The organism is Streptomyces sp. NPDC048734 (assembly GCF_043198675.1).
GTDB lineage: Bacteria > Actinomycetota > Actinomycetes > Streptomycetales > Streptomycetaceae > Streptomyces.
In genome coordinates this window covers 98,608-156,278 of the sequence record NZ_JBICUZ010000009.1, presented here as the reverse complement: position 1 = coordinate 156,278, position 57,671 = coordinate 98,608, and the positions used below count along the sequence as shown (strand labels likewise).

At 74.9% G+C, this 57,671-nt stretch carries 36 protein-coding genes (1 of these 36 running past the window's edge); 13 read left to right on the top strand and 23 right to left on the bottom strand.

The window, feature by feature from the left end; genetic code table 11:
• From uppS to ACGFQC_RS23780, 3 genes are all read right to left on the bottom strand, one after another.
• Positions 1–905, bottom strand: the 5' portion of a protein-coding gene (gene uppS, locus ACGFQC_RS23790; RefSeq protein WP_393288612.1) for a polyprenyl diphosphate synthase. Its footprint begins 778 nt before the window's first position; 905 of the gene's 1,683 nt are visible here — the first part of the coding sequence; its start codon is at positions 903–905; the stop codon falls past the left edge of the window.
• A 193-nt stretch (positions 906–1,098) separates the two neighbouring features.
• A complete protein-coding gene (locus ACGFQC_RS23785; protein ID WP_363089450.1) occupies positions 1,099–1,968 on the bottom strand; it encodes an ABC transporter permease in 870 nt (289 codons plus the stop codon).
• On the bottom strand, positions 1,965–2,573 hold the full coding sequence (locus tag ACGFQC_RS23780) for an ABC transporter ATP-binding protein (protein WP_363089451.1): 609 nt from the start codon (positions 2,571–2,573) through the stop codon (positions 1,965–1,967). Before ACGFQC_RS23780 ends, ACGFQC_RS23785 begins: the two co-directional genes overlap by 4 nt.
• A 241-nt stretch (positions 2,574–2,814) precedes the next feature.
• Between ACGFQC_RS23780 and ACGFQC_RS23775 the strand changes: the two genes are divergently transcribed.
• Positions 2,815–3,447 (top strand): hypothetical protein, encoded by a 633-nt coding sequence (locus ACGFQC_RS23775; protein ID WP_363089452.1) that lies wholly within the window; start codon positions 2,815–2,817, stop codon positions 3,445–3,447.
• A gap of 473 nt (positions 3,448–3,920) precedes the next feature.
• Here the strand turns inward: ACGFQC_RS23775 and ACGFQC_RS23770 are convergent, their stop codons facing one another.
• Entirely contained in the window at positions 3,921–5,009 is a 1,089-nt protein-coding gene (locus ACGFQC_RS23770) for a saccharopine dehydrogenase NADP-binding domain-containing protein (protein ID WP_363089453.1), read from the bottom strand.
• A 94-nt stretch (positions 5,010–5,103) separates the two neighbouring features.
• Between ACGFQC_RS23770 and ACGFQC_RS23765 the strand changes: the two genes are divergently transcribed.
• Positions 5,104–6,027, top strand: a complete 924-nt coding sequence (locus ACGFQC_RS23765; protein WP_363089454.1) for an NAD(P)/FAD-dependent oxidoreductase — start codon at positions 5,104–5,106, stop codon at positions 6,025–6,027.
• Between the two features lie 44 nt (positions 6,028–6,071).
• Here ACGFQC_RS23765 and ACGFQC_RS23760 read toward each other — a convergent pair whose 3' ends face one another.
• From ACGFQC_RS23760 to ACGFQC_RS23715, 10 genes are all read right to left on the bottom strand, one after another.
• A complete protein-coding gene (locus tag ACGFQC_RS23760) occupies positions 6,072–8,087 on the bottom strand; it encodes a condensation domain-containing protein (protein WP_363089455.1) in 2,016 nt (671 codons plus the stop codon).
• Positions 8,084–9,505 carry a class I SAM-dependent methyltransferase gene (locus ACGFQC_RS23755; protein WP_363089456.1) on the bottom strand — a complete coding sequence of 474 codons (1,422 nt, stop codon included), beginning with the start codon at positions 9,503–9,505 and terminating at the stop codon, positions 8,084–8,086. Before ACGFQC_RS23755 ends, ACGFQC_RS23760 begins: the two co-directional genes overlap by 4 nt.
• Positions 9,502–10,887 carry a class I SAM-dependent methyltransferase gene (locus ACGFQC_RS23750; protein WP_363089457.1) on the bottom strand — a complete coding sequence of 462 codons (1,386 nt, stop codon included), beginning with the start codon at positions 10,885–10,887 and terminating at the stop codon, positions 9,502–9,504. The genes ACGFQC_RS23755 and ACGFQC_RS23750 overlap by 4 nt, the downstream gene beginning before the upstream one ends.
• Entirely contained in the window at positions 10,865–12,481 is a 1,617-nt protein-coding gene (locus ACGFQC_RS23745; protein WP_363089458.1) for an ATP-binding cassette domain-containing protein, read from the bottom strand. Before ACGFQC_RS23745 ends, ACGFQC_RS23750 begins: the two co-directional genes overlap by 23 nt.
• A complete protein-coding gene (locus ACGFQC_RS23740; protein ID WP_363089459.1) occupies positions 12,478–13,299 on the bottom strand; it encodes an ABC transporter permease subunit in 822 nt (273 codons plus the stop codon). Before ACGFQC_RS23740 ends, ACGFQC_RS23745 begins: the two co-directional genes overlap by 4 nt.
• Positions 13,296–14,267: an ABC transporter permease gene (locus ACGFQC_RS23735; RefSeq protein WP_363089460.1), complete on the bottom strand. Its 972-nt coding sequence runs from the start codon at positions 14,265–14,267 to the stop codon at positions 13,296–13,298. Before ACGFQC_RS23735 ends, ACGFQC_RS23740 begins: the two co-directional genes overlap by 4 nt.
• Positions 14,264–15,829, bottom strand: coding sequence for an ABC transporter substrate-binding protein (locus ACGFQC_RS23730; RefSeq protein WP_363089461.1), 1,566 nt, complete (start codon positions 15,827–15,829; stop codon positions 14,264–14,266). The genes ACGFQC_RS23735 and ACGFQC_RS23730 overlap by 4 nt, the downstream gene beginning before the upstream one ends.
• Positions 15,830–15,875: 46 nt before the next feature.
• Positions 15,876–22,658: an SDR family NAD(P)-dependent oxidoreductase gene (locus ACGFQC_RS23725; RefSeq protein WP_363089462.1), complete on the bottom strand. Its 6,783-nt coding sequence runs from the start codon at positions 22,656–22,658 to the stop codon at positions 15,876–15,878.
• On the bottom strand, positions 22,655–26,731 hold the full coding sequence (locus ACGFQC_RS23720) for an amino acid adenylation domain-containing protein (RefSeq protein WP_363089463.1): 4,077 nt from the start codon (positions 26,729–26,731) through the stop codon (positions 22,655–22,657). Before ACGFQC_RS23720 ends, ACGFQC_RS23725 begins: the two co-directional genes overlap by 4 nt.
• 98 nt (positions 26,732–26,829) lie before the next feature.
• On the bottom strand, positions 26,830–27,582 hold the full coding sequence (locus ACGFQC_RS23715) for a class I SAM-dependent methyltransferase (RefSeq protein ID WP_363089464.1): 753 nt from the start codon (positions 27,580–27,582) through the stop codon (positions 26,830–26,832).
• A gap of 648 nt (positions 27,583–28,230) precedes the next feature.
• Here ACGFQC_RS23715 and ACGFQC_RS23710 point away from each other — a divergent pair.
• The 6 genes from ACGFQC_RS23710 (at position 28,231) to ACGFQC_RS23685 (ending at position 41,255) form a co-directional block, all read left to right on the top strand.
• Complete coding sequence (locus ACGFQC_RS23710; protein ID WP_363089465.1) at positions 28,231–29,577, top strand: MFS transporter; 1,347 nt, start codon at positions 28,231–28,233, stop codon at positions 29,575–29,577.
• On the top strand, positions 29,574–30,998 hold the full coding sequence (locus ACGFQC_RS23705) for a non-ribosomal peptide synthetase (RefSeq protein ID WP_363089466.1): 1,425 nt from the start codon (positions 29,574–29,576) through the stop codon (positions 30,996–30,998). The genes ACGFQC_RS23710 and ACGFQC_RS23705 overlap by 4 nt, the downstream gene beginning before the upstream one ends.
• A 155-nt stretch (positions 30,999–31,153) precedes the next feature.
• Positions 31,154–34,435 carry an amino acid adenylation domain-containing protein gene (locus ACGFQC_RS23700; protein ID WP_363089467.1) on the top strand — a complete coding sequence of 1,094 codons (3,282 nt, stop codon included), beginning with the start codon at positions 31,154–31,156 and terminating at the stop codon, positions 34,433–34,435.
• Entirely contained in the window at positions 34,435–36,393 is a 1,959-nt protein-coding gene (locus ACGFQC_RS23695) for a non-ribosomal peptide synthetase (protein WP_363089468.1), read from the top strand. The genes ACGFQC_RS23700 and ACGFQC_RS23695 overlap by 1 nt, the downstream gene beginning before the upstream one ends.
• A 49-nt stretch (positions 36,394–36,442) precedes the next feature.
• A complete protein-coding gene (locus ACGFQC_RS23690) occupies positions 36,443–38,275 on the top strand; it encodes a non-ribosomal peptide synthetase (protein ID WP_363089469.1) in 1,833 nt (610 codons plus the stop codon).
• Positions 38,265–41,255 carry a condensation domain-containing protein gene (locus ACGFQC_RS23685; protein WP_363089470.1) on the top strand — a complete coding sequence of 997 codons (2,991 nt, stop codon included), beginning with the start codon at positions 38,265–38,267 and terminating at the stop codon, positions 41,253–41,255. Before ACGFQC_RS23690 ends, ACGFQC_RS23685 begins: the two co-directional genes overlap by 11 nt.
• Before the next feature lie 334 nt (positions 41,256–41,589).
• Here ACGFQC_RS23685 and ACGFQC_RS23680 read toward each other — a convergent pair whose 3' ends face one another.
• Both ACGFQC_RS23680 and ACGFQC_RS23675 read right to left on the bottom strand, forming a co-directional pair.
• The gene (locus ACGFQC_RS23680) at positions 41,590–41,913 is read right to left on the bottom strand and encodes a transposase family protein (protein WP_363089471.1); all 324 of its coding nucleotides are present in this window, start codon (positions 41,911–41,913) and stop codon (positions 41,590–41,592) included.
• A 128-nt stretch (positions 41,914–42,041) separates the two neighbouring features.
• Positions 42,042–42,503, bottom strand: a complete 462-nt coding sequence (locus ACGFQC_RS23675; protein WP_363089472.1) for a cupin domain-containing protein — start codon at positions 42,501–42,503, stop codon at positions 42,042–42,044.
• Between the two features lie 453 nt (positions 42,504–42,956).
• On the opposite strand from ACGFQC_RS23675, the gene ACGFQC_RS23670 reads away from it, so the two are divergent.
• The gene (locus ACGFQC_RS23670) at positions 42,957–46,433 is read left to right on the top strand and encodes an NACHT domain-containing protein (protein WP_363089473.1); all 3,477 of its coding nucleotides are present in this window, start codon (positions 42,957–42,959) and stop codon (positions 46,431–46,433) included.
• Between the two features lie 66 nt (positions 46,434–46,499).
• Entirely contained in the window at positions 46,500–46,886 is a 387-nt protein-coding gene (locus ACGFQC_RS23665; RefSeq protein WP_363089474.1) for a hypothetical protein, read from the top strand.
• A gap of 19 nt (positions 46,887–46,905) precedes the next feature.
• Here the strand turns inward: ACGFQC_RS23665 and ACGFQC_RS23660 are convergent, their stop codons facing one another.
• The 6 genes from ACGFQC_RS23660 to ACGFQC_RS23635 form a co-directional block, all read right to left on the bottom strand.
• The gene (locus tag ACGFQC_RS23660) at positions 46,906–47,358 is read right to left on the bottom strand and encodes a helix-turn-helix domain-containing protein (RefSeq protein ID WP_363089475.1); all 453 of its coding nucleotides are present in this window, start codon (positions 47,356–47,358) and stop codon (positions 46,906–46,908) included.
• 149 nt (positions 47,359–47,507) lie between these two features.
• On the bottom strand, positions 47,508–48,524 hold the full coding sequence (locus tag ACGFQC_RS23655) for an ATP-grasp domain-containing protein (protein ID WP_363089476.1): 1,017 nt from the start codon (positions 48,522–48,524) through the stop codon (positions 47,508–47,510).
• Between the two features lie 342 nt (positions 48,525–48,866).
• Entirely contained in the window at positions 48,867–51,251 is a 2,385-nt protein-coding gene (locus ACGFQC_RS23650; RefSeq protein ID WP_363089477.1) for a phosphoketolase family protein, read from the bottom strand.
• A gap of 214 nt (positions 51,252–51,465) precedes the next feature.
• Complete coding sequence (locus ACGFQC_RS23645; protein ID WP_363089478.1) at positions 51,466–51,927, bottom strand: RpiB/LacA/LacB family sugar-phosphate isomerase; 462 nt, start codon at positions 51,925–51,927, stop codon at positions 51,466–51,468.
• A 258-nt stretch (positions 51,928–52,185) separates the two neighbouring features.
• On the bottom strand, positions 52,186–53,067 hold the full coding sequence (locus tag ACGFQC_RS23640; RefSeq protein ID WP_363089479.1) for a hypothetical protein: 882 nt from the start codon (positions 53,065–53,067) through the stop codon (positions 52,186–52,188).
• 150 nt (positions 53,068–53,217) lie between these two features.
• Positions 53,218–53,724, bottom strand: a complete 507-nt coding sequence (locus ACGFQC_RS23635) for a hypothetical protein (protein ID WP_363089480.1) — start codon at positions 53,722–53,724, stop codon at positions 53,218–53,220.
• Between the two features lie 235 nt (positions 53,725–53,959).
• Here ACGFQC_RS23635 and ACGFQC_RS23630 point away from each other — a divergent pair, with 235 nt between their 5' ends.
• Together ACGFQC_RS23630 and ACGFQC_RS23625 are read left to right on the top strand one after the other, a co-directional pair.
• On the top strand, positions 53,960–54,697 hold the full coding sequence (locus tag ACGFQC_RS23630) for a hypothetical protein (RefSeq protein ID WP_363089481.1): 738 nt from the start codon (positions 53,960–53,962) through the stop codon (positions 54,695–54,697).
• Complete coding sequence (locus ACGFQC_RS23625) at positions 54,658–55,395, top strand: DUF1775 domain-containing protein (protein ID WP_363089482.1); 738 nt, start codon at positions 54,658–54,660, stop codon at positions 55,393–55,395. Before ACGFQC_RS23630 ends, ACGFQC_RS23625 begins: the two co-directional genes overlap by 40 nt.
• Before the next feature lie 230 nt (positions 55,396–55,625).
• Here ACGFQC_RS23625 and ACGFQC_RS23620 read toward each other — a convergent pair whose 3' ends face one another.
• A complete protein-coding gene (locus tag ACGFQC_RS23620) occupies positions 55,626–55,985 on the bottom strand; it encodes a metalloregulator ArsR/SmtB family transcription factor (RefSeq protein WP_363089483.1) in 360 nt (119 codons plus the stop codon).
• Between the two features lie 179 nt (positions 55,986–56,164).
• Between ACGFQC_RS23620 and ACGFQC_RS23615 the strand changes: the two genes are divergently transcribed.
• Positions 56,165–57,484 carry an MFS transporter gene (locus ACGFQC_RS23615; RefSeq protein WP_363089484.1) on the top strand — a complete coding sequence of 440 codons (1,320 nt, stop codon included), beginning with the start codon at positions 56,165–56,167 and terminating at the stop codon, positions 57,482–57,484.
• Positions 57,485–57,671: the final 187 nt, after the last annotated feature.

Here is a 57,671-nt window from a genome sequence, read left to right as displayed (position 1 = left end):
TCGTCGGGGTGTGGTGGCGGGGGCCGCAATCCGGTGTTGTCGGCCGCCGGGCGCGGAACGCTCGCGGCCACCGCGGGTGGTCGGGGCCCCGGCACGGTCAGGGGGGTCAGGCTCCAGGCCATGGCCGAGCGGAGGCGGGCGGGGGCGAGGATGCGGGTGCGAGCCGCGAGGGAGGGGCGTGGGGCGCGTTTGAGCAGGGTGGAGCCGGCGGCTTCGACGGCGTCGAGTTGGGCGCGCATCAGGCATGCCGCGGTGTTGAGCACGGTGGCCGCACCCGGGTGCATTCCTCTCGTCATCGCAGGCCTGGTGACCCATTGGCGAGCCAGAGCTGTCAGGTCGCTGATCAGCGCCGCTGCGGCCGGGCTCCAGCGGCCCTGCCGCAGGTCGTCTTCGGCGCCCGGGAAGGCTTCCAGGGCCTCCGCGGGCAGGAGCAGGAGGCCCTGGGCGAGGTCGGCGCTCAGGTCGGTGAGGACGTCGGTGAGCTGGGAGCCGTCGATGAACTGCTCGTAGTCCTTGCGCCGGTCCAGCCGTAGCGTCATCGGCGCGCCGACCTGCTCGAACAGCTGCCGTACCTGGTCGACCCAGGGAACCAACTCCTCGTTGCACCGCGCCTGCCACTCGGCCCAGTCGGCGAAGTACCGGCCGCGGGCATCGTTCCGCGTGCTGGTCATGGCGCCTTGCAGGCTGGACAGGTCCAGACGCCATCGCAGGGCGGTGTCCACCAGGGCGTGCCGGACCGGATCCGTGCTGGCGCCAGCCGCCAGGTCGCGTTGCAGGGCCTGTGTCCATGCCTCGACGCGGGCCTCACGCTCGGCCGGTTCCACATCCCTCCGGTCGGCCAGGTCGTCCAGGACGCTCGCGGCCGCCCACAGTGCCCGGCAGGCCGGGCGCAGCACGGCCGGCATCAGCTGGATGAGGGCGTGGATCCCGGGGTCGTGCGCTCGTGTGGTGCGCCGGCACAGCCGGTACGCGGCCCGCAGGAATGGGTCTTGACCGGTGAACGACCGGGCGGTGGGTCGCCCCCGCCGTGCTCGCGTGGCCGCATCGAGGTCTGCCGTCGTGGGCTGTGGTGTGGCGCGCATGTGTGGGACCGGGACCTCAGTGTGCTTCCGTGTCGGACACCGCGGGCGATGGCGTGGCAGTTCGGCGCGGCGCGGGAAGGCCGATCCTGTCGCTTCCTGGCCCGGGCAGCGGGGTCGGGGCGGTCGGCTGCAGGGAGCTGCGGGTGCTGCGACGGAAGCCCGTCAGGGCGACCAGGGAGGCTGTCGCGAACCAGGTGAGCTGGATGGCCAGACAGTCGGGTACCGGTCTGGTGGAGAATCCGGCCGCCGTGCCGGCCTGCATGGCCCCGTAGGACGGCAGGTAGCGCACGACCGGGTTGTCGGCCCCGGAACTCATGACGGGGTTCTGCAGCGCGAGGTCGATGATGCTGGTCATCACGATGGCGAACATCCCCTCGACTTCCCGGCCCAGCAGGGAGCCGAAGCCGACGCCGAGCGCACCGTAGGTGAGTCCGGCGCAGAACAGCGCAGCGGCGAGCAGGAGGGGCTGGCGGGGTGTCCAGGCCGTGCAGGTGACGGCAGTGGCGTAGGCGGCGACCGCCGCCGAGACCAGAGCCAGGGCGGTGACCTTGGCCAGGACCAGGTGGGTGCGGGAGTAGCCGGCCATGGCCAGCCGGCGGTCGAAACCGCTGCCGGAGAACGTGGCGGCGAACATCATGAAACCGGTGATCAGGGTGACGGCGTTGAGCGCACCGCTGATCGCGGTCAGTTCATTGCCGTGCGGGGCGAGCGCCTCCCCGGTGGCCCGAAGCCGCATCCGGGCCGGGGTGTCAGGCATCGCCACAAACGCCAGGGTCGTCCACACGGGGACGAACAGGCCCACCAGGATCATGGCGAAGCGGTTGCGGCCGTGCTCGATGAGTGTGAACCGGGTGGCGACGGCGAAGCGAGTCGGGTGGAACCTCACGCGGCGGCCCCCGCCTTGTCCGGGCGGAGCCGTCCGCTGTCCAGGCGCCACAACTCGTCCAGGCGTTCGGTGTCGTACGCCAGGTGAGAGACGACCAGGACCGAGCGTCCCGCGTCCCGCAGCCGCACGGCAAGATCCCAGAACCGCTGGTAGGTGTCCCAGTCGAAGCCCTGGTAGGGCTCGTCCAGCAAGAGCACCCGCGGATCGTGCATGAGCGCCAGGGTCATGTTCAGTTTCTGCCGCGTGCCGCCGCTGAGCACCCCGGCCCGCTCATCGGCATATCCGGTGAAGCCCAGCACGTCCATGACCTCCTCGGCGTATCGCACATCGGCGAGGCCGTAAGCCGTCTGGAAGAACGTCAGGTGCTGCCGGACGGTCAGAGCGTCATTGAGGACCACGTGCTGCGGGCAGTAGCCGAACCGGCCTTGGTGACGGACCGTGCCGCGCGTGGGCCGCAACTCACCGGAAAGGATTTTCAGCAGCGTGGACTTGCCGGCGCCGTTCTCTCCCACGATCCCGCACAGTGTCCCGGCCCGAAGCCGCAGGTCAACACCCCGCAGAACGGTGCGCCGACGGTAGGCGTGATGGACGTCCCTGACCTCCACACCCATCTCCCCCCTGGTTGGACCTGAACCGGTCGTGACCGAACGGTCCAACGATCAAGACGTCCAACGGACACGGGATCCCATGCCACGGACGTGGTCGCCAGTCGCGGCGGGGCTCGCGGCGTCAAAGGGCCGAAGGTGACGGTGACGGTGCCGGGGCCGTGTGAGCCGTCCCCGAGTCGGGTCCCTGACCCGCCACCCATCACCGGTTCACCCACACCGAGACGCAAGCCGTCAAGGCATGGCTTCGGACGGCCATGCCTACGGTCGGCTTCTGGACGAACCCGTCCGCGTCACTGTCCTGACCGGCGACCGGCGCGCGGGTGCCCCTGCCAACGGGCCCGCCGGCCCGCTGAACAGCGCGAGCGGCACCGCCTCCTTGATGCACCGGCTTGATGCACCGGCCGAGCCGGGCGAGCGCGTCCGCGGTGACGGACCGGCACAGCCATTCCCCCCGCTCGCCCCGGACCTGCGCCCGGACCCGGCGGAGTTGCCCGCCCGTCCGTACCCCCTGGAGGCAGAGGCGGCGGTCGCCGCGCTGGCCGTCGCGGCGGAGGAACGGCAAGAGGAACGGCAAGAGGAACGGCAAGGGGAGCCTGCCCCCGTCCGCTCCCGCCCCAACCGGGACGCCCTGCTGACGGAAGCCCGGTTGCCGCTCGACCGGTACGGGCCCGGTGCCCGCTACTGGACCAACGCGACGGCCGCCGCCTGCGATCCGGCACCGGACTTCCTCACATCCGGCCTCCGGGGCACCGCCTCCCACTGCTTCCACACCCGCGGGTACACCGCCGGCCTCGACATGTTCGAGGACCTGGGCGTGGTCGCGGTGAACGACGAAGAGGTGGGCGTCTTCTGGTCATTCGGAGCGTACTGACGACCATCACGGAACACGCGCCCCGTACCCGCACGGCCCGGCCCCGCCGCTCCCGGCCCGATGCCGCCGGCGCGCGAAGGTCCTCGGGGCCACGGCGCCGCGCCGACCCGGGCACCGGGCCGCCGAGCGCAGCGTCCGCCCCTCCTGCGGGCCTGCCGGCCCGGGCCGGACGACGGCCGCCGTCACTGCCTCGTCCGCCGGGAGTGCGGATTCAGCCTGGCGGTGGACTCCGAAGAGGTCGAACAGTGGGTGGCGAGGATCGCGCGTGACATCGGGTCCCACGTGGTGGGCCACACCTTCGAACTCACGGACGTGTGCGCCGGCTGCCGCCCCGGGCCGGTCGACCGCCGAACACCCCGCCGACGGCTCTCGGGCCGCCCGGTGACGGGCCGGGTGCACGAGTGATCCGACGAGCCCTTCGGTCGTCGGCGCGCCCCAACCCCTCCGGGGGTCCGGGGCGCACCGACGGGTGCTCACAGCACCTTGAGCTCCGCCGCGTCATCGGCCGCCAGCTCCTCGGTGACCCGCGCGGGGTCGAGCACGTCCGCGGCGAAGTGCACACCGGGAGCGATCGTCCCGTCGAGCACCCGGAGAGCGGCGGTGGCGGCGAGGAACCCGCTCAGCTCGTAGGAGTCCGGGGCGCGCAGGACGAGCCTCGCGGTGGGCGGGCCGTCCGTCGCCCCGTCCCAGAGGTGGAACTCCTGTCCGTACCAGGCCCCGTGGCGCCGCACGTCCTCGTCGGCCGCCGCCACCAGGTCGGCGGTCTCCGTGCTGTCCAGTGCCCATGCCATGGCCAGTTCCTCGGCCAGGCGCCCGCCGCCGAAGACGGTGTACCAGCGCACCCGGCCGATGTCCGTGGCGCGGGCCAGCCGGACGGCCTCGGTGGACAGGAAGGGGAAGGCGTCGACGGGTGCGGGGAAGGCGTCGAGCCGCATCCCTCGGCGGGGGGCCAGCGCTCGCTCCCGTACCCGGCCCTCGTACCAGGCGGCCGCCGGTGTGCCGTGCTCGGGTCCGCGGCCGAGCAGCACGTCGCCGGCGGCGGCCGGGGTGAGCGGCGCGACGCCGCCGACGTAGGCGTCCAGTGCGAGGGGACCGGTGGCGCGTGCGGCCAGTGCGCGGGGCAGCAGCGAGGACAGGCCCGGCAGCGCGCCGGCGGACAGTACGGCCGCGCGTCCGGCCGTCACCCATCGCCCGGCGCCCCCGTCGGCGGACAGCAGGTTGTGGACCGGGTCGTCACCGGCCGCGTCGACGTAGTCCGCGCCGCCTCGCAGCGCGGCCCGGGCGACCGTGTCGAGGACGCGGTACGAAGGTCCCGCGCAGTTGACGACGAGTCGGCAACCCCGCGTGAAGCGATCCAGCGAGTCGGGGTCGGTCAGGTCCACCGTCAGGGCGCCCACGTCCGGGCCCGCCTCCGGGAGGCCGGCGACCAGCGCTTGTGCCCGGCCCTGATCGCGGCCGGCCACCAGCAGCGGGTGGACCCCCGCGCGGTGGAGCCGCCGTACGACCGCGCTGCCGACTGCTCCGTAACCGCCCAGGACGCCGACGGCCGCCAGGTGTTGCACCGGTGTTCCTCCTGTTTTCCCACTGACTCGGTTGATGAAAATGATAATTATTATCGTAGCCATTATTCGACGGGTTACGGAAGAAGTGACGACGATGTACGACGTGATCGTGGTGGGCGGCGGGCCCGCCGGCCTCAACGCGGCGCTGGTGTCCGGGCGTCAGCGCAGGCGGGTCCTCCTGCTGGACTCGGGCCGCCCGCGCAACGCGCCCGCGGCACAGATGCACATGTTCCTCAGCCGGGACGGCTTTCCGCCCGCCGAGCTGCGCCGCATAGGCCGGGAGCAGCTCACCGCCTACCCGAACGTGGCCGTACGCGAGGCGACCGTCACCGCCGCCGCGCCCGAGCCGCGGGGGTTCGCCCTGACGCTGGCCGACGGCACCGTGGAGCGGACCCGGAAGCTGGTCCTCGCCACGGGGCAGGTCGACGTGCTCGACGAGCAGGTGGAGGGCCTGTCCGCGCTGTTCGGCCGAGGGGTGTACCACTGTCCGTTCTGCCACGGCTGGGAGACCAGCGGGATGAGCCTGGCCGTCCTGGGGCACGAACTGCCGCAGGTCATGCAGGCCCTCTACGTGGCCGACCGGTTCAGCGAGGACGTGATCGTGTGCACCAACGGTCACCCGGTGCCCGAGCAGGCAGCGGGCCGTCTCGCCGAGGCCGGGATCGCCGTGGAGGAGACGGCCGTGACCCGCCTCGAGGGCGAGGAGGGCGCCGTCCGCCTGGTCCTCGCCGACGGGCGGGTGCTCGAGCGGCAGGGCGTCTACCACCGGGCGCCCACCCGTCAGCACTCGCCGCTGGCCGAGCGGTTGGGATGCGCGGTCCTCCCGGACGGCTGCGTGCGGGTGGACGAGTTCCAGCGCACCTCCGTGCCCGGTGTCTACGCGGCCGGTGACACCGCCCGGCTGGAGGCCCTGCCCGACGCCCTCACCTTCGTGATCACCGGTGCCGCCGACGGGGCCCGTGCCGCGGTCTGGCTCGACCAGGAGCTCTTCCGCGAGGACGCCGGCCTGGGCGGCTGAGACCGAGGTGCGGCGGGGGCGGTTCCACCCCCGCCGCACCCTTCTCAGCGGTCGTCCGGTTCGCGGAGAGCGGCGGCGAGTCCAGCCACCGTGGGCTGCCGGAGGAAGCGGCGGGGCGTCACCCGCCCCAGTCCCTCCCGCGCGAGCGACCCGAGCATCCGCACCGCGAGCAGCGAGTCACCGCCGAGCGCGAAGAAGTCGGCGGTGCGCTCCTCGACCGGGCAGTCCAGCAGCTTGTGCCAGTGCGCCGCGACGGCTCGTTCCACGTCGTCCCGGGGCGGTCCCGGCTCCGCTCCGCCGACCGCCGCCGCGGGTACGGACAGGCGCCGGCCGGGTGCCTGCCGGGCCGGCCCGGCCTGCTCGCCGTCGACCGCGTCGGGCAGTTCGACCACGGCGGCCCAGCCGTCCGGTTCGACCAGCGATTCCACGGTCGTCATGAGGTCGGCGAACATCCGGTCGACGTCCGCTCCCGCGAACAGCTCCTCCACCAGCGAGAAGACGACCACCAGTTCCCCGCGCAGCTCGAACAGCCGTACCTCCAGAGCCACCTGGGGCGTCCGCAGCTGCTGGTGGTGGCTCAGCAGGTCGATCGCGCCCAGCGGCCCGGCCTCCTGCGGCACCTCGCTGCCCAGCGCCGCGTCCACGCCCAGGGTGGACTGGAAGACGACGGGTGCCACCGGGCGGTGGGTGCCCCGGCGGCGGCCCAGTTCGCGGGAGACCTCCACGCCGGTGATCAGGTTGTGGGCGAGCGCGTCACCGATGTCCTGCTGGGCGCGGCCGGCGAGGTCGGCGAAGACGGGGGCCGCCGGCAGCTCGACCGGCAGGAGCATGGTCGAGGAGAAGGCTCCCACCAGGCGGGACACGTCGGGGTGCAGCGGGAGCCGGTTCAGCTGGAGGGTGTTGAGCAGGAAGCGGCGGTGGCCGCAGGCCCGGGCGACGGCGGCGGCGAAGGCGGCGAACATCGCCGCGGACGGGGTCACCCCGTGCTCGGTGCACAGCCGTCGCAGCTTTGACCAGCGCTGCGGGTCGAGCACCGCCTGCCGGGTGCCCATCAGGGTGGGGCGCACCTCGGCGGGGTCGGCCACCAGCGGCAGGGCCGGCGGCAGCGGGAAGCCGTCGAGGCGGTCCCACCACCAGTCGCGGTCCTGCTGCCACGCCTCGGTGCCGGGCAGGTCCCGCAGGGTCGTCACGTAGTCGCCGTAGTCGATGTCCAGGGGCGCGAGGACGGCGTTGTAGTCGGAGACCAGGGCGAACAGGTCGCGGTAGAAGACGCCGGAGGACCATCCGTCAATGATCAGCAGGCTGGTCGAGGAGTGCAGCCGGGCGCGGTCGCCGGGCATCAGCGTCAGGCGCATGTCCAGACCGCAGCCCCGGGACGGGTCGGGGCCCTCGGTGCTCATCTCGTGGCGTATCCGCGCGAGCCGGGCCGCGGCCGTCTCCTCGTCGGCGTCGCGCAGGTCGGTGACCTGGAGCTGCGGTACCGCCTCCGGGTCGTCCAGGGGCAGGATGCGCTGCCGGCCGTCGGGCAGGATGCGTGCCCGCAGGACGGCCTGGTGCTCGGCCAGGCGCTCCAGGGCGTCCTGCAGCGCCTCGGGGGCCTCGTCGGCGTCGATGTCCTCCAGCCCGATGTCCACGTAGTGGTGCGCGGAGCGGTAGGACAGCTCCCAGGCGTCCTGCTGGCCCACGAAGTAGCCCTGCTGGAGCGGCAGGAGCGGGAACGGCGCGTCCGGGTCCTCGCGCCGGCGCAGGTCCAGGGGCAGCGGGCGCAGGGCGCCCGTTCCCGATCCGGTGCTGCGTTCGTGGACGAGGGCGGCGAGCTGCGCGGCGCTCTGTTCGACGCGGACGTCCGCCAGCGCCAGCGGGGTGCCCAGCCTCTTGCGGAGCATCGCGGCCATGCGGACGGCCAGGACGGAGTCGCCGCCCAGGCTCAGGAAGCTGGCGTCCGCCGGTACGGCGGCCAGGTCGGTCTCCAGGGCGTCGGCCCACACGGCGCGGACGGCGTCGACCAGGTCGGCCGAGGTCTGCTCGGCGGTGTGCTCGGGTGCGGATGCGGGGGTCAACAGGGGGCTCCAGTCGAATTGGCGGGGCGGATGACGTCGTCCACGGCGTGGATCCGTGGGAGGGGCAGGGCGGGGGGCAGGCGGTCGGCGAGCGCGGCACGGACGCGGCCGGGGTCCGGGCGGGCGCCGTGTGACCTGACACGGCCGGCGACGACGCGCTGGCCCGCCGCGGCGAGGGGGTGCTCCTCGTGCGGCAGGACGGGCAGCGGGTCGAAGCCCGCCGCGTCCAGTTGCCGTGCCCATTCCCCGGCGGTGAGGAAGACCCGGTCCTGGCCGGTCCGCAGGTCCGTGAACCACTCCTGTTCGCCGGGCGCGGGCGACATCAGCAGGTACATGGAGGTGAGCGCCTGGTAGTGCTCCCGGCACGACTCCACCAGGACCAGCAGCCCGCCGGGCGCCAGCAGTTCCCGCAGGGCCGCCAGACAGCGTCCGGCGTGCCGTGCGTTGTGCAGGACGTTCGCCGCCAGGACGACGTCCCGGGAGCCCGGCTCCAGGCCCTGGTCGAGCGGGTCGGCCTGGATGTCGAACAGGGCGTGCCGCAGGCCGGGGCGGTCGCCGAAGACGTCCCTGGCCGTTCGCAGGAAGAACGGGGAGACGTCCGTGAACAGGTAGTCGACGGGCGTGTCGCCGAGCGCCTCCAGGACGGTGCCGGTGGTGCCGCCCACGCCGGCGCCCGCTTCGAGGACGCGCAGGGGAGCCGGCGTCGTCCGGCGGCGGGCCTCGTCGGCGATCAGGGACGCGGCGGCGTGGTTGGCCCAGCGGCTGGGGACGCTGTCGCGGTAGTTGCCCTGCGCGGTGCCCGTCTCCCCGTCGGGGAAGAGGACCTCCTGAAGGGACGTGCGGTCCTGGAGCAGCAGCGGGAGCCGTTCGGCCGCGGCCCGGAAGAAGCGGGTCATGGACGCCGGGTAGCCCAGGCCCGCGCAGGCGCCGTCCAGCTCGCGCAGCGCCCGGGCGTGGTCGCGGCGGTCCGGCACCGCGAGGGAGTGGTGGCGGCCCGTCGCCGCGTCCAGGTGGAGCCGGCCCTCCGCGGTCAGGGTGCGCAGCCAGCGCCGTACGATCCACGCGTGCCGGGGTGCGACCGCCAGGGTTTCGAGGATCTCGTCGGTGCGGGGCCGTCCGCCGTCGCGGAACAGACGGGTCCGGTCCAGTACCCGGGCCGTCGTCAGCAGCGCCGTCTCGTCGAGCTGCCGCATCAGTGCCGGGAGAACGGCCGGGTCGGTACCGCGGACGGCGGCGTCACCGGTGTCCGCGGCCCGGCCGGCGGCGCGGGCGTCGTCCCGGTCCGCACTGGATGACGGCCGCGCCGCCGGAGGCGGACCCGTCACCAGCAGGGTGTCCTGCCCACTGCCGCGCACCAGCTGCCAGTCCGTCACGCCGGGCAGCCCGGTGAGGGTCTCGTCGGTGAGTGCGCCGTTCACGCGTGGCCGTCCTCGACGACGTCCACCACGGTGATCGCCGGTGGCACGGTGTCCGGCTCGGCCCGGCGCAGGTGGTCGCGCAGCACCTCGGGCAGACGGCGCCGTACGAACAGGGGGAACGGCTCGTGGGCGACCGGGCCGCAGGGCTCCGGCAGGTCCTCGGCCGCGGCGGGCGCGCAGTCGGCGGGAGCCGCCACGGCCAGCGCGCGCGGGTCGGCGGCGTCGAGCAGTACGGCGGCGTCCGCCCCCCGCAGCGCCTCGCGCAGGGCGTACGGGGTCACCGCCCCGGGGGCGTCGTGGAGCAGGGCGTTGGGGATGCCGTGGACGACGACGGGACCGTCGGCGAGCGCGTCGCGCAGCGCTTGCCGGACATCGCTCCCCCGGTGTCCGTCCCAGGGCGTCCGGCGCACGTGCCGGGTCCCCGGTCCGCCCGTGTGCGGGCCGACGCGCAGGACGATGTCGTAGCGGTAGCGGGTGAGTTCGGTGTCCTCGGCCATGGTGCGGGCGTGCACGCTCATGCGGACCGGACGGGGCCGGTCCGCGACCGCCGCGGCGACGGCCGCCGGGGTGAAGGACAGTTCCTCGTCCGTCTCGGCGGCGGCCGCGGCCCTCGCGGCGATCGTCGTGTCGTCCGCCTCGGGGTCGCGGGCCCGTTCCATCCGTCCGAAGTGGTCGAGCAGCAGGCCGGAGTGCCGGACGTCCCCCACGATCACGGTGCCGCCGTCCTCGACCGCCGACAGCGCCCCGTGCAGGACGGTGGTCAGGTAGGCCAGGTCGGGGAAGCACTGGGTGACCGAGTTGAGCAGCACGCAGTCGGGGCGCGCGCCGGGGCCGAAAGCGACGTCCATGGCGTCCCGTACCCGGGGCGCGGCCGTCTCGTGGGCGGCGGCCCGGACGAACGCGGTGCGGGGCAGGCCGGCGGTGGCGAGACGGTCCACCGCGACCTGGGCGACGTCGGTGCCGGCGTACCCGTCCAGGTGCGGGTGCAGGCGGTGGGCGAGCAGGCCGGTGCCGCAGCCGAGTTCCAGGAGTCTCGTCGGGCGCTGGGCCAGGACGAGGTCCACGGTGCGGTCCACCCAGTCCCGCATGTGGGCCTCGGGCAGCGGTGCCCCGGTGTCGGAGGCCCGCCACCCGGACAGGTCGAGGTCGTCGGCGTGCCGGCCCTCGGCCGTCTCGTACGTCCACTCGTAGACCTCGGCCCACTGTTCGAGGTGCTCGCGCATCAGGGGGCCCGGCTCGGGTGCCGCGGTCACGGCGTCCGGGTGCGGGACGACCCTGACGCCGCCGCCGTCGGGTGCGGGGCGGGCCCGGGCCACCCAGGGATGGGCGGCCAGCAGGTCCGCGATCCGGCCGGTGTGTTCAGCCGTCGTGTGGTCGGACACCGGAGTGCTCCGTTCTGTCGTCGAGGGGGTGGTCGGGGGCCGTGTGCGGCCCTGGAACCAGGCGGCGCCCGGTCAGGTGCAGGACGCGGTCGGCGCGGGCGGCCGTGTCGGAGTCGTGGGTGACGGTCAGGACGGCGGGGCCGTTCTCCCGCAGCCGGTCCAGCAGGTCGAGGACGAGTCGTGCCGAGTCCGGGTCCAGACCCGCGGTGGGCTCGTCCAGCAGCAGCACGTCGGGCTCGGCGGCGAGCGCCCGGGCGAGGACCACCCGGCGGCGCTGGCCGCCGGAGAGCGCCGCCGGTCTGCGGCCGGCCAGCTCGACGGGAAGTCCCACGGCATCGAGGAGTTCCCGTACGCGTTCACGCCCGGCCGCCGCGGTCGTGCCGTGGAACACCTTCAGCGGCCGGGCCACCGCCCGGCCGACGGTGTGCGCCGGGTTGAGTTCCGCCACCGTGTCCTGTCCTGCCAGTTGGACGGCGCGCAGCATCCACCGGTCGCGCGAGCGGGTCCCGGCGGGCAACGGGCTTCCGTGCAGCAGGAGTTGTCCGGCGGTCGGCGGGCGACGGCCCGCGAGGGCGTGCAGCAGGGTCGTCTTTCCGCCGCCCGACCGTCCCGTGACGGCCAGCCAGCCGCCCGCCGGCAGGTCCAGGTCGCCGGCGTCGAGCAGCGGTGTGCCGTCCGGGGTCCGCAGGGTCAGGCCCCGCGCCGACAGCACGGGCGCCGGGGGCGGGGCGGGGTCCGCCGCCGTGCGGGTCGGACGTCCGGCCCGTGGTGACGTGGGATCGGCGGTCGGGCGGAGCGGTTCCTGCCACGGGGCGCGTGTCATCCGTCCGCGCACGGCGGCGGTCGCACGTGACGTGTGCCGCGCGGTGGCGTCCGTACCGGCGGCCGGGTGCGCGTCGCCGGCGAGCACCAGTGTCCGGTCGGCCAGTTCCGCGGCCAGCCGGGCGTCGTGCGTGACCAGGACGACGCACCGGCCGGGTGTCCCACGGCGGGACCGCACCTCTTCGGCCACCAGGTCGGCCGTCGCGCGGTCCAGTGCCGAGGTCGGCTCGTCCAGGACGAGCAGCTCCGGATCGGCGCACAGGGCCCTTGCCAGGGCGACCCGCTGGGCCTGTCCGCCGGAGAGTTCCCCCGCCCGCCGGGAGGCGAGGCCGGACGGAAGGCCCAGCCGGCGCATCAGGGCCTCGACCCGCCGGGCGCGGGCGGCGGCGTCACCGGTGAACTCCTCGCCGATCAGCCGGTCCACGCGCCACAGCGGATGGAGGGCCGCGCCGGGGTCCTGCGCCAGCCAGCCGCACCGGGCACGCCGCCACCGTCGGGCCGTCCGGCCGGGCGGCACGGCCGCACCGCGCCAGCGCACGGTGCCCGCCGCGCGGTGCAGTCCGTCCGGGAGGACGTCGAGCAGGGCGCGCAGCAGCGTGGACTTACCGGCACCGGACGCACCGGTGACGGCCAGCACCTGCCCCGGGTCGACGCGGACGTCGACCGGCGGCAGGACGGTGGCTCCGTCGAGGGCACGGCGGACGGTCAGTCCCTCGGCCGCCAGCAGCGCGGCGCCGGGGGGAACGAGCCCTTCGTGGGCGCGGACCGTCATGTCGCCTCCCCCGGGGCACGGGCGGCCGTCCGGGCCGCCGCGGCGAACACCCAGGCGCAGCCCGCCAGGGGGATCGCCGGCGCAAGCAGCGCCCAGGGGTTGAGTGCGGCGCCGGGCAGGTTCTCGCTGAGCATCAGGGCCCAGTCGGGGTCCGGTGGCTGGGGCCCCAGACCGAGCACGGCGAGGGCCGCGGCGATCTGCAGCGCCGTGACGAGCCGGAGCCCGGCGTCGGCGGCGACGAGGCGGCGCAGGGCGGGCAGCACCTCGTGGAGCAGCACGGCGGGCGTGCGTTCGCCGCGCTCGACGGCGGCGTGCACGTGCCCGCTGTCGCGCAGCTGCGCGCACTGCGTGGCGACGACCCGCGCGGTCAGCGGGGCTCCGGCGAGTACCGATGCCACGACGACCGCCGTCGCCCCCGGCAGCGCGGTGGCCAGCACCAGCGCCAGGACCAGGGCGGGAACGGCCAGCAGCAGGTCGCACAGGGCCCGTACGGTGCGGGCGCCGCGGTCGCCCGACCACCCCGCGGCCAGGCCGAGGCCGGCGCCGCAGACGACGGCGGCGAGCGCGGCGAGCAGGGACACGGTCAGGAGGTGGGTGCCCCCGGCCAGGACCCGGGACAGCACGTCGCGCCCCAGGACGTCGGTGCCCAGCGGATGCCGTCCGCCGGGCGGCGCCCAGGGGGCGGCGACCGTTCGCTCCGGGGGGTGCGGGGCGGCGTACCGGCCGAGCGGCACGCACACCAGCAGGGCGAGGGCCGCGGTCACGGACACCGGGGGGCGGACGGCTCCGGGGAGGAACGGCACAGGCACTCCGGTCATGCGGTCCTCCCCGCCGTCGCCGCCGACGGGCCGCGGTCCCCCGGCACCGTGGTGCGGCGGGCGGCCAGGTCGGCCAGGAGCATGCCCAGCAGCAGGACGACGGCCGGGAGGAGGGCCGCGGCCTGGATGACGGGGACGTCCCGCACCGCGACGGCGGACACCAGCAGCTGCCCGGTGCCCGGATAGCCGAAGAGGGTCTCCGCCAGGGCGGTTCCCGCCACGAGACCACCGGCCAGCAGGGCCGTCACCTGGAGCGCCGGCGCGTACAGGAAGGGCAGGACGTGCCGGTGCAGCACGAGCGGGGCGGGCAGGCCGCGCAGCCGCGCGTCGGCCACGTGCGGGCGGCGCAGGACATCGGCCAGCGCCCCGCGCAGCAGGACGGTGGCGAACGCGGCCGAGGGCAGCGCCAGGGTGAGCGCGGGCAGTACCAGGAGCCGGGGGTCCGCCAGGGGCGAGCCGCCGGGCGGCAGCAGGGACACGGGGGGCAGCCAGCCCAGCAGCCCGGCCAGGACCGCGCCGAGCACCGCCGCGTGGACCGGCTGCGGCACGGCGGCCAGTCCGGTGGCGGCCGAGCCGCCCCGGCCGCCGCGCAGGTACGCCACGGTCAGGGCCGTCGCGGTGAGCAGCACGGTGACCGCCAGCGCCGCCGCGACCAGGACGGCGGTGGCGGGCAGCCGCTCGGCGAACAGCGTCGCCACCGGCCTGCCGCCCGCCAGCGAGTGTCCCAGGTCCCCCCGGGCCAGGGCGTACAGCCAGTCGAGGTAGCGCACCACGGCCGGCCGGTCCAGCCCGAGACGCTCCCGCTCCGCCGCGACGTCCTCGTCGGAGACCCGTCCCGCCGTCCTCAGCTCCCCGGCGTCACCGGGGAGCAGTTCGGTGGCCGTGAAGACCACGGCCGTGGCGGCGACGGCCAGGACCGCGGCCCGGCCGGCCGGGCGCAGGGCGCGGCCGGCAGTGCGCGGGGTCACTTGGCCATCCACACCTGGTCGATGAACATGCGCTGGAATCCGGGCCCGTCGGGCAGCCCGCGCACGCCCGGCGCGGCGAGGTCCAGGCCGTCCCCGGTGCCCCAGACGACGTAGCCGCCGTCCTCCCACAGCTCGCGCTGGATGCCGGAGAGCAGCTCCTCGCGCCGCGCCTCGTCGGCGGTCGACATGGCGCGGGCGAAGCCGTCGTCGAAGCTCTTGCTGCGCCAGGCGGTCTCGTTGGTCGGTGAGTCGGACAGCAGTCCGACGCGGACGAGGTCGGGGAAGGAGATGCCGCCGTAGTAGCCGGTGTAGAACGCCTTCTTGGCGTAGACGGCGGTCCAGTAGGTGTCCGCCGGCTCGACCTTCACCTCGGCGTCGACCCCGATGTCGGAGAGCTGCTGGGCGTAGAGGGTGGCCGCGGTGTCCATGCCGGGGTAGGACGTGGTGGTGTGCAGGGTGACGGACAGTCCGTCGGCGTGGCCCGCCTCGGCCAGCAGCTTCCTGGCCTTCTTCACGTCGTGGGCGCGCTGCGGCAGGTCGTCGGGGGCGGAGGGGTCGTAGGGGGTGGGGAGGTCGTTGGCGACCTTGCCGTAGCCGAGGAACACGGTGTCGACCAGGGCCTTGCGGTCGGCGGCGAGGCGGAACGCCTCGCGGACCCGGGGGTCGTCGAACGGCTCGGTGTCCAGGCGCATGACGAACGGGTACTCGGTGACTCCGTCGCGCCGGACGACCTGGGTCTTCGCCGAGGATCCCGCGCTCTTGACCGCGGCGGGGCTGACGCTGCCGGCGACGTCGGCCTGCCCGGAGGCGACGGCACCGGCCCGTGCCTGCGGGTCGGCGACGGCCTGGATCTCGATCCGGTCCAGGTGCGGGCGCTCTCCCCACCACGTGTCGTTGCGGGTGAGGACGGTGGTCTGGGCGCTGGTCCGCTGCACCTGGTACGGACCCGAGCCGGTGACGGGACGGGAGAAGTCCTCGGTGCCCTCCGGGACGACGAAGGTGACGGATTCCAGGGCCCGGGGCGCGTCGGCCATCGGGGCGCGGGTGGCCAGGACGACGGTGTGCTCGTCGGGGGCGGTGGACTTCGCCAGGTCGAAGTCGGCGAGCCGGCCGTAGTTCTCGGCGGCCTTGCCGCCGATGCGCCGCAGGGAGTACAGCACGTCGGCGGCGCGCACCGGCTCGCCGTCGGTGAAGCGGGCGTCCTCGCGCAGGGTGAGGGTCCAGCGGTCCATGGCGGCGTTGGGCTTCCACGACGTGGCGAGCCGCGGCCGGGTCTTCCCGTCCTCGCCGGGGACGGTCAGGACGTCGTACGTCAGGGCGAAGCGCAGGACGTCGGACTCGTTGCCGAGACCGCCGTGCGGGTCGTCACTGGCGGTGGCCGGGGATCCGGCGACGGCGTACCGCAGGGTGCCGCCGTCGACGGGCGCGCCGGTGCGGGAGGCCGGGGTGTCGGCGGCGGGTGTGCCGGAGCAGGCGCTCAGCAGCAGGGCGCCTACCGCCGCGAGGGCGGTGAGGGCGGATCTGCGGGACAGGTGGCTGCGGGGTGAGGGGTGCTGGTGCATGGTTGCTTTCCGCGAGAGGTTCGGGCGTCGGGAGTGCCTGCCGCACTCACCGGCCGGTGGCTACGGCGGCCAGGGCCCGGTCGATCAGGGCTGCGGTCCGCCGGACGGCGGGGTCGTGCAGCAGGGAGTAGTGGTGGCCTTCGACGGTGTGGGCGTCGACGGGGCCGCTGACGTGCGGCAGCCAGCCCAGGGCGGGCAGGTCCGCGGCGTCGTCGACGCCCATGCCGACACCGGCGTTGTGCGGCGCGGGACGGGACGCGGCGATGAGCAGCAGGCGGGTGGCCGGGTCGGTGAGGTGTCCGGCCCGGTGGTCGGCCAGCGCCTGCAGGTGGCGTTCGAAGACCTCGAGGCGGGTGTCGGCGGTGTCCCGCGGGCCGAGCAGGCCGGCCGCTCGTAGCCGTTCGGTGACCGCCCGGCGTACCGCCGCCGCGTCCGGGGCGGTGCGGATCGTCTCCGCGTCCGCGCCGAGCTCCAGGTCGAGGTCGAGGAACGCCTCCAGCGAGCGCAGGTAGCGGACGGCCGCGAAGGCGGTGTCCTGGGCGCGGTCGGCGCCGCCCAGTGCCCGGATGCGGTCGGGGGTGTTGGAGTCGATCAGGACGAGGAGGTCGGTCCGCTCGCCGCGTCGCTGGAGTTCCACGGCCATCTGGTGGGCGACGGTGCCGCCCATCGACCAGCCGCCCAGCAGGTAGGGACCCTGCCGTTGGTGGGCGCGCAGCGCCGCGAGGTAGCGGTCGGTCGTCTCGGCGATGGTCCGCGGCCCGGTGCCGCCGGTCAGGGCCGGGTCGGTGAGGGCCACGACGGGCCGGCCGTCGGTGAGGAGACGGGCGAGTTCGCCGTAGCACAGCACGTCCCCGCCGGAGGGGTGCATCAGGAACAGGGGGCGGTCGCCGTTGCCGTCGCGCAGGAGGAGGGCCGCGTCGGTGTCGGGGGTCGGGCCGGGAACGGTCCGCTTCCTCGCGGTGGGGGCCGGCCGCCGCGGTTCACGGGCCGGGTCGGCGGGCGCGGTGCGGGGCTCCTCGGTGTCCCACGCCCGCGGTGCGTCGGCCAGTCGGCGCACCCGCTCGGTGTAGGCGGCGAACGCCGCGTCCGCCTCGTCGGCGGGCAGGGCGTTCTCCAGGACGTCCCACTGGAGCAGGAGCGCGCCGTGCTGCTCGATCACCTGGTGGTCCAGCCAGGTCTGCGGGGTGCTGCTCACGCCGTGCACCGGTGTGCCCGCCCAGTCCAGGTCGTGTCCGCCGCCGAGCGGCCCGGACAGGCCCAGGGCGCTGGTGAAGACCACGGGAACGGACTCGGTGCGGCCGGTGCGCGAGGACTTCTCGGCCAGCAGGTCGAGCGCGGAGAACTCCCGGTGGTCCAGGTCCTCGAAGAGGGTGCGCTGGGCCCGTACGGCGGCGTCGGCGAAGCAGCGGGTGTCCGCGCGGTCCACCTCGTGCAGCATCAGCGAGGTGAAGTCGCCGACCACGGCGTCCGCTCCGGGAAGGTGCGCGGGCCGGTCGAAGAGGGTGAGGGTGACGGCGAAGCGGTCCTGCCCCGACCAGCCGGCCAGGGCCTCGCCGTAGGCCGCCAGCAGGACGGCCGTGGGGGTCAGTCCGCGCCGGGCGGCCTCGGCCTTGAGGGCGTTCCAGCGGTCCGGCTCCAGACGGGCGGTGCGCCGTGCGAAGCGGGGCCGGTCCCCGGGACCTGCGGCCTGGACGGGCAGCGCGGGCGCGCCGGGCAGGTCGTCCAGCCTGGCCCGCCAGTAGGCGGCGGCCCGCGCGTGCTCGGGGCCCTCGGCGCGGCGCTCGAGCGCGGCCACGCAGTCCGCGAAGGTGGTCTCCAGCGGAGGCAGTTGAGCGTCGGGGTCGTGGTAGAGGGTGCGCAGTTCGCGGTCCCAGATCAGGTAGCTGGCGGTGTCGCACACCAGCACGTCCACGTTGACGAACAGCCGGACGACGTCGCCGGGCAGTCGGGCGGCCCGGATGTCGACCAGGGGCCAGCGGCCCGGGCGGGGTTCGCGGCGCACCATGCGGGTGCGCACGCGCTCCAGCTTCCGGGCGCGCTCGGCGTCGTCGTCCTTCGTCAGGTCCTGCACCCGGATCCGGTAGGGGGGCACCTTGTCGAGCACCCGGTTGCGGCCTTCCGGTGAGACGACCGCGCGCAGCATCGGGTGGCGGGCGACGACCGCGTTCCACGCCGCCTCGTAGCGGTCGGTGTCCAGGCCGGGGCAGTCGTACTCCAGGTGGAAGGAGCACGGGACGTCGCCGAGGCGGTAACCGCCCGATCCGCCGATCCAGTAGGCGTGCTGCACCCGGGTGAGGGGGAACTCCCGGGGTCCGTCCCCGGGTCGCGGAGACGGATCGCCCGCGTCCTGGGGCGTGGCGGGAGCCCGCCGGGGTTCCCCGCCGGGCAGCAGCGGGGCCAGGGCCGCGATGCTGGGCCGGGCGAGCAGGTCCTGCAGTCGCAGGTCGACGCCGTGGTCGTCGCGCAGCCGGGCGAGCATCCGGGTGGCCAGCAGGGAGTGCCCGCCGAGGGCGAAGAAGTCGGCGTCGCGGTCGGTGACGGGGAAGCCCAGCAGGTCCGACCAGACCCCTGCCAGGAGAGTCTCCGCCCCGGTGGTGAATCCCGCACCGGCCTGCGGCTCCGCCGTGGGCGCGCCGGGAGCCGGTGCGACGGGGGCGGGTACGGCGGTGGGCGTGCCCGCGGTGCGGGGCGCGAGGTCGGCCGGCGAGACGGCGACGGAGGCCGGGGCGCGGCCGCCGGCCGCGAGCGCCAGCAGCCGGTCCACGGTGCGCATGCCGTCCGCCAGGCCGATCGAGTGCCGGGAGGCGACGGTGCGTTCGCTCCGGCCGGGCCCGACGCGCCAGCCGTCCCAGGCCACGCTGATCCAGCGGGGCGCGTCCGGGTCCGCGTGGTGCTCGTGCTCGGCGAGGGCGTCCAGGTAGCGGTTGACGGCGGCGTACGGGGCGAGGCCGAGACCTCCGACGAACGCCGTGGCGGAGGACATCAGCAGGACGGTGGCCGGGCGGCGGCCGGGCGGGAGGCCGTGCACGGCGCCGCGCAGCGCGAGGGCCGCGGTGACCTTGGCGTGCGCGTGGGCGCGCACGGCCTGCTCCCCGGTGGCCCGCAGGGGCGCGACGGCGGCGGAGGCGACCACGCCTGCGGCGTGCACGACCAGGTCCAGCGGGCCGTCGCGGTCGGTCAGTTCCCGCAGCAGTGCCGTCGTGGCGGCGGTGTCCGCGGCGTCCGCGGCACGGACCTCGATGTGGGCGCCGGAGTCCCGCAGGACACGGATCGTCTCCGCCCGTTCGGCTTCGGCGCTGCCGGGGGTGGGGTCCGGGGGGAGTCCGGTGCGGCCGGTCACCACGACCCGCCGTCCGGAGCGGGCCAGGTGCCCGGCCAGGGCCAGGCCCACGTCCCCGAGTCCGCCGAGGATCACCGTCGTGCCCGTCCCGCCGTCGGTGACGGCCGGGCCGTCCGTGTCCGGCGCGGGTGCGGACGGCCGCCAGGGGGTGATGCCGCGCGTCCAGCGGTGTCCGCCGCGCAGGGCGCACTCGATGCCGTTCGGGCCTCCCGTCAGCAGGTCGGCGGCCTCCGCCGGCACGGCCTCGACGTCGTCGGCGTGCGGCGGGCCGGCCGGCAGGTCCACCGAGCGCCAGCGCAGGCCCGGGAACTCCTGGGCGAGGACGCGGGGCACGGCGAGGCCGGCGGCGGCGTGGGCGGCGGGCCGGTCGGTGCTCTCCACCTGCTGGGCGTTGTGGCTGAGGTGCAGCAGACAGGTGCGGTGCGCCCAGGAGGCGGCGGCCCGCGCCACCTCCGCGTAGTGCAGGACCGACGCGCTGACGGTCTCCGCCGGGTCGTCGCCGGTGTCACCGTGCGGGCCGATCACGACGATGCCCTCGCACGGGGTGTCGGGGTCCCGGACCGCCTCGTCGAGGGTGACGGTGCCGGCCCCGGCGGCGGCGAGTGCGGCGCGCACCCGCTCGGCCGAGGGCGAGCCGGGAGGGCCGGCCACGAGCCAGCGGCCCCGCAGCGCCGACCGGTCCGCCTCGACGGGAGGCGTGCGCCGCCAGACGGGCAGTTGGAAGGGCTCGGACTCGTCCGGGGCGGCCTGCCCGGCGCCGTGGCCGGGGTCGGCCGCCGTACCGGCCTGTGCGGCGGCCGACGTGGTGGCGGCCGGCGGATCGATCCACAGTCTGCGGCGCTCCATGGGCAGTCCCGGCAGGACGACGCGGCGTCGCCCCGGGCGGTGCAGGGCCGCGGCGTCCAGAGGGACGCCGTGCGTCCACAGCTCTCCGGCGGCCGCCAGCAGCGCGGCACGTCCTCCGCCGGGCTGCTCACGGTCGGGGAAGGCGGCCAGGGTGGCCAGGAGCTGCCGGTGTCCCTGCTGACGGGCCAGTTGGAGCAGTGCGCCGCCGGGTCCCGCCTGGACGAGGACGGCCGGCCCTTCGCCCAGGGCGGTGGCCAGGGCGTCGGAGAAGCGCACGGTGGAGCGCAGGTGCGCCACCCAGTGGTCGGCGCCGGGAGCGGTGTCCAGCAGTTTCCCGGTGAGGGTGGTGGCGAGCGGGATGCCGGGAACACGCGCCCGGACGGTCCTGGCGGCCGCGCGCAGTTCGGGCAGGACCGGGTCGACCAGGCGCGAGTGCGCGGCCGCGTCGAGGGAGAGCCGCACGGTGCGCTCGCCGCGTGCGGTCAGGGACCGCTCCGCTTCGGCCACGGCCGGCGAGGGTCCGGACACCACACAGGACCGCGGGCCGTTGACGGCGGCCAGGTCCAGTCCGGGGTGTTCGGCGAGCAGGGCGAGGGTCTGCCGCTCGGTCAGCGGGACCGTCAGCATCACCCCGCCGCCGGCCGCCCGGGACATGCCGCGTGAGCGGACCGCCACCAGGGTCGCGGCGTCGGGCAGGGACAGGGCGCCGGACAGCACGGCGGCCACGTACTCGCCGAGGCTGTGACCGACCACCGCGTCCGGTTCGACGCCCCAGGAGCGCAGGGTGCGCGCGGCGGCGAGGGAGACGGTGAACAGGGCGGGCAGTCCGTGGGCGGGGTCGCGCAGCAGCCGGCGCGCGTGCTCGTCGGACGGGTCGGCGGTGATCAGCGCGGTGAGGCCGGTACCGGTCCCGTCGTCGAAGAGAGCTGCGCACTCGCGCACGGTGCGGTCGAACTCCTCTTCCTCCGCGCACAGTTCGCGCCCCATGCCCGCGTACTGCGCTCCCCCGCCGGGGAAGGCCAGCACGATCCGGGGCGGGGTGGGGCCGGGACGGCGCCGCGGGGCGGCGCGCAGGGCACGGCCGTCGGTCTCCGCCGCCCCGGTGATCACCGCGGCGGCGCGGTACGGCAGCGTCGCGCGGCCGGTGTGCAGGGTGTGGGCCGCGTCGGCGTGGTCGACCGGGGTGGTGTGCAGGGCGGTCGCGGTGGCCTCGGTGAGGCGGGTGAGGGCGTCGTCGCGGTGCGCGCTGAGCAGGGCGAGCTGCGGGCGCGGATCGGCGGGCGGTTCCGGACGGACGGGGGCGCTGCCCAGGACGACGTGGCAGTTGGTGCCGCCGATGCCGAAGGAGCTGACGCCCGCGTACCGGGGTCCGGTCCAGTCGGTGGTCTCGTGGACGACGGTGAAGGGTGAGTCGTCGAGTTGGAGGTCGGGGTTGAGGGGCAGGGCGTCCAGGGTGGGCGGCAGTACGCCGTGGTGCAGGGCGAGGACGGTCTTGGCGAAACCGGCGATGCCCGCGGCCGAGTTGGCGTGCCCGATGTTGCTCTTGACCGAACCCAGGGCGCACCAGGCCGGGCCGGCGTCGCCGAAGACGCGGCGCAGCGCGGCGACCTCCACCACGTCACCGAGGCGGGTGGCGGTGCCGTGGGCCTCGACGTAGGTGATGTCCCCGGGCGTGAGACCGGCCACGGCGAGCGCCTCGGAGACCGCACGGGCCTGTCCGCGCGGCGAGGGGGCGGTGAAGCCGGTGCGGTCGCCGCCGTCGTTGTTGACGGCGGAGCCGTGCAGGACGGCCAGCACCGGGTCGCCGTCGGCGAGGGCGTCGCGCAGTCGCCGCAGTACGGCCACGCCGACGCCCTGGGTGTGCACGATGCCGGTGCCCTCGGCGGAGAAGGTGCGAACGTGCCCGTCGGCGGAGAAGATCCCGTCGGGGACGTGGAGGTAGCCCCGGCCCTGCGGGACGATCAGGGAGGCGCCGCCGGCGAGGGCGGTGTCGCACTCCCCCGCCAGCAGGGACTGGGCCGCCAGGTGCACCGCCACCAGCGAGGTCGAACACGCGGTGCCGACCGCGACGGCGGGTCCGGTGAGCGCGAGGCGGTGCGCGACGTGCAGGGGGAGGTAGTCGGCTACGCCCGCGAGGGCCGCCTGGAGGCTGCCGACGGGGTCGGTGGCGGAGGCGGCGTACCGGTCGGCGAGGTTGCGGGCGAGGTAGTCGCTGTGGGCGGCGCCGGCGAAGACGCCCACGGCGCCCGCGCCGGCACCGCCGCCGTGCCCGGCGCTCTCCAGGGCGCGCAGGCACGCTTCGAGGAAGAGCCGCTGCTGGGGGTCCATCACGGCCGCTTCGGCGTCGGTCAGGCCGAACGGCTCGGGGTCGAAGTAGTCCTGTCCGTCGATGAGCCCGCTGACGGGTATGTGGGCGGGGTTGGCCGGCAGCCCCGCCGGGACGCCGCGTTCGGCCAGTTCCCGCTCGCCGTGCCGGGTCAGTCCGCTGCGGCCGCCGACGAGCAGGTCCCAGTACGCCGCGGTGTCGGGGGCTCCGGGGAACCGGCAGTCCAGGGCGGTGACCGCGATCAGGTCGTCGCCGGCCTCGTGGTCGGGCCGGGGCGTGTCCGGCGTGTCCGCCCGGGGGGAGGTCGGTTCGGTCATCGGGTGGTCTCCTCGGCCAGGGCGCGTGCGGCGACGCGGGACGTTCTGCGCGTGGGCCGTTCGGACCGCTGGGACGCGGGCGGCGTGACGGCGACGGCGGCGGGGGCAGGGGCAGGGGCGGCCCGGTCGGTGTCCGGGGCGCTCTGGGCGGTGATGCGGGCGGCTAGGGCCGCGACGGTGGGGTGCTCGAACATGTCCGCCAGCGCGAGCCGGGGCGCGATGCCCTCCCGGAGCCTGCGGTGGGTGAGGACCAGGGTGAGGGAGGTGGCGCCCAACTCCTTGAAGGTGCTGCCGGGCGTCACCGGCACGTCCGTGAAGTCGGCCAGGATGCCGGTCAGGGCCTCCAGTACGGCCGGCGCCACGGACACGGCCGGGCCCTGCCCGCCGTGCCGGGACACCTGACCCGATTCGGTGCCGTACCGGTCCGGGGCCGGGGCGCCGGACGCCGGACCGGTGGACGGGGAGGGCGTCGGGTGGTCTCCCGCCCGGGGGCGACAGACCACCTCCGCCAGTCCTCCGGGGCCCAGGAGCGGCACCGCGGCCTCGCCGCCGGCGGTTCGCGCCACGTGCCGGAGCCATCGGGCCGACGCCTCCAGCGCCTGGTCCGGCCGGAGCCGTCCGGGCCGGACCACGACGGCGGCCTCCAGTCCCAGGGCGGTCGCCTCGGCCAGCGCGGCGGCGACCCAGTCCCCGTCCGGCGCCGGTTCGGTGACGGATCCGGCCGGGACCGTACGCGGTGTCGCGGTGGGTTCGGCCTCCGCCGCGGCGACCGGGGCCGGTCCGTCGGCGTCGGTGGTCCGGTCATCGGTGGGCGGGGTGGTCAGCGCCGCGTGGTCGATCTTGCCGTTGGCCGTCACCGGCAGCTGGTCCAGGATCACGAACCGGCTGGGCACCATGTAGTCGGGCAGCCGTTCGCGCAGGACGTCCGCCAGCTCCTGGGCGGTCGGCGGTTCGCTCGCGCCCCGGGGCGACAGGTGCGCCACCAGCCGCGGCCGTCCGTCGGGGCCGCGCACCGACGACACCACGCACTGGCGGACCGCCGGGTGGCGGGCCAGCACCGCCTCCACCTCACCCAGTTCGATGCGGTGCCCGCGGATCTTCACCTGCCGGTCGACGCGCCCGAGGAACTCGATGGCGCCCTCGGCGGTCCACCGGCCGAGGTCCCCGGTGCGGTACAGCCGGCGGCCCAGCACGGGGTGGACGGCGAACCTCTCGGCGGTCTGGACCGGATCGGCGGTGTAGCCGCGGGCCAGCCCGTCGCCGCCGATGAACAGCTCCCCCGCCTCGCCCACCGGGCAGGGCGCGCCGTCCTCGTCGAGGACGAAGAAGCTCTGGCCGCGCAGCGCCCGGCCGTAGGGGATGCTGCGCCACCCCGGATCTACGTGTCCCACCGGATGAGTGATGGACCAGATGGACGCCTCGGTGGCTCCGCCCAGGCTCATCACCTCCGCCTGCGGTGCGAGCCGGCGCAGCCGGTCGGGCAGGGTCAGGGGGATCCAGTCGCCGGAGAGCATCACCAGGCGCAGGGGGCGCAGCGCCTCGCCGGCCTCCTCCGGTTCCATCTCCGCGTACTCGACGAGCATTTCGAGCAGGGCGGGCGCGGTGTTCCACACGGTGACGCCGTGCCGGCCGGCCTGTTCGAGCCAGTGCTGCGGGTCGCGCTGCCGGGCGGGGTCGGGCAGCACCAGACAGCCGCCGGCGCCGAGGACGCCGTAGACGTCGAACACGGACAGGTCGAAGCTGAGCGCCGACAGCGCCAGCACCCGGTCGTCGGGACCGATGGCGAACCGGTCGACGATGTCGTCGACGGTCGTGCGCGCGGCCCGGTGCTCGATCTCCACGCCCTTGGGGCTGCCGGTGGAGCCCGAGGTGAAGATGGTGTAGGCGATGTCCTCGGGACGTGGGGCCGTGAGCGGTGCCGCGGGGTCGGCGGAGCCCGCGGCGTTGCGGGCGGGGCGCCCCACGGCGGTCAGGCGGTGGACGGTGACGCCGTCGGGCCAGTCGGTCCTCACACCGCGGCCGGTCAGCGCGTGCCGGACCCCGGCCCGCTCGCAGACGGCGGTGATCCGCGCGGCCGGCCAGGAGGGTTCGACCGGCAGGTAGCCCGCCCCGCTCAGACTGACGCCGAGTACGGCGGTGATCTGCGCGGTGCCCTTCTCGCAGGCGACGGCGACCATGTCGCCGGGCCCCACCCCGTGTGCGGCCAGCAGTGCCGCGGTGGCGGCGGCGTTGTCCGCGAGGCGGGCGTGGGTGACGGTGGTGGAGGAGGTGCGCAGGGCGGGCCGGCGCGGATGCCGCCGGGCCGCGTCGGTGGCCGGATCGTGCAGCAGGGGGCCCGCGTCCGGGAAGGGCACGGCGTCCAGGGGCTCTTCGGGGTGGAAGGACGGGTCCCAGCCCAGGGCGGTGTCGTGCCAGGCGTCGGGGTCCGTCAGGGTGTGGAGCAGGCGTACGAAGGCGTCGAGCAGGGCCGGTATCCAGCCGTCGGGGAACGCCCCCTCGACGGCGTCCCAGGCCAGGCGGAGGCGTCCGCCCTCGTCCCACACGATGTGGTCGAGCAGGACCTGCGGGGTCTGGGAGATGCCGTACACCTCCTGTCCGATCCAGGACGCCGGAGGTTCCCCGGCGCCCGCGAGACCCACCCCGCTGGTGAACACCACCGGGTGGCCGGGGGCTCCCACCGGCAGTGCTTCCTGCCCCCGCAGCTCCCTGAGCACCTCGACACCGGACACGGACCGGTGGTCCAGGTCCTCCCAGAAGCGGTGGTTGACGGCGGCGGCGTAGTCGGCGAAGCCCTTCCAGTCGGCGGGGTCGAAGCGCGGCGTGCCGACCAGGGCGGTGGTGGTGAAGTCGCCGACCACCCCCTCGGCTCCGTTCTCGTCCTCCGGGCGGTCGAACAGGGTGGTGTTGAGGCAGATCCGTTCCCCGGCTCCCCACCGGCCGAGGACGACGGCGAAGGCCGCGAGCAGGGCCGCGGTCGGCGTGACCGCGTGCTCGGTGCACCGGGCTCGTAGTTGGTCCCATGCTTCGGCGTCGAGTTCGGCGGCGGAGCGGACGAAGCGGGGCGGGGTGGTGTCGGCGGGATCGCGCAGCAGGGGCAGCCGCGGCGATGGCGGCAGCTCGGGGGCCCGTTCGGCCCAGTAGGCGTGGTCGCGGGCGCGCCGGGCCGCCCACTCCGGGTCCCTCGAGCGGGCGCGCTGGAGGTCGGCGAACCGGGCTGCCGGCTCGGGAAGCCGGTGGTCGGGGTCGGCGACGAGGCGGCCCCACTGACGCATCAGCAGCATCCAGCCGGTGAGGTCGGTCAGGAGCACGTCCACGCCGACGTGCAGCCGGGTCCGCCCGTCGGGCAGCAGTGTGGCGTGGATGTCGAACAACGGCCACGTCTGCGTGGGCCGGTTCTGGTGGGAACGCTCCCGCCGCTGGGCGGACAACGTCTCCCCCGCCTGTTCGGCGGTCTCGCCCCGCAGGTCGGTGACGCCGATCCGGTAGGGGCCGGGAGCGGCCGCGATGCGCTGGCGGCCCCGGTCGTCCACCGTCATGCGCAGCATCGGGTGGTGATCGACCAGTCGGTTCCAGGCGGCTTCCAGCCGGGCCACGTCCACGAGCGGGTCCGTGTCGCCGGGCGTGCGGTCGTACTCGTAGTAGTAGAAGGTGGCCACTCCGCCCAGCGGCATGCCCTCGGCCCGCCCGGCCAGATAAGAGGCCTGAATGGGCGTCAGGGGGAAGTGCTCCTCCTTCGCTTCCCCGCCGTCGCGTACAGCGCCGGGTTCCGCCCCCGCCCGCCCCTCGGCACCGAGGGGCCCGGGACCGGTGACCTCCTCCGGCACGTGACCGGCGAGCAGACGGTCCGCCACCGCACGGGCCGTCGCACCGTCACCCAGAAGGGCGGTCAACGGCAGGTCCCGGCCGGTGCGTTCACGGATCCTCCGCCTCAGCCGCACCGCGGTGAACGACTCGAGTCCCAGGGCCGCGAGCGGAGTCGTCCGTGCGACCTCGTGGGGTGGTGTGCCGAGGACTTCGGCGATGCAGTCGATGACGCGGGCAAGGAGGTCGTCGCTCGGCACAGGCTGGTCCATCCGGTCTCCGTCAAAAGGCGGGCAGGGCAACGCCTCCCCCGCGGGGAGACCCGGGGGAGGCGGAACACCGATGAACCTAGTTGAAAATGATTATCAGATCAACAAACTTGCGATGTCGGATCACTCGCGCGCTCGAGAACGCACAGCCCCAGGCCGGAACCACCGGCCCGGCGCAACACCAGTCCCGCCTCGGCGACTTCGGCCGCCAGCGCGTCCTCCGTCGCGACCCACCAGCGGTACTCGACCGACGTCCCGGTCAGCGGCCGGCCCTGACGCAGGACGCCGTAGTCCATGCGCCAGGTGATCTCGTCCGCCCCCGTGGGACGCGCGCTCGCCCAGCCCTCGTACTCCAGCTCGCCGACGGCGACCCGGGCCATCCGCACCCGCTCCACCTCCACAGGGGTGAACGGCGGAGCAAGGTTGAACACCAGCGCCCCGCCCGGGGCGAGCTGCCGGGCGGCACGGCTCCACAGCGCACGCCTCTGCCCGGGCGGCAGGTGGCCGATCATGTTCAGGGCCACCACGGCCCGCACGCCGTCGGGCCAGTCGGCACTCGCACAGTCACCGGGAACCACCGTGACGCGCTCGCGCAGTTCGTCGTCCTCGTGGACCCGGGCGAGCAGGACGGCGCGCATCGCGGCGGACGGTTCGACGGCGAGCACCGGCGCCTGCGGCAGCGCGCCGCAGATGACGCGCACGCCCCGGCCGGACCCGGCCCCGAGATCCACCACGGCCCCCGCCCCGGCGCGGACGCGCGACAGAACGTCCGCCAGCGCCGGAGCCAGCGGCTCCCACGACTCGGCGATCAGGATGTCGAGGTACTCGGCGGACCGCTCGTAGGGGTCGCTCATGCTGCTCCAAAATCTCGATGCCTCACGGTTCACCCACACAGTAATCAGAAATGAATTTCATCACCAAATAGGATCCCGAGGTGTTGGTGCAGCGTCAGCCGGGTCCGGCGAGTTCCTCGAGGCCCTGGCCGCCGATACGGGAAGACGCCTCAGCGAGGTGCACCGGTCCGGCACCGCACGGTCGCCGCTTCGACGGCTCCCTGCGGACGGCGCGTCAGCGTTGCCGCACGGCGGAGCAAGTGGGTCGGTGCAGTGCTCCCCGGGTGCGAGTGCGCGTCCGTGCCGGTGGCCGGCAACCTGATGCGACGCGTACCGCATGCCGCATGCCGCATGCCGCATGCCGCATGCCGCATGCCGCTTCGACGCCATAGCAGGCGGAATGATCAATTCCGATCGTGAACTCGAAGCAGGTGATCTTTTTTGGACACAGCGGCCACTCGAGCCCTCCGGCTGCGCAGCGGCCGGTGCCATCGCCCGTCGGCCGGACCGCCCATCACCGCGGACCGGGTGCGCTGTCGGCGGTTCATCCGCCAGACACCACAATCTGCTGAAAATTTTGCCGATATAGCGCGGGAACACCAAAAGAAATGACCAAAAGCGCCTACCCGTCTTTGACTCCTGATCGGCCGTTCAGTGAAGGTCGTTCACATGTCCGTAACATCCCGCGCCGCGGTCGGTGCCCCCTTACGCATGCGCGACTTCAGGCTGCTGCTCGCCGGCGCGGCAGCCGCGCAGTTGGGCGCCCACGTCACCCTGGTGGCGCTGCCGCTCGTGGCCGTGCTCGAACTCGACGCGTCCGCCTTCCAGGTCGGGCTGCTCACGGCCGCCGAAACCGCCGCGTTCCTGTTGATCGGGTTACCGGCCGGGGCCTGGGTCGACCGCATGCGCAAGGTCCCGTTGATGATCCGGGCGGACGTGGTGCGAGCCGTGGCCATGGCGAGCGTCCCGGCAGCGGGCACGGCCGACGTCCTGACGATGGCCCAGCTGTATGCCGTCGCCCTGATCACCGGCGTCGCCACCGTCTTCTTCGATGTCGCCCATCAGAGTTTCCTGCCCCACCTCCTGCCGCGAGACCAACTGGTCAAGGGCAACGGGGCCCTGGAGACCGTACGGTCGTCCGCACAGGTGACGGGCCCGGGGCTCGGCGGCGGCCTGGTCCAGCTCCTCGGCGCCCACCTGGCCGTCGCCGTCAACGCCGTCGGCTACGCCCTCTCCGCACTCTGCCTGTGGCGGATCAAACAGCCGGAGCCCCGTCCCGAAGCCGTCCCCGGCGCGTCACTGCGCGCGGACATCGGCGAAGGGCTGCGCTTCGTGCTGGGCCGGCCACTGCTGCGGGTGATCGCCGCCTCCACCGGGCTCGGCAACTTCTTCACCGCACTGCTGATGGCGACTCAGACGGTGTTCCTGGTCCGCGTCCTGGGCCTCGAACCCGGGGCGGTCGGTCTCGTCCTGTCCGTCGCGGCCGTCGGCGGACTGGCGGGCGCGCTGGCCGCGGGCGCGCTGGCGGCCAGGCTGGGACAGGCCCGGATCATCTGGCTCTCCTCACTGGTCACCGGTCCGTTCGCGCTGCTGTGGCCGCTGTCGGAGCGGGTGGGCGGTGCCGCACTGTTCGCGCTCGGCTCGGGCGTCGTCTTCTTCGGCGCCGTGGTCTACAACGTCGCCCAGGTGAGCTTCCGCCAGGTCCTGTGCCCGCCGCACCTGCTGGGCCGGATGAACGCCACCCTGCGCTTCCTGATGTGGGGCACGCTGCCGCTCGGGGCACTGGCCGGCGGAGCGCTCGCCGACGGCTTCGGCGCCCGTGCCGCCCTGCTGTGCTGCGCGGCCGGCTTCCTCACCGTACCGCTGCCGCTGCTGCTCTCCCCGCTGCGCCGGATGCGGGACCTGCCCACCGGGCCCGAAGCCACGCCTCCCGCCGCCTCGGACACCGGCACGACCGATGCCTCCGTCGCCGGTCCCGGGACCGGGACAGGGACCGACAGGGACCGACAGGCATGACAGGACGGCACCACTCGGCTGATCCGGCCCGCCGGGACGCCGTGGACGACGACGGAGAGGATCACGTGTTCAGCATCACGGGCCGGTACCTGGCTCGCTATCGGGGGCTCACCACAGGTCTCGGGACCCCTGTCCTGTTACCCGTCACCGGAGCCCAGCGTCGTTTCGCACTGGTACGTGCGCTGGATCCCACCGGGCGGCCGGACCTCGTCCCGATGTTCTTCGCCTTCCCACGCGGCACGGTGGACCCGGTACGCCTCGCCGCCGCGGCGAAGTGCCTCGCCTCACTGCACCCCGTGCTTCGCGGCCGCCCCGCCGTGGTGCGCGGCACTCCCGTGCTGCGCATGGAGGGGCCGGAGGTTCCGGTCGTACGCGTGCCCCGGGCGTCGGGCGAGGACGCCGGCACGGCTCTGCGCCGGGCGCTGGGCTCGTGGGCGTCCGACGGCCCGCCCATGCGGCTGTTCCTCACCGACGACACGGACGACGCCGACCGGGACCGCGCGTCCTCCTCCCCGTACGGCGACGAGCCGTCGGAGGTGCTCGCGGTCGTCCTCGACCACACGGCGTGCGACGGCCGGACACTGGCCCGGATCGTCGGGGAGCTCGGCGCCGCCTACGCCGAGGGGCAGCGGGCGCGGACGCCGGCGCCCGGGGAGGTCTCCGGCGAACTGGCCGCCTACCGCGAGGCCGTACTGCTCCAGCTGGGCGCCGAGGAACGCGCGGAGTCACCCGAGGCCCTGGCGTACTGGGGTGAGCGGTTGCGGGCCGTCCGTGACCGAGCCCCCGCCGCGCGGCCCGGCCCCCCGCCGACCGGAGCGTCACCGAGCGGTTCGGCTTCGGTGCTGCTGCCCTCCTCCACCACGGGGATGCCCTTCCCCGACCTGCTGAACGCCTGCCGTTCCGCCGTGCGCGCCCTGTACGGCCCCGGCCACACGGTGCCGCTCGGCTATCCGTGGGGCGGCCGGCCGCCCGGCGCGGAGGAGGTGCTCGGCTGTTTCCTCAACACCGTCGTCTTTCCGGCGGTGACGGGGAGGGACCCGTCCGGTGCCGGGGCCACGGCCGACGCCTGGTGGGAGGACCTGGACCGGGCCGACGTGCCCTTCGACGCGGTCGTGCACGCGGCCCGGGAGGCCGGTTCCGCCTGGTCCGGCCGCCTCGACGGGCTGCTGACCGTCGACGACACCGCACAACGGCCCTCGCTCCGCCTGGCCGGAGTGGAGGGCCGGGAGGTCCACATCGACGGCAGACCCGTACGCGGACCGTTCGCCGTCTCCGTCACCCACGGACGCGAACTGCACCTGCGCATGGTGTGGGACCGCGCCGTGACGGCCGACCGCACCGCCCTCGACGCCTTCGAGGCGCTCGCCGGCGCGCTCGGCGAAGTGCTCCGCGCGGGGGGCCCGGCGCCGGTTCTCGGCTGACCGCCACTCGCACAGCCCTTGTGCCGCCTCTCGTCCTCGTTCCGTACCGCCCGCCACGGGCCCGTCCGCGCGATCCGCGGCCGGTTCCCGCGCCCCGCCCGGACACGACCGTGTCCGGGCGGCACCCCCCGACCCGACGACCCCAGGGATCGCCCATGCTTCCGCTCTCCTCCTCGCAGGAGATCGTCTGGCTGCACGAACAGGTGCAACCGGGCAGCCGCGCCTACAACTTCACCGCCGCACTCGACCTGTGGGGACCGCTCCACACCGAAGCCCTCCGTCGCGGCCTCGCCGCCACGCTCGACCGGCACGCGGGCCTGCGCCTGGAACTGGTCGCCGTCACCGGCGCGGTACCCGGCCAGCGGGTCGCCGAGGCGTGCGCGCCCCGGCTGCGGACGGTCGACCTGAGCGCGGCCACCGACCCGGAGGCCGCGTTCCGGGAGCTGCTGCGCACCGAGGCGGAGACCCCGCTCGACACGTACGAGGCGCCGCTACTGCGCTGGACACTGGTGCGGCTCGGGGACGAGCACCACCGGCTCGTCCACGTCGAGCACCACCTGATCCACGACGGCCACTCGTTCGCGATCCTGCTCAACGACGTGTTCACCGTCTACCGGGGCCACGTCCTGGGAGAGCCGACCGTCCTGCCGCCCGCGCCCTCCTACGCCGACCACGTCGAGGCGCAGACGCGCGGCCGGGAGACCGGAGCGCGCCGCGCCGGGCTGGACTTCTGGACCACCGAACTGCGCGGTCTCTCCTACGACATGCCACTGCCGGGCCTCTGCCGTCCCGGCGCCCGGCGCCGCCACCACGGCGGTCAGCTGCGGCAGTCGATCGGCGCGGACCTGGCGGAGCGCCTCCGTGACCACACGCGGCTGCGCGGCCTGACTCCGTTCTCCACCCTGCTCGGCCTCTTCGCCGAACTGCTGCGGCGCCACAGCGGCCGCTCGCACCTGGTCGTCGGCACCGCGGTGGGCAACCGGCCCCGCGGGCACGAGGAGACCGTCGGCATGTTCGTCAACACCGTCCCCCTGCCGTTGCGGCTGGAACCGGCCGCCCCGGCCGAGGAGACGATGGACGAGGTGACCGACGTCCTCATACGCGCGCTGCCGCACCAGGACGTGCCGGTCCAGGAGCTGACCCGTGCGCTCGGCCTGCGCACCTCGGGCGCGGACAACCCGCTGTTCGACGTGATGTTCAGCGCCCACGACGCCGAGCTGCCCGAGATCGACGTGCCCGGTCTGGACATCACGCTGTTCGAGGGGTTCAACACGGGCACCACCAGGTTCGACCTGGACGTGGTGCTGCTGCCGGACGACCGGCGCGGGGTCGGTCCCCGGCACGGCGGTGCCGGAATGACCCTGGTCTGGGACTACGACGCCGACATGTTCGGCGAGGACGTGGTCGAACTGCTCGCCGGCCGGTTCCTGGACCTGCTGCGGGCCTACCTCCAGGCCCCGGGTACGGTCCTGGCGGACCTGGCCCCGCCCGGGTCCGCCGACGAGCGGGCCGCCGGGCCGGCGGCCACGGGGACCGCCGGCCCGGCCCCCGGTGCGGACCCGCTCGACCCCGCCGCCGCCCACGACGCGGCCGCGCCCGCCCTGCTCGTCGGCGGCCGCCACCTGACCTACGGCGACCTCGACGCCCGGGTCACCGCCCTCGCGGAGCGCCTGCTGGCCGCCGGGGTGAGAGCCGGTCAGCCGGTGGCGTCCGTACTGCCGCGCGGTGCCGACGCGGTCGTGGTGCTGCTCGCCTGCCTGCGTACCGGGGCCGTCCACTGCCCGCTGTCGCCGTCGGATCCGCCCGCTCGTCTGAAGCTGCTGCTGAGCCGTCTGGCCCCGGCTCTCGTCCTCACCTCGGCCGGTCATCCCGTGACGGTGCCCGGCGGTCTGCCGACCGCCGCGGTGGACGCGCCGGAGATGCCGAAGGCGCACGCGGCGCACGCGGTACCGGGTGCCGCGTACATCATCCACACCTCCGGATCGACCGGCGTCCCCAAGGCCGTCGCCGTCGGGCGCGCGGCGCTCGAGAACCACCTGACCGGGGTGGCCGAGCGGTTCGCGCTGCGGCACGACGACCGGGTCCTGCTGTTCGCCCAGCCGACGTTCGACGTGGCCCTGGAGGAGATGCTGCCCTCCCTGTACGCGGGGGCGTGCCTCGTCGTGCCCGGACACGAGGTCCCGACCGGCACCGAGCTGGCCGAGTTGCTGGCCGACACGCGCGTCACCGTGGCCAACCTGCCCACCAGCTACTTCCTCGCCGTACGGGAGGAGCTGCGGCCGGCGCTGCGGGACGGCCTGTGGACCCCGCGCCTGCTCGTGCTGGGCGGCGAACGCCTTCCGGCCGACGCGCTGCGCGCTTTCCTGACGGACACCGACGCGACGGTGCTCAACGCCTACGGCGTCACCGAAGCGGCCGTCACCACCACCGTCCACCGCATCGCACCGGAGGCCCTGGCCGACGGGGCGGAGATCCCGCTCGGGACCGAGTTGCCCGGCGAACGCGTCCACGTCCTGGACGAGTACCGCCGTCCCCTGCCGGACGGTGCGGTGGGCGAGTTGGCGATCGCCGGAACAGGGCTCGCCGAGGGGTACGTGGGCAACCCGCAGGCCACGGCCGCCCGGTTCGCGCGTCCCGGCGCGCTCGGCGGTGAACGGGTCTACCTGACCGGTGACCTGGGCTACCGGGGACTGGACGGGGCGCTCTACTTCCTCGGCCGCCGGGACAACCAGATCAAGCTGCGCGGGTACCGGATCGAACTCGAGGAGATCGAGGCGGCCGCCTCGGCCGCGCTGGGCGGCCGGTCCTGTGCCGTCGTGCTGGACCGCGAGACCGCCGGCGGGCCCCGGCTGGTCGGCTTCGCCGAGTGCCCCGACGAGGGTGGCGCGTGGGACGAGCGGGCGCTGCACGCGCGGCTCGGGCTGCGGTTGCCGGCCGCCCTGGTACCGGGGCGGTGGGTGCGCCTCGACGCGTTGCCCACACTGGCCGGCGGCAAGCCGGACCGTGCGGTGCTCGCCCGCAGGGCCGCGGAGCTCAGCACGGCCGGCGACGCGGGTCCGGGCGGGGCCGCGCGGACGGCGGGAGCCCTCCGTCCGGGCGGTGACGCGCGTCCTGCGGACGAGGCCGTGCGGGACGGCGAGGGCCACCGCGAGGCGGTCGCGGCCGACCCGATGACCGCGCTGCTCGCCGACGGCTGGCGCACGGTCCTGGGCCACGACGACTTCGACCAACGCACCGACTTCTTCCGGGCCGGAGGCCACTCGCTGCGCGCCGCGCAACTGGCGGCCTGGCTGGAGCCCCGCCTCGGACACCGTCCGCCGATGCGGCTGTTCTTCCGCCATCCGGTGCTCACCGACCAGGCCGGCGCACTCGCCGCCTCCCCTTCCGCCGCCAGCGCCTCCCCTTCCGCTGCCACCGCCACCCCGACGGAGTCGTGATGACCTACCCGACCACCTCCCCCGGCACCCGGCCGGCGATCCCTCCGGCGGTCCCGTCGGACGCGCCCGCCGACGTCTCCGCACCGGGCGTCCCGGACGGCGGCACGCTCAGCGTCGCGCACGGCGCCGCACCCCGCGAAGGTGCCACGACCGGGGTGCTCGTCCGGTTCGAGGACTGGGCGCGCCGCACCCCGGACTCCCCCGCCGTGGTCGACGGCGGCCGCACCTGGACGTACCGGCAGGTCAGCGACGCCGCGGACGAGGCCGTGGCCGTGCTGCGCGACCGGGTCGGGGCGGGTGACCTCGTCGGTGTCTGCCTGGACCGCTCCGCCGCACTCGTCGTGACGGCCGTGGCGGTCGCCAGGATCGGCGCGGTGTACCTGCCGCTGGGGCCGCGCCCCGGCGAGCGGCGCGTCGACGCCGTCACCGACGACCTGGACGTCGCCTGCCTGATCGGCGACCCCGCCGTGCTCCCCGCCCGCTACCGGGCGGCCGAGCACATCGGCCTGGCGCTGCCGGACGACGGGGTCAACGCGGCCGGCACGGCGGTGGCGGCGTTCGCCCCGTCCCGCCCGGGTACGCTCCGCGCACCTCGCGAGGCGTTCTACGCGGTGCTGACGTCCGGTTCCACCGGCCGTCCCAAGGCGGTCGTCGTCGCCGAGCCGGCCCTCGGCGCCCTGCTCGACTGGTACCGCGCCGAGACCGGTCTCGCTCCCGGGGACCGGCAGTCCCTGCTCATCGGCGTCGCGTTCGACCCGCACCTGCTGGAACTGTGGGCAGGACTGACGTCGGGCGCGGCCCTCGTTCCCGCGCCCGACGACGTCCGCTGGGACACCGGGGCACTCACCTCCTGGTGGCGCGAGGCCGCCGTGTCCGTGGCGGTGGCCGCCACTCCCATGGTCGAGCCGCTGCTGGAGCAGCCCTGGCCGCACGGCCTGGTGCTGCGCCACCTCGTCGTCGGCGGCGACCGGATGCGTCGGCGCCCGGGCGCCGACGTGACCGCGACCGTCCACAACGCCTACGGCCCCGCGGAAGCCACCGTCGTCACCACCACGTACGCCATGCGTGCCGCGGACGCCGGGGCGGAGGGTCCCGGGGCGCCTCCGATCGGTTTCCCCGTGCCGGGCGTGACGGTCGTCGTCACCGGCTCCGACGGCCGCCCCGTGGCTCGGGGCGAGGAGGGCGAACTCCGCGTCGGCGGCAACGGCCTGGCGCTCGGGTACATGGACTCCGAACTGACCGCGCGCCGCTTCGCCGCCCCGGCCCCCGGTGTGGATCTCCCGGGAGTGGACCGGCTCTACAGCACCGGTGACCGGGTGCGGATGCGGCGGGACGGGATGCTGGAGTTCCTCGGCCGTCTCGACGACCAGGTGAAGATCAGCGGCGTACGGATCGAACCGGCCGAGGTCGAGGCCGCGCTGGAGAAGGACCCGGCCGTGCTCGGCGCCGTGGTCACCGCGCCCCGCGGCCCCGACGGCTCCACCCGTCTGGTGGCGTACGTCCGCCTCGCGCCCGGTGCCTCCGCCTCCGCCTCCGAACAGTCGCTGCTGACGGGGGTACGGGCGTGGCTCCCCGAACAGGCCGTCCCTTCGGCCGTGCGGATCGTCGACGCTTTCCCGCTGGACGCCAACGGCAAGGTCGACCGGGCCGGGCTCACGCACGAGGCGGCCGCACCGGGCTCCAGCGGCAGCGCCGACATGCCGGACGGCGCCACACCGGGCGAGCAGATCGTCCTCCACGCCGTGCGCGATCTCCTCGCCAGGCCCGCGACGGCACTGACCGACGACTTCACGATGATCGGCGGCACGTCGATCGTGGCCGCCCGGCTGCTGACCGTCATCGAGCGGGAGAGCGGCGTCCGCCTGCGCGCGCCGGAGTTCCTGCGCCAGCCGGACCTGCGCGCCGTCGCCGACCTCGTCGATCGCCGCCGCGAGGCCACACACGGATCGGGAGCCTGAGATGACCGGCCTCACCGAACGCACCGACACCGCCCCCGGGGAAGGACCCATGCCCGTCCGATCCACGCGGACCGCCTCCGGCGGCCCCCGGCCCGCGCTCTCCCGCGGGCTGCCCGCCCTCGTGGCGTGGCACGCCGAGCGCACGCCGGACGCCCTCGCCGTGACCGACGGTGACACCGTCCTCACCTACTCCCGGCTCCTCTCCTCGGCCCGGGCCCTCGCCGCCCACCTGCGTGCGCACGGTGTCCGGCCGGGTGACCGCGTGGCGCTGCTGACGCCGCGCTCGGCGCGCACCGTCGTCGCGCAGCTCGCCCTGTGGTGGGCCGGCGCCACCTGCGTACCGCTCGACCCGGCCCATCCGCGCCCCCGCTCCGAGGCGATGGCCGCCGACGCGGGGGTCACCCTGACCGTCGGCGACGGCAAGCTCCTCGAAGCGGCGGCCCTCACCGGTCCGGTCCTCGCGCTGCCGGAGGAGGCGCCGCTGTCCGCCTCCTTCCCACCCGTGCCCGAACTCCGTGCCGACGCCACGGCGTTCATCATGTTCACCTCCGGCTCGACCGGGCGTCCCAAGGGCGTCTCGGTCCCGCACCGGGCCGTGGCCGAGTTGCTGTCCGAACCCGCCTACCTCACCCTCACCCCCCGTGACCGGGTGCTCTTCCACTCCCCCATGACCTTCGACGCGTCGACGTTCGAGGTGTGGGGGGCCCTCGCCAACGGCGCCGCCGTCGTGGTGTGCACCGTCGACCGGCCCTCGTTCGAGGACCTGGCCCAGCACGTGGAGCGCCACGGCGTGACCGTCGCGTTCTTCACGACGGCGCTCTTCCACCAGCTCGCGGCCCGGCGTTCCCGGGTGTTCTCGGTGCTCCGCACGGTGGTGGTGGGCGGGGAGGCGCTGTCCGCGCAGCACGCCGGGCGGGTGCTGGGGGCGTTCCCCTGGCTGGAGCTGGTCAACGGGTACGGGCCCACGGAGACCACCACGTTCGCCACGGCACACCGGGTCACCGGGGCGGACCGCGACGGCCCGGTTCCGATCGGCCGGCCCGTCGCGGGCGCGACCGTACACGTCCTGGACGACGGCGGCAGGCCCGTCGCGGACAGCGCGCGAGGCGAGTTGTGGGTCGGCGGCAGCCGGTTGGCGCACGGTTACGCCGGGCGTCCCGACCTGACCGCCGAACGCTTCGTCGACCACCCGGAGTCGGGGCGCCTGTACCGCACCGGCGACCTCGTCTCCGTCCGCCCGGACGGCGTCCTGGACTTCCACGGGCGGACCGACGACCAGGTGAAGGTGCGCGGCTTCCGCATCGAACCGGGCGAGGTGGAACACGTCCTGCGTCTGCAGGCCGACGTGGACGACGCTGCCGTCACCGTGCACCGGTCCGGCCCGGACGACGCCCGCCTCGTCGCGTTCGTCGTGGCGGCGCCTGGTCCCGTGCCCCGGCCCGGCGCGCTGCGCGACCGCCTCGCCGCGGTCCTGCCCGCCCACCTCGTTCCCGACGAGGTGACGACGGTCGGCAGCCTTCCGCTGACCCCCTCCGGAAAGGTCGACCGCCGCGCCCTCGCCGACCTCGGCAAGGATGCGGGAGCGGTCGTCCCGGCCGCGCCGCTGACACCACTGGAGCAGGCGGTCGCCGAGGTGTGGAGCCGCGCCCTGGGCCGCGGGATCACCCGGCCCGACGCCGACTTCCTCGAACAGGGCGGGCACTCACTGCTCGCCCTGGTCGTCACCGACGACCTGCGTGAGGAACTCGGCGTGGACATGACGCTGGCCGACTTCTTCGCCTCCCCCACGGTGGCCGCCCAGGCCACCCTGGTCGAGCAGGCCCTGCTCGCCGCCCACGACGATCTGCGCCCCGGCGCCGAGGAGCACCGCGATGGCCACTGACGTCCCGAGGGCCACGGCCGTGGCCCTCCAGGAGGAACTGCTGCGCCGGGCGCGCGACCGTGCCGCGAGCCGCCCTGGCGGAGCCTCAGTGACTGCAGGTGTCGCCGGGAACGCCCACCGGGGCCCCGCGCCGCTGTCCCACGCCCAGCGCCGTATGTGGCTCATGGACCGGCTCGGCCACGGCGGGGCCTCCTACAGCGTGCCCTTCGCCACCCGGTTGCACGGCCCGCTGGACCTCGACGCGCTGCGGACCGCGCTGACCGCCCTCGTGCACCGCCACGAGATCCTGCGCACGCGGTACGGGCAGCGGGACGGCGAACCCTTCCAAGAGGTGCTCGCGGCGCCGCGGGCGGTCGACGTGCGTGTCGTGGAGGCGGCCCCGGAGGATGCCCACGGTCTGCTGGCCGAGGAGGCCCGTCGGCCGTTCGACCTGTCCGCCGGGCCCCTGCCGCGGGTCCTGGTGCTGCGGCACGGCACGCAGGACCACACGGTCCTGCTGACGTTCCACCACATCTCGGTCGACGGCGCCTCGCTGGAAATCATCTCCCGGGAGGTGGCCGAGCTCTACGCGGCCGCCACCGGCAGTCCCACGGACGCCGCGCGTCCGCGGCCGGTCACGCAGCCGCTCCGGTACGTGGACCTCGCGCGTCGTGAACACGCGGCGGCCGACCGGTTCGAGGAAGGTCTGCGCCACTGGGCCGATCTCCTCGACGGAGCCGCGCCACCCCCACTCCCCCGCCCCGCGCACCCCTGCGCCGACGTCGGCACCCGGTCAGCCGGCGTCCGTACCGTGCCGCTCCAGCCCCGGGTGCCGCAGGACCTGCGGGCCCTCGGCGCGTCACACCGGACCACCCTGTTCACCACGACCCTCGCCGCGGCCTTCGCGACCCTGCACCGCTTCACCGGCGAGGACGACCTGCTCATCGGTGTCGCGAGTACGCACCGCAAGGGCGCGGACATGCGCGATCTGGTCGGCCTGTGCGTCAACACCCTCCCGGTGCGCGTCGACACATCCGGTGACCCGGCCTTCACCGTCCTGGTGGGGCGGGTGCGGGACGCGCTGCTGAAAGCCCAGCGCCACCACGACGTGCCGTTCGACCTCATCGTCGAGCACCTCGGCGCCGCCGCCCGTACTGCCGACGGGACGACGTTGGTCCGGGTGAGCACCGACGTCACGGCGGAGCCCGCGGCGCTACGGCTGCCCGGCACGGAGGGCGAGTACGTGGATGTCGGCGTCGGCGAGGCCAAGTTCGACCTGTCGTTCGCGCTGCTCGACACGGACGGTCCCGCCGCCGTCGTCCAGTACGGCCGGGCCGTGCTGGACGAGGCGGCGGCCGCCACGCTGGCCGACGGTTTCGCCGCGCTGCTCAGCGCGGTCGCCGCCGACCCCGGACTGCGGCTGTCCCAGCTGCCCGTCCGGGCCCATGCCCGGTCCCGGCAACCGGCCCCGGTGGCGGCGCACGGCGCGGGCCGGCCGGCCGGGGACGGCCGCGTGTCCGTCAGGCGCGGGCATCCGGCGGAGAGGCTGCTGCTCGCGCACCCGCAGGTGGCGGAGGCCGTCGTCGTCGAACCCGACGGCGGGCCGTTGCTGGCGTACGCCGTACTGCGTGGTGTCCCGGGCCCCTCGCGCGCCGACCTGCGGTCGGTCCTGCGGGCCTCACTCGCCCCGGAGTCGGTGCCCGTCGCCGTGACGCTGCTGGACGCCGTGCCGCGCACGGCCGAGGGCGCGGCCGACACGTCGCGGCTGCCGGGCCTGCCGGCCGTCCCCGTCCCGGCGGGGCCGTTCGGACGGACCGTGACGGAGATGTTCGCGGCATTGCTGGGCCGTCCGGAGCCGGGTCCCGACGACGACTTCTTCGACCTCGGCGGCCACTCGCTGATCGCGGTCCGGCTCGCCGAGCGACTGCGGGGCTCGCTGAAACTGCCGTTGACGGGCCTGGACGTCCTTCAGGCCCGTACGCCCCGGGCGTTGACCGCCCTGCTGGAGGAGCGGGCCTCGCAGCGGGCCGCGGCCGCGGCCGCACCCGCCCGCCCGGCGCGTCCCCGGGGCGCGCGCGAGGGAACGGTCCTGGTGACCGGCGCGACCGGCGGCGTCGGCGCCTTCGTCCTGCGGGAACTGGCGGCGCGAGGACGGCCCGTGCTCGCCCTGGCCCGGCCCGAATCCGCGCACCTGGTCGACGGGGAGGGGGTGGACGTCGTCGAGGGCGACCTCACCGACCTGGACGGTCTGCGCGCGGCGGTCGCGAGCGCCGACGCGGTGATCCACGCGGCGTGCACCTTCGTCCGCCCCGAGGTGGACGTGGCGGCCATGCGGGCGATGGTGGAGGCCTGGCGGCACGGTCCGTTCGTCTTCGTCAGCAGCGTCGACGCCTACGGGCATCCCGCCGAGGACCTGGTGGCGGAGGAGTCACCGTCCCGGCAGCCGCTGAGCCCCTACGGCCGGGCCAAGTCGGACTGCGAGCGGATCCTGCTGGACGCCGCGGGCACCGGGGGCCGGGGCGGCGCGAGCGCCGTGCGCTCCCCGCTCGTGTGGGGCCCGCACGAGCGGCTGCGCGACCAGTTGCGCTGGGGCGCCACCGGTGTGCTCTACCAGGCCGTGCGGGAGGGACGGCCGGTCGGCCTGCCGAGGCCGGGGGCCCACGGCCATGCCTGGTACGGCGCACCGTGGGTGCACGCGGCAGCCCTGGCGCGTGCCGTGACGTCGTGCCTCGACTCGCCCGTGGACGCGGTGGCGAACGCCGTCAGCGGCCATGTGTCCTGGCGTGACCTCACGGTACGGCTGGCCGAGCTGCTGCACCCCGGCGGTCCCGGATCCGGGGACGGCACCGTCCGGTCGATCCGTGAGACGGACGACGTGCATCCGGACCTCGACCACCACTGGAGATACCGGGCCGACCGGCTGGCTCCGTCCCTGCGCGAGCGGCCGGGCGAGGACTGGCGCACCGTTCTGGCGGAGATGACCGGTACGTCCCGCTCCTGACGCGACGTGCACGGTCCGGGCGCCCCACCGGGCGCCCGGACCGTGCCGTCCTCCCGTCACCCGTGTCGGCGTCAGCGCCGTCGGCGGGGCGAACCCGCGACCCGCCCGCCTGCACGACCGGCCCCGTGCCGGCACCGCGTTCTGCTCGCTCTTGCCGGAGATGAACGTGTCCCGGCCCTTGCGTCCGGCGGCAGGCGGCAGGCCGCCGGACCCGGATCTCGGTGCCGTCGACGGTGCCGGTCTTCCCGCCGGCACCGAGACGGTTGACGACCTCGGCCGGAGTCCGCAGTCGAAGGTCCGGGCTGACGGTGCACCCCCGCTCGGCGAGCCGAGGTCACACTTCGCCGATGGCTCGGGTGACGGTGGAGCGGTCCACGCCGAACCAACAGGCCGGCACGTCGTGGGTGGTCACGGGCCGGAGATGCACAAGCGTGGCCGGCAGCCGGTCGCCGAACACCAACCGGTGCTCGGCGCCGGCCCCCACAGTCCGCTTCCGCGGCCGGGAGGCAAGCCTGGCCCGGTGCCGTTCATGCCACAACGGGCCGAACCCGGAAACGAGTTCAGCGATCATGTCCGCCGACAGACCTGTGATCCCCCGGTCGCCGATGATCGCTGCACGAGACACGTTCCCCACCGCACGACCATGGTCAACGATCACGAGCTCAACGCCTCACCGCTCACCGTGCACGAGGTCGTTGGAACTGGAGAACGACCGAGGGCCCTGTCACGTGACCACCCGTCCGAACAGCCCGTTCACCCTTCAGGAACAGGGTGAACGGCACTCCGTCAATGGGTGTGGGTGGTTACCAGAGGCTTGGTCTCGTCGACCACGTAGGTGGACAGCATCATCGTTGTCACCGTCCCTGTGTTGCGGGCGTTGTGGATGGTGCCAGAGGGGATGAAGAAGGGGTCACCGGTGCGAAGCCGCACGGTGGTCCCGTCGTCGAACTCCATCGACACATCACCGCGGACGATGTATCCGACCTCCACTCCCGGGTGGCTGTGGCGGCCCGATTCCTTACGCCGGGGGATCTCGACGAGGGTCTGCACAGTCTTCCAGCCCTTCGCGGGCGAGGGGTTCTCCTGCAGCAAGGTGCGCGTCACGCCGGCGGTCGGGTCGGGAACAGACGAGTGATGACCAGGGGACGCCGTGGAAGAGGCCTCGGCAGCCGAGGCAGAAGCGACGACGCCGAGCGCGCCGGCTGCCGCCACGCCACTGGACCGCAGAAGAGAGCGACGATCCAACATGATGAGCTCCTTTTCATGGTTCGACACCGGCGGGAGCGCCGGGACATCGTGGATTCGGGAGCGCTTCCTCGGAAGGCGCGGCGGGGAATCCGGCCAGGAATCGCGTGCCATGATCTTCGAGTCTGCGTTCCCTTCCTGGGAACGCTCGGAACAGCGCGCCGGTTCACCCTGCAGCACTGCGTCTCGTACAGCGGGCTGCCGACGAGACCGCGCTGGGCACGTCCGCCCGGGAAGGCGGAACGGCGCCCGCTTCGCCGCGGAGACCAGCCCTGTCCGGGGTGCGGGCTGCCGCAGCGGCGTGGCGCTCATGCCGCTCCTTCCAGCATCCGGCGCAGGGCCACGGCGTCGCGCTCGTTCCGCTGCGGTGGCCGAGGGCTGCCGTTGGGAGGGAGGCCGAAACGGGTAAAGGGCTGTCGAGGGCACGGGGTGACGGAAGCGAACGGGGAAGCGGGCGTGAACCGCGACGGGGACGGTACTTCGGTGCAGAACGAGATCGACGGGGGGACGTTCCACGGTCCCGTCGTCATGGCGGGCCGTGTCGACCGGCTCGTCCTCCATGTGGCGGCGCCGCTGCGGATCGTCGGGTGCGGCCTGCTCGCCGTGCTCGGTCTGGTCTGCCTTCTGTACGCGCCGGACCCGCCGGCCATGCGCCGGCTGGGCATCGGCCCCGTGCCCGCGGGCACGGCCCTGCTGGGGCTGGCCGCCGGGCTGTATGTCGTGCTGCGCGCCCGGGAGGCGGCCGTCCGGCGCCGCGAGGCCGCCTGGCTGTCGGAGCGCAACCTTGCGCGGGCCGCCGACGCGCTCGCCCGGGACCTGGCCCTGCTGTACTCCCAGGACGAGCGGCTCACACAGGTCAACGACCCCCATCCGCTGGACGTGGACTGGACGCCGGTCCACGGCGGCGGCCCCGAGCCCGGACCCGATCGCCGGCCCTCCGTCGCCGCGTACTTCACCCGGCTGCCCACCCGCCGCCTCGTGGTGCTCGGCGGCGCGGGCGCCGGCAAGTCCATCCTGGCCCTGCGCCTCGCCGAGGAACTGGTGCGCACCCGCCCGTCCGGCTCGGCCGCTCCGGTCGCCGTCGTCGTCCCGCTGGCCTCCTGGGACCCCCGGCAGGGCCTCATCGGCTGGGTGGCGGCGCAGATCGCGGCGGCGCATCCGCGCGCCTGTACGCCGGTGCGCGGGGCGCCCGCCATCGAGGTGGCCCGCCGTCTGATCGAGACCCGGCGGGTGCTGCCGGTCCTCGACGGCTTCGACGAGCTGCCGGCCGAGCTGCGGGCCGACGCCTTCGAGCAGCTCCGGGCGAGTACGGCGGGCCGCCGCCCATTCGTGCTGACCAGCCGGGAGCCGGAGTACCGGGAACACGTGCCGGACGGCAGCGTCTTCGACCGCACGGAGATGACCCTGCGGCCGCTGAGCACCCTCGCCCTGGACCGTTACCTGAACCCGGCGGGCTCCCCCGAGGCCAAGTGGGCCCCCATCCTGCGCCGGCTGACGAACCCCGGCGACGAGGCACCCGAGGTGCGCCGACTGCGGGAGGTGCTGAGGGTGCCGTTGATGGCGGGCCTGGCCCGGGAGGCCTACGGGGTGCCCGGCACCGATCCGGAGGAACTTCTGGAACAGGGCGAGTTCGGCAGTCGGCGGGACATCGAGCGGCATCTGCTGGACGCCTTCCTGAGCGTCGCCTACAGCACCTCGCACGACGTACGGGACCGGCACGGAAGCTGGGACCCGGAGTCGGCGCGGGCCTGGCTGGGGTTCCTCGCGATGCGGATGAAGGCGGCGGGAGAGCACGAGTTCGCCTGGTGGCGGCTGGTGGAGGACGTGCCGCGGCTGTTGCGGACGGTGACGCTGCTGCCGGCGTTCGCCCTGTGCTGTCTGGCCGTGTCCCAGGGGGAGTACGGGACGCCCTGGTGGGACCGGTGGGTGGGGCTGTCCCATACCGGCGGGTACGCGGTGCTGGCGCTGGTGCTGCTCGTCGTCGTCCACGTCTTCCGGTTGCTGCCGCACGACGGGCCCCGGCAACTGGTACGGCCCACCGGGTGGGAGGTGCGGGAGGTGCTGGGGAGGCGCGGCAACCAGGTGCTCGCCGTGCTCGCACTCGGTGGGGCCTCCGCCCTGTGGTGGCTCACCTGGACCCGGGGTACGACCGGGAACCGCCAGTTACTCGCGCTGGTCACCGTGGTGGCCCTGTGGGAAAGGTGCCGGTGGGCGCTGAAACCGCTGTGGCGGCCCGTGGACCCGTCCGTCGCCACGTCCCCGTCGGCCCTGCTGCGGACGGACCGGCGCGCCACGATCGGCTTCGGCTGGCTCGCGTACTCCAGGGACGGCGACGGGTTCCAGCCGTACGAGGCGCTGGCCCTCTTCGCGCCCGCTCTGCTCCTCATCTGGCAGACGCGGGGCGGACAGGACGTCCTCTGGTTCGACAACTGGGCCCGGACCCTCGCCCTCGCGTACCTCGGCTGTGTCCTGGGGTCGGCGGCCGGGTCGGCGTGGGCCGGCTTCGCCCTGGCGCGCGGGTACGTGGCCGTGAAGGGCGACCTGCCTCGGCGGCTGATGGCCTTCCTCGACGACGCGCACCGGCGGGGCGTCCTGCGTCAGAGCGGGGGCGTCTACCGGTTCCGTCACGTGGAGCTGCGGGACCGCCTCGCGGCGCACGCCACGGCCGACCTGGTCCGCGCACAACCCGTGGCGCGCGCGGGGGGCACCGGGCGGATGCGGCGCCTGGCGCGGACGGCGACCGCGTTGGTCGTTGTCATGCTGCTCGCCGTCGGCGGTTCCGTGGCCTGCGGACCGTGGGTGATGGCGGCGCTTCCCGGGCCGCGGACCGCGGTGCCCGCGGCGTGCGACCTGCTGGCCCCCGACCTGCCGCGGATCACCGTCGACGGCCGGTTCCGGGCACCGGAGCGGCAGACCTGCCTCGCCGGTGAGCAGTCGCCGTTCGCGCCGGACGTGCAGGTGCGGGTGTCGTCCGTGCTGCACACCCGGAAAGATGCCCTGAGCGGCTCGCAGCGGGCGATGATCGGCTTCGGTCAGCAGGTCGCCCGGGTGAAGGGCGACCACATCGGCGCGCAGGAGGCGCTGCCGGCCCGCGAGGCCGGGCTGGGCGACCAGTCGCTGCGCATGGTGTGGCGCCTCACCAAGCCTCCGAGCAGCATGGAAGTCGCGCCGTACTCCGCCGCGTTCGTGGTGCGCGTGGACAACGTCCTCCTCGCCGTCACCTACTCCGAGGAGTTCGCGGTCCGGGACAGAACCGTGGAGATCGCGCGCATCCTCATCCGTGACGCCCTGCGTCGGGCCGGGCTGTCCGACGCGGTCCCGGCGACCGGCGAGCGGTCCCTGGCGGACGTGCCGCGCACGCGCGTCCCCGAGACCGGCAACCGCTTCGCCGGCTACGCACGCGACCAGGACCGTTCCCTGCACGGCGCGGTCTGGGAGGCCGGGGAACGCTCCCACCTCTGGTATCTCCCCTACACCTACTTCGTCTTCCGCGCCCCCAAACACCTTCAGTGCACACGGCAGGAGCAGACCGAGAAGGACCCCGTGGGCTACACCTGCCGAAGCGTGCCCGAATTCGAGCGTTCGGGGTGGGTGCCGAAGTCGACGGTGGAGATCAGGTCCTGGTACTGCGGGTCCTCGTGCGACAGTCGTGAAACCCGCGACTTCCTGGACCGCGTCCCCGACCACGACAGCACGAAGTGGCGGGAGTTCCGCAAGGATTTCGCGTACTACGCGACCGTCTCCGTCGCCGACGGGACCCGGTACCGGATGACGATGAAGGGGACGTGGGGCTTCAGGGACCCGGCGAAGGGCGAGAACCACGCGTTCCTGCTGTGGGCCCAGGCGGAGGTGCCCCACGACGACGCGGCACTGGCGCAGAAGATCGTGAACGACGTCTACGCCCAGAGCGCGCGATACGAGGCGAAGGACTGACCGGGGCGGCCCCGGTGTCCTACGCTCGTCCGCGATGCAACCCCTGCCGGACTTGGGAGAGTGGCCGTGGAACAGATCGCACCGGAACTGCTCATGGCCCTCGCCGGTGGCACGGCGGGCGCCGCCGGGCAGCAGATCTGGGCCTCGCTGCGGGGCCTGGTCAGGCGTACGCCGTCGGGCGAGGAGCCGAGCGGGGAGGGCGAACTGGCTGCGCTCGACGAGGCGGTGGACGACGCGGAGCGGGCCGGGGAACTCGCCGAGGTGCTGGTGCGGCGAGCCGAACAGGACCCGGCCTTCGCTCAGGCGCTGGAGACCTGGCGCCGCCGGGCCGAGGCGTGGGACGGCGCGCGGACCGGCCCGGGCGACGCCCGCAACCACATCCGCGGGGGAACGTTCCACGGTCCGGTCGTCCAGGCCCGGGACATCAACGGGCCCCTGCACTTCGGCGGGTAGGCCCCGGCCCCACCCCGGGTCAGCTGAAGACGATCGACGAAGTACGGGCCGTCGACAGCCTGAACGTCTCGGTGCGATGCGGTGGCAGGCCGAAGGCCCGCCAGATCCGCGACACGGTCGACTGAGCCGAGCACATCTCCTCGGCCGTGGCCCGCGTCGACCAGCGTGTGGCGTTCTTCGGCGTCGACTCCGGCGTCCTGGTGACCACCGCGGCGACCTGCTCGTCGGTGACCGTTCGAGGCCCGCCCGGGCGCGGCATGTCGCCCGGTCCGGCGATCCGGTGCTCGACGAAACGCTTCCGCCACCGGCCCACCGCATGCGGAGTGGAGCCCACCTGCGCGGCCACGTCCTTGTGGGACGCGCCGGTGGCGCGGGCCAGGCCGGTCCGGCAGCGCAGCGCCCGCGCCTGCGGCGTGGAACGGCGCCGCGCCCATCCCTCCGGCGCAGCCCGTTCCGCACCCGACAGGATCAACTCGGCCTTCGGCCGCCCAGTACGTGCCGCCAGGCAACCCCGCGCGTCTGAACAGAACTCCTGACTCAGAAGACTGGACCCGGTCGAGCCGGACGGGGACGGGCCCTCACCGCGAAGACGCGTCCCCGAACGAGGGCGGACGACCGGGTTCACGCCGGGGCGGTGAAGCCCCGGCTGCCGGTTCCGATCGCCTGGGTGGGGTGCGGCCGCCGGACCGTGCGCAGGCCGCCCGCCGCGCGCGCGTAGGCGTCCAGGTGGGCCTCGACGTACGGGACGGCCACCGTCTCGAGCTCGCCGTCGACGAAGGCGGGCTGGACGTTGACCTCGAAGACGACGCCGCCGTTCTCCACTGCCAGGTCGACCCCGGCGAAGGGCAGGCCCACCGACGCGGTGGCGGCGACGGCGAGTTCGGTGAGCCGTGGCGGCAGGTCCGGCGGGGCGATGGGGACGGGGGTGGCTCCCCGGCAGGTGTTGCAGGGGGTGTCGGCGGCGGGCTGGAGGTGTTCGCGGGCGTGCACGACGCGTCCGCCGAGGACGAAGACGCGGAACTGGTGGCGCAGTCCGTCGGCGGTGAAGTTGCCCGCGTCGCGGGAGAGCATCCAGTCGGTGCCGTGCCCGGCGTAGTAGCCGGTGGCCGCCTCCAGCCGGGCGCGGGTGGTGACGTGGAAGGTGTCGTCGCCGCCGGTGCCGACGACGGGCCGCGCCCACGTGTCGCCCCCGAGCCGCTCGAACGCCTCGGCGGCCTCCCGCGCGGTGGGACGGGACAGGACGGCGGTCTCCATCTGGGCGATGCCGTCCCGGCGGAAGCGTTCCACGGTGAGGTTCTTCTCGGTGGCGGTCCGCCAGGCCTCGGGGCCGGTGCCGAGCGTGACCACGTCGTGGCGGTCCAGGAGTTCCTGGAAGCCGGCCAGGGCACGGCGGCGGTGCGGCGGGATCTCGTACAGCACGACGATGTCGGGCACGACGTCCAGGCCCTCCTCGGCGACCTGCAGCCGTAAGCGGCCTCCGTCGCGGATGCCGCGACCGGACGCGCCGGTCGCGAAGTGGCGGGAGTCGACGCGCATGGGCGGCGTGCCGGTGAGCAGTTCCACGGCGTCGGCGAGGTACTCCCGGCAGCCTTCGGACGACGTCGGATCGGCGATCAGGGCGATGCACGGTCGGGACACAGCGGCCTCCAGTGGCTCTCGACGCGCGCTCGTACCGCGGGCCCGGTCGCGCGGCCCGAACGCCGTCACGGTGTGGTACCTGTCGCGCGGACGGTCCTCGCACCCGTCGCCCTGGGAGCCGCGCCGGTGTGCGGGCCGTCCCCGGCCGGACGGCTGCCGGGGACGGGGACGGCCGGTGACCACGCAAGGATGGGGCTCGCCCCGCCGGGAATCCGTGCCGCGGGGCCGGCCGACCACTGTAGGCGCCGGATCCGGCGCCGTACCAGGGCGCACGCGCGGCCGGCCCCTGCCCCTCGCCCTGCGCCGTCCGCCCCGATCCGTGCGCCCTGCCCGACGTGCCGGTCAGCCGTCCCAGGCCCAGTCGGTGACCTCCGGCAGATCGGTGCCGTGGATCCGGATCCAGTCGTGGTGGCGCAGCCGGACGTCCTCCATCCGCTGGCGTACGGCCGCGGCGCGCACCGCGAGGCCGGGGACGCGGTCGATGACGTCCATGACCAGCCGGTAGCGGTCGAGGTCGTTGCGGACGACCATGTCGAACGGTGTGGTCGTCGTGCCGATCTCCTTGTAGCCGCGCACGTGCAGGTTGCCGTGGCCGGTGCGGCGGTAGGCGAGCCGGTGGATCAGCCACGGGTAGCCGTGGTAGGCGAAGACGACGGGTTTGTCGGGGGTGAACAGGCCGTCGTACTCGAAGTTGCTCATGCCGTGCGGGTGCTCCTCGCTCGGCAGCAGGCGGGCGATGTCGACGACGTTGACCACGCGGACCGCGAGTTCGGGCAGGTGCCGGCGGAGCAACTGGGCGGCCGCGAGCACCTCCTGGGTCGGCACGTCGCCCGCGCAGCCGAGGACCACGTCCGGTTCGCGGGTGCCGTTCTCGGTTCCCGCCCAGTCCCAGACGCCGGCGCCGCGGGCGCAGTGGGCGCGGGCCTGGTCCATCGTCAGCCAGTCGAAGCAGGGCTGTTTGCCGGCCACGACCACGTTGACGTAGTCGCGGCTGCGCAGCACGTGGTCGGCCACCGACAGCAGCGTGTTGGTGTCCGGCGGCAGGTAGACGCGCACGGCTTCGGGGCTCTTGTTGAGGATGTGGTCGACGAAGCCCGGGTCCTGGTGGGAGAAGCCGTTGTGGTCCTGGCGCCAGACGTGTGACGTCAGAAGGTAGTTGAGGGAGGCGATGGGCGCCCGCCAGGGCAGTCGGCGGGTCACGCGCAGCCATTTGATGTGCTGGTTGACCATCGAGTCGACGATGTGCACGAACGCCTCGTAGCAGGAGAACAGTCCGTGCCGGCCGGTGAGCAGGTATCCCTCCAGCCATCCCTGGCAGGTGTGTTCGGAGAGGATCTCCATCACCCGGCCGTGCCGGTCGAGGTGTTCGTCGACCTGGAGGGTCTGCGCCTGCCAGGCCTTGCCGGTGGCGCCGTACACGGCCTGGAGCCGGTTGGAGGCGGTCTCGTCGGGGCCGACCAGCCGGAAGTCGCGCCGCTCGGCGGTGGAGCGCATCACGTCCTCCAGCAACTCGCCCAGGACGCGGGTGGGTTCGTGCAGCGTCGTGCCGGGCTTGTCGACGGGGACGGCGTACGACTCCAGTGCGGGCAGCGGGAGTTCGCGCAGCAGCAGGCCGCCGTTGGCGTGCGGGGTGGCGCCGAGGCGGCGGGGGCCCTCGGGGATCCAGGTGAGGACGTCGTGCCGGGGGGCACCCCGCTCGTCGAAGAGCTCCTCGGGCCGGTAGGAGCGCAGCCAGGCCTCCAGTTGGCGCAGGTGCTCCGGGTTGTCCCGGACGGCGGAGAGCGGAACCTGGTGGGCGCGCCAGGTGCCCTCCACGGGCAGCCCGTCGACCTGCGCGGGACCGGTCCAGCCCTTCGGGGTGCGCAGGACGATCACCGGCCAGTGGGCGCGTTCGCCGGCGCCCTCCTCGCGGGCGGCGCGCTGGATCGCGGCGATCCGGTCCAGCGCGGTGTCCATGGCCTCGGCCATCGCGCGGTGCACGGCGGCCGGGTCGTCGCCGGTGACGTGGATCGGGTCGTGGCCGTAACCCCGCAGCAGCTCGTCGAGTTCCGGCTCGGGGACACGGGCCAGCACCGTCGGGTTGGCGATCTTGTAGCCGTTGAGGTGGAGGATCGGCAGGACGGCCCCGTCGTGGACGGGGTCGAGGAACTTGTTGGAGTGCCAGGACGCGGCCAGCGGCCCGGTCTCGGCCTCGCCGTCACCGATCACGCAGGCGACGAGCAGGTCCGGGTTGTCGTAGGCGGCGCCGTAGGCGTGGGAGAGCGCGTAGCCGAGTTCGCCGCCCTCGTGGATGGAGCCGGGCGTCTCGGGGGCGACGTGGCTGGGGATGCCGCCCGGGAAGGAGAACTGTTTGAACAGCCGGGCCATGCCGGCCGCGTCGCGCGTGACGTCGGGGTACGTCTCGGTGTACGAGCCCTCCAGCCAGGAGTTGGCGACCACCGCCGGCCCGCCGTGGCCGGGGCCCCACACGCACAGGGCGTCGAGGTCGCGGCCGCGGACGACACGGTTGAGGTGGGTGTACACGAGGTTCAGCCCGGGTGAGGTGCCCCAGTGACCGAGCAGCCGCGGCTTGACGTGCTCGGGCCGCAGCGGCTCGGTGAGCAGGGGGTTGGCCATGAGGTAGATCTGGCCGACGGACAGGTAGTTCGCGGCGCGCCAGTGGGCGTCCAGTGTCCTCAGCTCGTCGTCGGTGAGGCGGTCGGACGCCTGCTGGGTGTCGACGGACATCGGGGTCCCTTCCGGATCGGTTTTCGGCGGGGGTGCGGGCGGGTCCGTTCCCTCCCACCCTCTCCCGGCCGACGGGTACCCGCCAGGGCCGACCGACCCGACCGGCCGAACCGACCCCACCGGCCCCACCCGCCGAACCGGCGCGGGGCCCGGACGGGTGCCGGACTCCCTGGGGCGGGTGTGGGCCCCCGTCGGCGCACGCGCCGACCGGTCGTCAGGGCGCCGTGTGGCCGCCGGTCCGGCCGATGCGGTCGACGTGCAGGACGTTGCCCCGGTCCTCGGCGTCCTCGCTGGGCTCGGCGGCGAACCAGGCGTCGAGGATCTCCCTCAGCAACGGCTGGGAGGTCAGGCGCAGGCTGAGCGCGAGCACGTTCGCGTCGTTCCAGCGGCGGGCGCCCTCGGCCGTGGGGGCGTCGGTGCACAGGGCCGCGCGGACGCCGAACACCTTGTTCGCGGCGATGGACGCGCCCGTGCCCGTCCAGCAGCACACCACGGCCTGCTCCGAGGTCCCGTCGGCCACCTCCCGGGCCGCCGCCTCCGAGCACACCGCCCACTGCGCGTCCGCACCGGGCCGCAGCGCACCGTGCGGCACCACGTCGTGCCCTCGCCCGCGCAGTTCCGCGACGAGCGCGCGGGCGACGGGTTCGTCCATGTCAGAGGAAACGGAGATCCGCATGGTTCGGAGGGTACTGAGGCGGGGCGGGCGGCGTCGCGCCGGGAGGGCGGGACGCACCACACCGGGCGGGGCACACCGCACCGGGCGGGACGCACCGCACCGGGCGGGGCACACCACACCGGGCGGGACGCACCACACCGGGCGGGACGCACCGCACCGGGCGGGGCCGCTCAGGCCGGCGACCGCCGGTCGGGGCGCTTCGCAGGAGGGGGCGGGCGCCCTGCGCGCGCAGCCCGTCCGGGGATCCGGCGCAACCGCCTAGACCTTCTCCTCGTCCGCCGCCGTCGCGGCGGGGAGTCCCACCGGGTTGCCGTCCGGGATGAGGCCCGACGCCCGGACAGCGCCGGCCAGCGGGGCGAGGAGGCGGCCGAGGCGTGCGGTGGCGTCGGGGCCCAGGGCCGTCCAGGGGGAGGCCGCCGCGGCGTCCGTCCCGGCCTCGACGGCCGTGCGGGCGGCCTTCCCGGCGGGGGTGAGCCGGCCGTCGTCGAGCCAGCCTCGGTCGAGCAGTTCGGCCTGCGCCGCCCGCCACGCCGGGAGGTCCCACTTGCGGGTCTGCCGGAGCACCTCCTCGTCCGCCTCGCCCGCCGCGCACTTCAGCGCCATCGCCGCGACCGGGCCCAGACCGTGCCCGACCAGGGCGGCGATGTGCCCGTCGCCCCGGTGTTCGCGCAGCGTGGTGACCGCCTGCCAGAGCCTGACGTGCGGCTGCGCGGGCCGCGGGAGTGCCTGGTTGGCGGCACCGAGGACGCGTCCCGCCGTGTCGGCGGCCTGCGCCGCCTCCCAGGCGAGGTCGGCGGCCTCGGCCATCGCGGCGGAACCGACCGTGTCCGGCCCCAGCACGCGGGTCATCGCGGCGTCCATGGCACGCTCGCGTGCCGAGAGGACGTCGGCCGGATCGGCGTACCGCCAGGCGTCGGGGACGGCACGCGCCACACGCTCGGGGTGGAAGACGTAGAAGGAACTGGTGACGACCGCGGCCGGAGCGGGGCCGAGAGGTGCGGCACGGAACGCGAAGTAGCCCATCCAGAAGCCGCGCATGCCGAGTTCGTCGGCGGCCGAGTGCGCCTCGGGGGCGAAGTAGACCAGGTCGTGGACGAGTTCGAACCGCTCCCACATCGCCCGCACGACTGCGCCGTTCACCACGTGCCTCCCGGTTCGCGATCTCCTGCCCGCCGGGAGGCAGCATGCGCCATGACGACCGCGGCGAACAAGCCCCGCCGGACCGCCCGGTGTCCGCGGGCGGCGCGACACGCGTCGGTGGCCGCGGGCCCGACCGGTCCGCGGGCGCCGTCAGGAAGGGCTCGCGCCCGGTTCCGGCCCGCTGCCCGTGCCCCGCAACTCCCGGATGGAACCGCCGAGTCTGCCGCGGAACCGTTCCAGCGTCTTCGGTTCGGCGCTGACGGCCCAGCGGGTGCCGACCAGATACGTGCCGCCGTACACGCTCGCGGAGTCCAGCCAGGTCTCCTTGAGCCGCTCCGTCGGGAACGTGGTGATGAGGTAGCCGCCGTCCGCGGTGGTGCACGCGCCCTGGCGCAGTTCGTCGGCCTCGATGCGGATGTCGGCCTCGCAGCCGGTGAGTCCGGCGATCACCTCGACCTTCGCCGGGGCGACGACCCCGGCCGCGGGGGCGGCGGAGATCTTCGCCGGGTCGCTGTTCACCGCGGCCTCCTCCGCGCCACCGCCGCAGGCCGTGACGCAGGAGAGCAGGAGCAGGCCTCCGGCGAGGGCGGCACCCCGCGGGAGGCGGGCGGTGGTGGGGGTGCGGCCGGTGTGTGTCCGCCGCGGCTGCTGTGGCACGTGCCTCTCCGTCTTCCGGTCCCGGGCCGCGCCCGGCCGTCGGTGGCCGGGCGTACGACTGCCCAGGGGTACGGCCGGTTCCGGGAGGTTGTTCAACTCCCGTGCGCCGGACGGCCACCGCCGCCGACCGGACGGCTCGGCCCCGCCGGCCGGACGGCTCGGCCCCGCCGCGGATCGGCCACTTTCCCCGGGCCGCACACACGGCGCACGGCCGGTACCGCATGATGAGCGGGCCATGCAGCCGCCCACGACGACACCACTACCGCCACTGCCCGTCCTGCGGGCCGCGGTGTTCGCCGTCGTCGGCACGGGGCTGGGGACCGGCGCGCACCACCTGCTCGCGGAGCGGCCGGTGCCGTGGGGGCGGGGCGCGACCGCGGCCGCCGTGCTGTTCGGCCTGGGACTGGCCGGCACGCGCCGCCCGCGCCGCCCGGCCACGGTCGTCGTCGTGAGTGTCCTCGCGCAGTCCGGGCTGCACCGGTGGCTGACGCACACCGGGCACCCGCAGGCGTCGCCCACCGCACACGTCCACGCCCCGCACGACGTTCACGCCGCCTGGCACGTGCGGCTGCACGATTCCCTGGCCATGACGGCGGCCCACGCCCTGGTCGCGGCGGGCGCCGCCGTCCTGCTGCACCGCGCGGACACGGTGTGCTGGTCGCTGGCGCGCGGGCTGACGGCCACGCTCGACGCCGTCCGCGCCCGTCTGCGCCTCGGGGCGACGCGACGCGTGGATTCCGCGTCCGGTGCGCCGGTCGCCCTCGTCACGGCGGAGGGGGACCGGCTGCCCGCCTTCGGGCCGGTACTGGCGCACGCGCTGGTCAGGCGGGGGCCTCCCCGGCCGAGGTCCGTCCTCGTCAACCGACCTCGTGGGAGCGCCCGTTCGGCAGTGGCCGTACGGCTCCCGCCACCCTCCCGTTCCTGGAGAGACCCATGTCCCGCATCACCCTGCCGCGCGGCACGCGGCACCTGACCCTCGCGGTGGCCGCCGCGACGACCGCCGTACTGCTGACCGCCGTTCCGGCCGCCGCCCATGTCGAGGTCGAGTCGGCCGGCGCGCAGGCCCTCGCCGAGAACGTCCGGCTCACTTTCGTGGCCGAGTCGGAGTCCGCCACCGCCGGCATCACCGAACTGCGGGTGGTCCTGCCCGAGGGCATCGAGCCGTCCGACGTGGCCTACGGCGAGGGCCCGGCGGGCTGGGAGTTCGCCGCCACCGCCGACGGCTACCGCGTCGGGGGCCCGGCCGTGAAGGTCGGCGAGGACGTGGAACTCTCGGTGGTGGTGAGGCAGTTGCCCGACGCCGAGGAGCTGGTGTTCAAGACGCTCCAGACCTACGGCGACGGCAAGGTCGACCGCTGGATCGAGCTGGGCGGCTCCGGCGGCGACGACCACGGGCACGGAAACGAGGCGCCCGTCCTGAAGCTGAGGGCGGCCGCGCCCGGCGCGCACACCGTCAGCCCCTCCCCCAGTGTCCCGGCGAGCCCCACGGCGACCCCGGCGCCGACGGCCGGGGAAACCGCCACCGACCCCTCCCCGCAGACGGCCGACACCGCGAAGGACGACGAGGGGGGCCTGTCCGCGGGCGCCTGGACCGGCATCGCCGCGGCGGTCCTGGCCGCGGTCCTGGCCGCGGTGTTCCTCGTCCGTCGCCGGGGCGCCGCCCGGGAGTAGCCGGACAGGTGGCCGAGGGCCCTCACGCACGGGTGTGTGGGGGCCTCGGCCCGCCGTGCGGACGGCCCGTCGGCCACGCCGCCCGTCCGCTCCGCGGCATGTCAGCCGCGCGCCGCCCGTCCCCTCACCCGGCGCATCGGCAGGGCGGGGCTCGCCCGCTCTCCCGGCACGTCGGTGTACGGCGCCCCGCCCGCTCCCCCGAGACGCCGGCCGTACGGCGCCCGTCCGCTTCAGCCGTGCGGTGCCTGTCCGCTCACCCGGTGGTCGGCGTGGCTCAGCGCCTCCAGGACCAGGCGCCGCAGATGGCCGTCGCTGAGCCGGTAGTGGATGTGCCGGCCGTCGCGGCGGGTGTCCACGAGTCCGGCGAGCCGCAGCTTCCCGAGGTGCTGGCTGACCGCCGTCCGGGAGGCGCCGCAGCGTTCGGTGAGGGAGCCGACGTCCGACTCGCCCTGCGCCAGCAGCCACAGCAGGTGCAGCCGGGTGGCGTCCGACAGCATCGCGAACACCCCGGTGGCCTCGGCCAGTCGCGCGCTGTCGGGGGCCCGCAGATGCACATCGGCCGCAGGTGAGATGGGGTGGCTGTCGGACATGGGGCCAGCCTAGAGCCATCCGTCCGCGGGGCGGTCATCCGCCCGGGGGACGATCGGGCGGCCGGGGATCGCGGGCGTCCGGGACCGCGCGCAGGCCACTTCATCATGTGCACAGATGCGCACATGACAGTTACACTCGTGGCACCGACACGGACCGCGCCGCCGAGGGGGCCTCCCGCATGCTCGCCGTCCTGCGCAACCGCAGCTACCGCCGTCTCTTCGCCGCCCAGGTCGTCGCCCTGGTCGGCACGGGTCTGGCGACCGTGGCCCTCGGGCTGCTGGCCTACGACATCGCGGGCGCCGACGCCGGTTCGGTGCTCGGCACCGCGCTCGCGATCAAGATGGTCGCGTACGTGGCGATCGCCCCGGCCGTGGGCGCGCTGGCCGACGGCCTCCCCCGCAAGGCCCTCATGCTGTCGGCGGACCTCACCCGTGCCGGGGTCGCCCTGCTGCTCCCCTTCGTCGACCAGGTGTGGCAGGTGTACGTCCTGGTCTTCGTGCTCCAGTCCGCCTCGGCCGTGTTCACCCCGGCCTTCCAGGCCGTCGTCCCCGAGGTGCTGCCCGAGGAGCGCGACTACACACGGGCACTGTCGATGTCCCGGCTCGCGTACGACATGGAGAGCCTGTTCTCACCGGCCCTGGCGGCGGCCCTGCTGTCCGTCATCACCTACAACCGGCTGTTCACGGGCACCGCCCTGGGTTTCCTCGCCTCGGCCGCACTCGTGGTGTCCGCCGTCCTGCCCCCGGTCCGCCCGGGGCGGGCGGGCGGCGCCCGCGCCCGGGCCGCGGCGGGCGCCCGGCTGTTCCGCACCGTCCCCGCACTGCGGGCACTGCTCGCCCTCAACCTCGCGGTGGCCGCGGCGGGCGCCATGGTGACCGTCAACACCGTCGTCTACGTGCGCGACTTCCTGGACCTGCCGACCGGCGCCGTGCCCCTCGCGCTCGGTGCGTACGGCGCCGGCTCGATGACCGTGGCCCTGGTCCTGCCCCGGCTGCTCGACCGGGTGCCGGACCGGACGGTGATGGTGCGCGGGGCCGCGCTGCTCGGAGTCGTCTTCGCCGCGCTCGGTGCCGTCACCGGCGCGGGCGGCGGCGGTTGGCGCCGGCCCGCCCTGCTCTGCGTGTGGGCCGCCTTCGGTGCCGCCTGCGCGATGGTGCTGACGCCGACCGGACGGCTGATCCGCCGTGCGGCGCCGGCCGAGGCGCGGACGGCGGCCTTCGCGGCGCAGTTCTCGCTGTCGCACGGCTGCTGGCTGCTGACGTACCCGCTGGCGGGATGGCTGGGAGCGACGGCCGGACTCGGGTGGGCGGTGGCCGCCCTGGGCTCGATCACCCTGGGAGCCTCGCTGACGGCGGTACGGCTGTGGCCGGCGCCGCCGCCCCCCACGCACGCCGACCTGCCCGCGGGGCACCCCCACCCGGCGCGTGCCCGAGGCGTACGGTCCGGCCCACGGCACCCCCATGGCACCCTCGCGAACGGGGCGCGCGCCCGCCCGTAGCCCCCTGACGGGCGTGGTGGACGCCCGCTCCCAAGCCCCTGAAGGACACGGTGGACGCCGTTCCCAGCCCACTCACGAACCGGCGCGGGCCCCCGCCCCGCCCCCTCGCGGGGCGGGGGCGCGCCCCCCCCGCCCCCCCCCCCCCCCCGCGGTCCCGCGGGGTTTGGCGCCGTACGCGGAGCGCGGC

What these genes read in the sequence shown, in the direction of transcription:
- ACGFQC_RS23625 (WP_363089482.1), top strand. Translation starts at nt 54,658, where the DNA reads ATGTCCCGCATCACCCTGCCGCGCGGCACGCGGCACCTGACCCTCGCG.
- ACGFQC_RS23725 (WP_363089462.1), bottom strand. Translation starts at nt 22,658, where the DNA reads ATGACCGAACCGACCTCCCCCCGGGCGGACACGCCGGACACGCCCCGG.
- ACGFQC_RS23690 (WP_363089469.1), top strand. Translation starts at nt 36,443, where the DNA reads ATGCCCGTCCGATCCACGCGGACCGCCTCCGGCGGCCCCCGGCCCGCG.
- ACGFQC_RS23775 (WP_363089452.1), top strand. Translation starts at nt 2,815, where the DNA reads ATGGCTTCGGACGGCCATGCCTACGGTCGGCTTCTGGACGAACCCGTC.
- ACGFQC_RS23620 (WP_363089483.1), bottom strand. Translation starts at nt 55,985, where the DNA reads ATGTCCGACAGCCACCCCATCTCACCTGCGGCCGATGTGCATCTGCGG.
- ACGFQC_RS23615 (WP_363089484.1), top strand. Translation starts at nt 56,165, where the DNA reads ATGCTCGCCGTCCTGCGCAACCGCAGCTACCGCCGTCTCTTCGCCGCC.
- ACGFQC_RS23710 (WP_363089465.1), top strand. Translation starts at nt 28,231, where the DNA reads ATGTCCGTAACATCCCGCGCCGCGGTCGGTGCCCCCTTACGCATGCGC.
- ACGFQC_RS23745 (WP_363089458.1), bottom strand. Translation starts at nt 12,481, where the DNA reads ATGACGGTCCGCGCCCACGAAGGGCTCGTTCCCCCCGGCGCCGCGCTG.
- ACGFQC_RS23675 (WP_363089472.1), bottom strand. Translation starts at nt 42,503, where the DNA reads ATGTTGGATCGTCGCTCTCTTCTGCGGTCCAGTGGCGTGGCGGCAGCC.
- ACGFQC_RS23740 (WP_363089459.1), bottom strand. Translation starts at nt 13,299, where the DNA reads ATGACCGGAGTGCCTGTGCCGTTCCTCCCCGGAGCCGTCCGCCCCCCG.
- ACGFQC_RS23720 (WP_363089463.1), bottom strand. Translation starts at nt 26,731, where the DNA reads ATGGACCAGCCTGTGCCGAGCGACGACCTCCTTGCCCGCGTCATCGAC.
- ACGFQC_RS23730 (WP_363089461.1), bottom strand. Translation starts at nt 15,829, where the DNA reads ATGCACCAGCACCCCTCACCCCGCAGCCACCTGTCCCGCAGATCCGCC.
- ACGFQC_RS23650 (WP_363089477.1), bottom strand. Translation starts at nt 51,251, where the DNA reads ATGTCCGTCGACACCCAGCAGGCGTCCGACCGCCTCACCGACGACGAG.
- ACGFQC_RS23715 (WP_363089464.1), bottom strand. Translation starts at nt 27,582, where the DNA reads ATGAGCGACCCCTACGAGCGGTCCGCCGAGTACCTCGACATCCTGATC.
- ACGFQC_RS23630 (WP_363089481.1), top strand. Translation starts at nt 53,960, where the DNA reads ATGCAGCCGCCCACGACGACACCACTACCGCCACTGCCCGTCCTGCGG.
- ACGFQC_RS23765 (WP_363089454.1), top strand. Translation starts at nt 5,104, where the DNA reads ATGTACGACGTGATCGTGGTGGGCGGCGGGCCCGCCGGCCTCAACGCG.
- ACGFQC_RS23705 (WP_363089466.1), top strand. Translation starts at nt 29,574, where the DNA reads ATGACAGGACGGCACCACTCGGCTGATCCGGCCCGCCGGGACGCCGTG.
- ACGFQC_RS23685 (WP_363089470.1), top strand. Translation starts at nt 38,265, where the DNA reads ATGGCCACTGACGTCCCGAGGGCCACGGCCGTGGCCCTCCAGGAGGAA.
- ACGFQC_RS23695 (WP_363089468.1), top strand. Translation starts at nt 34,435, where the DNA reads ATGACCTACCCGACCACCTCCCCCGGCACCCGGCCGGCGATCCCTCCG.
- ACGFQC_RS23700 (WP_363089467.1), top strand. Translation starts at nt 31,154, where the DNA reads ATGCTTCCGCTCTCCTCCTCGCAGGAGATCGTCTGGCTGCACGAACAG.
- ACGFQC_RS23645 (WP_363089478.1), bottom strand. Translation starts at nt 51,927, where the DNA reads ATGCGGATCTCCGTTTCCTCTGACATGGACGAACCCGTCGCCCGCGCG.